The sequence below is a fragment of the Pseudomonas sp. SZ57 genome (assembly GCF_009495975.1).
Classification (GTDB): domain Bacteria; phylum Pseudomonadota; class Gammaproteobacteria; order Pseudomonadales; family Pseudomonadaceae; genus Aquipseudomonas; species Aquipseudomonas syringae.
Map to the genome: position 1 here is coordinate 558,687 of NZ_WIBD01000003.1, position 56,503 is coordinate 615,189.

Genomic DNA, 56,503 nt, shown 5'->3' on the forward strand with positions numbered 1-56,503 from the left:
ACGGTTCGCTGGCATCGCCCGTCTATATGGCGTCGAGGGGCTGGCACGCCTGCGCGGGGCTCATGTGGCCGTGGTGGGTATCGGCGGCGTGGGCTCCTGGGCGGCGGAAGCGATGGCGCGCAGTGGCGTGGGCGAGATTTCGCTTTTCGACATGGACGATGTCTGTGTCAGTAACAGCAACCGCCAGTTGCATGCACTGGACAGCACGGTCGGTCGGCCGAAGGTCGAGGTGATGGCCGAGCGTATCCGCGCGATCAACCCCGATTGCATTGTCCACGCCGTGGCTGATTTCGTAACCCGCGACACCATGGCCGAGTGCATTACCCCGGACATGGACTTCGTGATCGACTGTATCGACAGCGTCAACGCCAAGGCTGCGCTGATTTCATGGTGCAAACGACGCAAGATTCAGATGGTCACCACCGGCGGGGCGGGCGGGCAGATCGACCCGACGTTGATTCAGATCGCCGACCTCAACCGCACCTTCAACGACCCGCTGGCCTCCAAGGTGCGCTCGACCCTGCGTCGGGATTATGGTTTTTCACGCACGCCGAACCGTCACTACAGCGTGCCTTGCGTGTTTTCCACTGAACAACTGCGCTACCCCAAGCCGGATGGCAGCATTTGTCTGGAAAAGAAATTCGTCGGCGAGGGCGTAAAGCTCGATTGCGCCGGTGGTTTCGGTGCCGTGATGATGGTGACCGCGACCTTTGGCATGATTGCCGCCACCCGTGCGGTGGACAAACTGGTAGCGGGCACGCGACGGCCTTCGGAGCGGATCAAGCCAGCGCTTGTAACACCCGATCAGGCTTGAGTCAGCTGACGCATCTTCTGCAGTACGGCATTGAGGCCGTTGCTGCGCGAGGGTGATAGCTGGCGGGCGAGGCCCAACTGATTGAACCAGTCAGGTAAATCCACGGCTGCCAGCTCTTGTTCCGAAAGGCCGTTGACACGCGCCAGCAGCAGCGCCACCAGGCCGCGTATCAGTCGCGCGTCGCTGCCGGCCCGAAACAGCCAGGCGTTGTCGCTGACTGCGCCGGTCAGCCAGACCTTGCTTTCACAACCGTGTACCAGATTGTCGTCGGTCCTTTCTTCGTCACTCAGCGGCGCAAGTTGATCACCCCAGTGCATCAGCAGGCGTGCGCGCTGTTCCCAGCCTTGCGGCCGGGAAAAACTGTCGAGCGCAGTTTGCGCCAAGGGCGGCAGGCTCATCGAAGCAGCTCCAGTGCCTGATCCAGTGCGCTGAAGAACTGCAGCAGATCGTCCGAATCGTTGTACAGCGCCAGTGACACGCGAATCGCGCCGGGCAGGCCAAGGGTCTTGAACAGCGGCATCGCGCAGTGATGGCCGGCGCGCACGGCAATGCCCTGCTCGGTCAGCAGGTGGGCCACATCAGCATTGTGAACGCCATCGACGACGAAGCTGACCAGTGCCAGATCCGGCGAGCCCAGGACCTGAATGCCGTCCCGCTGCTGCAGGCCCTCGAGCAGGCGACGGTGCAGTCTGGCTTCATGCTCTGCAATTGCCTGATGGTCGAGACTGTCCAGGTAACTCAGGGTAGCGCCCAGACCGATCACACTGGCAATGGGCGGGGTGCCCGCCTCGAAACCCAGTGGGGCCGGACGAAATTTCGCGTGTTGATAATCGGCCGTCAGCACCATCTCGCCGCCGAACTGCCAATGCGCGAGGCTGGGCAGCGCTTCGTTGCGTCCGTAAAGCACGCCGAGTCCTTCCGGGCCATACAGTTTGTGGCTGGAAAACACATAAAAATCGCAGCCCAGCGCCTGTACATCATGGCGTCCGTGCACCACGCCCTGCGAGCCGTCCACGACGGTGAGCGCGCCTTGGGTCTTGGCCAGTGCGATGAGGCGGGCGAGGGGTTGCCAGGTGCCGAGCACGTTGGAGAGCTGGGTGACTGCGAGCAGGCGCGTGCGCGGTCCGATCAGGTTGGCTGCCGCGTCGCAGTCGATCACGCCATCGATGTCCAGCGGCAGAACCACCAGTTTCAGGCCGCGTCGCTGAGCCAGTTGCTGCCATGGCAGCAGATTGGCGTGATGCTCCAGCGCGCTGATGGCGATTTCGTCGCCCGCCGCGAATTCATGTTCCAGCCCGTAGGCCAGCAGGTTCAGCGCAGACGTTGCGCCGTGGGTGAAGATGATCTGGCCGTTCTCGCCGGCATTCAGCCAGTGAGCGACCTTGCCACGGCTGGACTCGAACGCTTGAGTGGCGTGCGCGCCGGGCAGATGCTGGGCACGATGCACATTGGCGGCACCGTTGGCGTAGTAATGAGTCAGGGCGTCGATAAGCGCCTGAGGCTTTTGCGTCGTGGCGGCGTTGTCCAGATAGGTCTGGCCTTGCCGTTGCAGAGCGGCGATGGCGGGGAAGTCGCCGCGCCAGGGAGAGAAGAGGGGCATTGTTCGTCCAGCGTGTGCAGGCGGGTTCAAAGCCGTCAGCCTTGAACCCGCACACAGCATCAGTTATGAGCGTGCAGTGCTTCGTTCAGCTCGACGGCCGACTTGTGGGTTTTGCATTCCACTGCGCCGGTCTGAGAGTTGCGACGGAACAACAGGTCGGTCTGACCCGCCAGCTCGCGGGCCTTGACGATCTTGACCAGCTCATTGTTTTCGTCGAGCAGCGCGACCTTGGTACCTGCGGTCACGTACAGGCCCGACTCTACGGTGTTGCGATCACCCAGCGGGATGCCGATGCCGGCGTTGGCACCGATCAGGCAGCCTTCACCGACCTTGATGATGATGTTGCCACCACCGGACAGCGTGCCCATGGTCGAGCAGCCGCCGCCCAGATCCGAGCCCTTGCCGACGAATACGCCAGCGGAAACGCGGCCTTCGATCATGCCCGGGCCTTCGGTGCCGCCATTGAAGTTGACGAAGCCTTCGTGCATGACGGTCGTGCCTTCGCCGATATAGGCGCCCAGACGCACGCGAGCGCTGTCAGCGATACGAACGCCGCTCGGCACGACGTAATCGGTCATTTTCGGGAATTTGTCGACCGAGAATACTTCCAGCAGCTCGCCCTTGAGGCGTGCTTCGAGTTGACGCTCGGCCAGCTCGACCAGATCGACCGCGCCCTGGCTGGTCCAGGCCACGTTTGGCAGCAGAGGGAAGATGCCTGCCAGGTTCAGACCGTGCGGCTTGACCAGGCGGTGCGAAAGCAGATGCAGCTTGAGGTACGCCTCGGGAGTCGACGTCAGTGTGGCGTCTTCGGCCAGCAGGGTCGCGACCAGCGGCTTCTGGCTTTCGGCCAGACGAGTCAGCAGTGCGGCTTGAGTCGCGTCCACGGATTTGGCCGCTTCGGCCAGCTTGTAGGCCATGTCGACATTGAAGGTGATTGCCTGGTTGCCGCCGGTGTAACCCAGAACCGGTGCGATAGCCGCGACCAGTTCCGCAGAAGGATTGATCAGAGGCTGAGCATAAAATACTTCAAGCCATGCGCCTTGACGATTTTGGGTGCCGACGCCGAAGGCCAGGCTGAACAGGGTGGTGGACATGTAAATACCTCGTGGCTTTATCAAGGGGCTTTCAGTAGCGCTCTGGCTTACTGTAAAGCCGCTGCATACAGGTCAGGCTTGAAGCCGATCAGGGTTTTATCGCCCAGATCAAGCACTGGACGCTTGATCATGGACGGCTGCGCGAGCATCAGTTCTATGGCTTTCGCCTGGTCGAGATCGGCCTTTTGTCCGTCTTCGAGCTTGCGAAAGGTCGTGCCTGCGCGGTTTAGCACAACCTGCCATCCGTGTTCATTGCACCACTGCTCGAGGTGCTCACGGTCGATGCCCTGGGTCTTGTAGTCGTGAAATTCGTAGCTCGCCGAATGCTCGTCGAGCCAGGTACGAGCCTTCTTCATCGTGTCGCAGGCTTTGATGCCAAATAGAGTGTAAGTCATTGTTTAAGGTGGGGTGGCTGATCTTGCTCGATACTCCCCACGTCTTCTCCTCGCAATTCAGCCGGCTATTATGCCACGTCAGTCCGTTCAGTGTCGTGACAGCGCCAGTACGGTTACTGAACGGAAATTAGATAATAAGGATAACCATCATTAAGAAAACTTCACCCGCTCCTGCTTGAGTCGCTGGCTGCTGCGGGCAATTATTACCCGTCATTTGAAGTTTGGGTGCGTTATGTCTGAGCAAGAGAAGAAGCGTCAGGAAGCGCTTGTCCGGCAGCGTTATTACAGGGAGCGTCAACGTGCCGAGGGATTCAAGCAAAGTACCCTCTGGATTCACGGTGAAGCCGAAGCCCAGGGCCGGCTGGCTGCCCGCGAAGGAAAGCCGTTGCTGCCCATGCAGTCTCATGATCCGGTCAGTTGGGCGGTCGGCTGGGTGGCTGAAAAACTGCGAACCCGAGAGTAGTCAGCACTTTTTTCGGGCGGCCACGCCACACGTTGAAAACGTATGGCGCGCTGTTGATTGCCGCACGATCAACACGTGCCCGGACGCTCTCCGTCAGGGCGTTTCAAATTTCGAGTTGCCACGGTCCGCATAGATAGCGCCCATCACGGCGATGTCATTGCTGCTGAGCGTCTTGCCCACATTGATGATCTCGAAGTCGCCGAGGGTCAGGCCGTTGGGGATATCGAAATGCATGATCGAGTCACGGTCGTAAGCCGAGTGGTGGAAGTCGGCGGCCTCGTACCTGTCGAAAAAATTGCTATTGATCTCTTCTTCACTTAATCCGGTTTGCGAAAGCAGTGAGCGCACCAGCGGTTCGTTCCAGGGGATGTTTGCCTGCGGATGCTGATGCTCGTGAACCGCACCGAGCGCGTGTCCGAATTCATGCAGCACGATGCGCGTCAGGTCCGGCATGGGTTTCAGATCCGCCGTGTACAGTTCTTTGAGGTTGAACTCCATGGTCGACTCATCAGGCTCGGCCAGCAGGGTGTCGGTGCCTATGGCGCTCCAGTTCAAATGTTCATTGAAGCCAATTCGGATATCGCTCGCTCCGTCCGTCACGAACTCGAATTTCAGGTTTATGTGCGGCAGCCATTTGCTTGCCGCTTCTACGATGGGCGCTGTGAGGGTGGCTGGAGGGTTCTTGAGGAAAAGAACTTTCAGGGTTCGCCCGCGAGCCCAGTATTTGCTGAACGAAACCAGCAGGCGCGCCTGGTGCCTTGACTGGCCGGTGTTGTTGCCGGTTTCCGATTGGTAAGCAGGGGTGGTTTCCGCGTTGGCGGGGTTTTCGCGAATCGCCGCTTCATACGAAGCCTGGTGATTTCCAGCGCTGCGCATGCAGCAGGATGCGGGCAGTTTTAAGCCTTTGGGAGCAGTGGATGCGGGCATGAGATTGGCCTTCATGGTTGTTCGCTTCGTGTCTGGAAGCATGAAAAATGAAGGTTGAGAGTACGTTCACGCACCGTGCGGGAGGTGGTAACTAATTACCCCGCCGCACATTGCATGCGGCGGGGCGATCTTTTTGGGTTTGGCTTTTACTTGCTCAGGAAGGCGCGGATACGTTCGGCCGCTTCTACGCATTCGGCCAACGGTGCCACCAGCGCCAGGCGCACCCGGCCTGCGCCAGGGTTGACGCCATCCACTTCGCGCGAAAGGTACGAGCCCGGTACTGCGGTGACGTGCTGATCGACGAACAGATCGCGGCAAAATGCAGCGTCATCGGTGCCAACATTCGGCCACAGGTAAAAGCCGCCGTCCGGGCGCTGAACGTCGAGCACCGGACTCAGGATGTCGAGCACCGCAGCGAACTTCTCGCGGTACAGATCACGGTTGGCGCGTACGTGCTCCTCATCATTCCAGGCCGCGATGCTGGCCAGTTGAGTCTGAACCGGCATGGCGCAGCCGTGATAAGTCCGATACAGCAGGAAAGCCTTGAGGATCTCCGCGTCACCCGCCACAAAACCGGAGCGCAGGCCCGGCAGGTTGGAGCGCTTGGACAGGCTGTGGAAGACCACGCAGCGCTTGAAATCCTTGCGGCCCAGCTCGACGCAGGCGCTGAGCAGGCCCGGCGGCGGGGCTTGTTCGTCGAAGTACAGCTCGCTGTAGCACTCGTCCGCAGCAATGACGAAGTCATGTTCGTCAGCCAGGGCAATGAGCTTTTTCAGGGTTTCAACCGGAATCAGTGCCCCGGTCGGGTTGCCCGGCGAGCACAGAAAGAGGATCTGGCAACGCTTCCAGATGTCCGGGCTGACCGCATCGAAATCGGGATTGAAACCGTTCTCGCTCAGGCATGGCAGGTAGTGTGGCTGGGCTCCGGCCAGAAACGCAGCGCCTTCATAGATCTGGTAGAACGGATTCGGGCTGATCACCAGGCCGTCATCGCTGCGATTGACCACGGTCTGGGTGAAGGCGAACAGCGCTTCGCGCGTGCCGTTGACCGGTAGTACATTGCGCGCCGGATCGATCCAGCCCTGTGGTACGCCGAATCGACGGCTGCACCAGCCGGCAATGGCTTCGCGCAGTGCCGGAATACCCAGCGTGGTCGGGTAAACCGCCATCTGATCGAGATTGTCGGCCAGCGCCTTGGCGACGAAATCGGGGGAGCGGTGCTTCGGCTCGCCAATCGACAGCGCTACCGGACGCTTTTCCGGATTGGGCGTTACGCCGGCCAGCAAGGCGCGCAGCTTCTCGAAAGGGTAAGGCTGAAGCAGTTGCATGGCGTTATTCATGGAACGTGTTCCTCAATGAGCTGCGTTGAGTCGATTCGTAGGAGCGAATGTTCATATGCTGATCCGCAAATCGCCGCCTTGCTCTGAGTTGACACTCAGTTGCTTGACGATTGCATCCTGCAACTGGCGGCACAATTGTGGATCGGACAGCGGGTGATTGTTGGCGTCGGTGATGAAGAACACGTCTTCCACGCGTTCGCCCAGCGTTGCAATCTTGGCGTTCTGCAGGGACAGGTCGAACTCCAGGAAGATCTTGCCGACGCGCGCCAGCAGGCCGGGACGATCCGGTGCCAGCAACTCGAGTACCGTCACTGGGCGCTGGGCGTCGTTGTGGATAGTGACTTGCGGGGCGAAGGCAAAATGCTTGAGCTGACGCGGCACGCGGCGCTTGATGATTGTCGGGTAATCATCCGGGTTGCGCAGGGCTTCGGTCAGGCCTTCGCGGATGTCCTGAATGCGCTCCGGATTGTTGCCGATCGAACCACCCTCATGGTCGAGGACGATGTAGGTGTCGAGTGTGAATTTGCTGCTGGAAGTGATAATGCGCGCGTCGTGAATGTTCAGGTTCAACTGGTCCATCGCCGCCACGGTAACCGCGAAGAAGTCATGCTGATCCGGGGCGTAAATGAAGATCTGTGTCCCGCCCTCGAATTCACGCTGCGTGGTCTCCTTGATCAGCACCAGCGGACCGCCGTCGGCCGGTTGCTGCAGGATTGCATCGCTATGCCAGGCCACGTCGCCTGCGGTGTGACGCAGGAAGTAATCGTCGCCCAGTGCTGACCAGAGTTGCTCGACATCATCAGGATCGGTGCCGTTGCGTACCAGAATATCCAGCGCGGCAGTCTGTGTGCGACGAATCTGTTCTTCGCGGTCGACCGGGTTTTCCAGGCCGCGGCGCAAGGCCCGCTTGGTCTCGGTGTACAGCTGGCGCAGCAGGCTGGCGCGCCACGAGTTCCAGAGCGTCGGGTTGGTCGCATTGATGTCGGCGACGGTCAGCACATACAGGTAATCCAGATGCACTTCGTCGCCCACGAACTGGGCAAAGTCGTGAATGACCTGCGGGTCGGAGAGATCCTTGCGCTGGGCGGTGGTCGACATCACCAGGTGGTTGCTCACCAGCCAGACGATGAGCCGGGTGTCCCAGGCAGGCAGATGATGGCGCGTACCGAAGGCCTGCGCGTCGATGGCGCCGAGCTCCGAGTGATCACCGCCACGACCCTTGCCGATGTCGTGATAAAGCCCGGCCAGATAGATCAGCTCCGGCTTGGGCAGGCGCCCCATGATCTTGCTGGCCAGCGGGAATTTCTCGGACACCTCGGTGTACTGCAGCTTGCGCAGGTGCTTGATCAGATTCAGAGTGTGCGCGTCGACCGTATAGATGTGAAACAGGTCATGCTGCATCTGGCCGACGATATGGCCGAACTCCGGCAGGTACAGGCCGAGAATGCCGTAGCGGTTCATCCGGCGCAGGTTGCGGTGAATGCCTATTTCGCACTTGAACAGCTCGATGAACAGGCTGGTGTTGCGAATATCGTTGCGGAACTCGTCGTTGATCAGGTGCCGATGTTCACGCAGCAGGCGAATGGTGTCGGCGCGTACTCCCTTTATCTCCGGGTGCTGGGCCATGAGCACGAAGATTTCGATCATGGCGAACGGGGTGCGCTTGAAGACGTTCGGATGAGTAGCTTCTATATAACCGTCGTGCAGCTGAAAGCGTGAATTGATTGGCTGTGCTGTACCGCTGTCGTCGGAAAGAATCACTTCTTCGAAATGCTGGATGATCAGATCGCTGAGTTCGGCGATGCTCATGACCACTCGGTAGTACTTCTGCATGAAGCGCTCTATGGCCAGCTTGGCATCGTTGTCTTCATAGCCCAGCAACCCGGCGATGCGCACCTGATAATCGAACAGAAGCCGGTCCTCGGAGCGTCCGGCCAGCATGTGCAGCGCATAACGCACTTTCCACAAAAACTCCTGGGAGGAGGCGAGCAGGGCGTTTTCGCTGCCCAGCAGGAAGCCTTCGCCTGCCAGTGCGTGCAGATTCAGCGTGCCATACTGACGCCGCGCAACCCAGAGGATGGTCTGAATATCGCGCAGGCCGCCCGGAGAACCCTTGACGTTGGGTTCCAGGTTGTATTCGGTGTCGTTGTACTTGTGATGGCGTTTTTTCTGCTCAGCGTGCTTGGCGAGGAAGAACTCCTTGCTCGGCCACATATACTCGGTGCTGGTGACTTCCAGCATGCGCTGGCGCAGGCGTTCGGGGCCGGCGATGGTGCGGCTTTCCATCAGATTGGTGATCACGGTCAGGTCGGCGCGGCCTTCCTGTGCGCATTCGTTGACCGAGCGTACGCTCTGTCCGACTTCCAGGCCGATGTCCCATAGCAGCGTCAGAAACCGCTCGATGGGTTCACGGAAAACTTCGTGGTCGTCGCTGTCCAGCAGGATCAGCAGATCGATGTCCGAGTAAGGATGCAGCTCGCCGCGCCCGTAGCCACCCACTGCCAGAAGCGCGATGTCGGCGTCTTCACTCCATTCGAACTGATCCCAGGCCTTTTGCAGGATGTTATCGACAAACCATGCCCGGTCCTCGATCAGTCGTCGAATGTCACGGCCCGACCTGAAGCGCTCATCAAGGACGTCTCTCGCCCGGCGGATGGCCTTCTTGAACGCAGCGATGGGGCTGGCTTTCAAGGCCAGTTCGGCCTGGAACTGGCCACGATCGAACAAGTCTGGATCTACTTGCGGCATTGAACAGTATTCCTCGTGTCGGGCTGTGCAAGTGACGGGCGGGCGTTCAGCCGGGGATGATCGGGTCAGGGAGCCTTTTGGGCAATGGTGTCATCGCTGCGCAAGGTGAAGATTTCGTAACCGTCAGCGGTCACCAGCAGCGTGTGCTCCCATTGCGCCGAGAGCTTGCGGTCCTTGGTGATCGCCGTCCAGCCATCGCCGAGAATCTTGGTTTCAGGGCGGCCCTGGTTGATCATCGGTTCGATGGTGAAGGTCATGCCTTCCTGCAGCTCGATACCGGTTCCGGCCTCGCCAAAGTGCATGACCTGTGGCTCTTCATGAAACACCTTGCCGATGCCATGACCGCAGAACTCGCGAACCACGGAGAAGCCGTTCTTTTCGGCGTGTTTCTGGATGACGGCACCGATGTCACCCAGGCGAGTGCCGGGTTTGACGATTTCGATGGCCTTGTACAGGCACTCCTGAGTCACCTTCGACAGGCGCTCGGCCCATACCGGAACGGTGCCGACATGGAACATCCGGCTGGTGTCGCCATGGTAGCCGTCCTTGATGACGGTGACGTCGATGTTCAGCGAGTCACCGTCCTTCAGCTTCTTGTCGCTCGGGATGCCGTGGCAGACCACCTGGTTGATCGAGGTGCAGATCGACTTGGGGAAGCCCTTGTAGTTCAGCGGGGCCGGGATCGCTTTCTGTTCGTTGACGATATAGTCGTGGCAGAGGCGGTCCAGCTCTTCGGTGGTCACACCAGGCTTGACGTGCGGCGCGATCATTTCCAGAACATCGGCGGCCAGGCGACCGGCGACGCGCATCTTTTCGATGTCTTCCGGGGTTTTGAGGGTGATGGTCATACGAATTCTCTCGGCGTGGCAGGCACGCGGTGGGTGCGCAAAGGCGCAATTCTATCAGACCGCCGGTGCCGGGTAATCATCGCTTCCTTCTATAGGCTGTCCATGCAGCTGCAAAGTCACCGCAAAACAAGCACTTGATGGGAGTTCCGTTCTCTTCCCTTTTATGATATAAAATGCGCCGCTTTCCAAGGTCCGTCCTTGAAGCACAAACCCACACACGTGTCGACACGATGACCTGGGTGCCCTTGGCAGATGCCATTGGTTGGTCATTGGGATACGTGGAGGCCTAACCCGACTTATCAAGGAACTATTTATGTCCCAAGTCAATATGCGCGATATGCTGAAGGCTGGTTGCCACTTCGGTCACCAGACCCGTTACTGGAATCCGAAAATGGGTAAATACATTTTCGGCGCGCGTAACAAGATTCACATCATCAACCTTGAAAAAACCCTGCCTATGTTCAACGAAGCGCTGACTTTCGTTGAGCGCCTGGCTTCGGGCAAAAACAAGATTCTGTTCGTCGGCACCAAGCGTTCCGCTGGCAAGATCGTTGCTGAAGAAGCAGCACGTTGCGGTTCGCCGTACGTCGACCATCGCTGGTTGGGCGGCATGCTGACCAACTTCAAGACCATCCGTCAGTCGATCAAACGTCTGCGCGAGCTGGAAGTACAGGCTGAAGACGGTACTTTCGCCAAGCTGACCAAGAAAGAAGCCCTGATGCGCACCCGTGATCTGGAAAAACTGGATCGCAGCCTGGGTGGTATCAAGGACATGGGCGGTTTGCCGGACGCTCTGTTCGTCATCGACGTTGATCACGAGCGCATCGCGATCACCGAAGCCAACAAGCTGGGCATCCCGGTTATCGGCGTCGTCGATACCAACAGCAGCCCGGAAGGCGTTGACTACATCATCCCGGGCAACGATGACGCAATCCGCGCCATCCAGCTGTACATGGGTTCGATGGCTGATGCTGTTATCCGTGGTCGTAACAATGTTGCTGGCGGCACCGACGTTTTCGTCGAAGAAGCTCCAGCTGCAGCTGCTGTAGAAGGCTGAGTACAAACGCCTGGCGTTTACTCAGTACGCGAAAAGGGGGCTTAGCCCCCTTTTTGCCACCTAGGAAATGATTTGTCGGTCTGTAACCATGACCTCGCTGTCATGTGTTGCTGCCACCCTGATTTTTCAAGAATTGCACGCCCGGCCTGCCGGGTGGAATGGTTGAAGACCTATCCAAGAGGATTTTGAAATGGCAGAGATTACTGCAGCGTTGGTCAAAGAACTGCGCGAGCGTACCGGCGAAGGCATGATGGATTGCAAAAAGGCCTTGACCAAGGCTGGCGGCGACATCGAAAAAGCAATCGACGATATGCGTGCTTCCGGCGCCATCAAGGCCGCCAAGAAAGCAGGTAACGTGGCTGCTGAAGGCGCTATCGCCATCAAGGACGACGGTAAAGCCGCTGTCATCATCGAAGTCAACTCGCAGACCGACTTCCTGGCTCTGCAAGACGACTTCAAGGCTTTCGTTGCTGCAAGCGTCGAAAAAGCCTTCGCTGACAAGCTGACTGATGTCGCTCCGTTGATCGAAGCTCAGGAAGCTGCACGTCTGGTACTGGTCGGCAAGGTTGGCGAAAACGTCAACATCCGTCGCCTGAAGCGTATCGAAGGTGACGTGGTAGGTACTTACCTGCACGGCAACAAGATCGGCGTGGTTGTTACCCTCAAGGGTGGCGACGTCGAGCTGGCCAAAGATATCGCCATGCACGTAGCGGCAAGCAACCCCGAGTTCCTGTTCCCTTCGGAAGTGTCTGCCGAAGCGATCGAGCGCGAGAAGAATGTCTTCCTGCAGCTGAACGAAGACAAGATCAAAGGCAAGCCTGCTGAGATCGTTGAAAAAATGGTTGGCGGTCGTATCACCAAGTTCCTGGCAGAAGCCAGCCTGGTCGAGCAAGCCTTCGTCAAGAACCCGGAAGTCAAGGTCGGTGATCTGGCCAAGAAAGCCGGCGCTGAAATCGTTTCCTTCACCTACTTTAAGGTAGGCGACGGCATCGAGAAGCCAGTTGATAACTTCGCTGACGAAGTGGCTGCTCAGCTGGCTGCCGCGAAGCAGTAAGACGGTTTTTCAACTGTCGCCCCAAAGAGGCTGCCCGCTTACGCGTGCGGCCTCTTTGTCGAAAGAGGAAAGGAAATTTTCCTTGGAGATTGTGCTCACAAGGCTGCATTCTCCCGACGCGCGCAAAGCGTCAAGCTAAAGTAAGCGCAGGCTTGAAATAGCCCGCACAGATTTTTTTCAGAAAACGCCGCAGGAGAGATTCGCAATGGCTCAGCAGGGCAGTGGTTATCAGGCTCGCTATAAACGCATTCTACTCAAGCTTAGCGGTGAGGCCCTCATGGGCTCGGAAGAGTTCGGCATCGATCCTAAGGTGCTGGATCGCATGGCGCTGGAAGTCGGCCAGCTGGTCGGTATCGGCGTTCAGGTCGGTCTGGTGATTGGCGGCGGCAACCTGTTCCGCGGCGCGGCCTTGAGTGCTGCGGGCATGGATCGGGTGACAGGCGATCACATGGGCATGCTGGCCACTGTGATGAACGCCCTGGCAATGCGCGATGCGCTGGAGCGCGCTAATATCACCGCCATCGTGATGTCGGCCATTTCCATGGTGGGTGTGACCGATCATTATGATCGCCGCAAGGCCATGCGCCATCTCAGCGCCAAGGAAGTGGTGATTTTTGCTGCCGGTACCGGTAATCCGTTCTTTACCACCGACTCGGCTGCCTGCCTGCGTGCAATCGAGATCGACGCCGATGTAGTGCTCAAGGCCACCAAGGTGGACGGTGTTTACACCGCTGATCCGTTCAAGGACCCGAATGCCGAGAAGTTCGATCATCTGACCTACGATGAAGTGCTGGATCGCAAGCTGGGTGTGATGGATCTGACCGCAATCTGCCTGTGTCGCGATCACAAGATGCCATTGCGCGTCTTCAACATGAACAAGCCGGGTGCTCTTCTGAATATCGTCCATGGTGGCGCCGAAGGGACCCTGATCGAGGAAGCACAATAATGATCAACGAAATCAAGAAAGATGCTCAGACCCGCATGCAGAAGAGCCTGGAGTCGCTGACCCATGCCTTCACCCGTATCCGTACCGGCAAGGCGCATCCAAGCATTCTGGGTGGTGTCATGGTTCCTTACTACGGTGCCGATACCCCGCTGAGCCAGGTTGCCAACGTGACCGTCAAGGACTCGCGTACCCTTCAGGTCGTGGCGTTCGAGCGCAATATGCTGGCCGCTGTCGACAAGGCCATCCAGAGCTCCGGTCTGGGCTTCAACCCGACCAACCTGGGTGAGTTGCTGCTGATCTCCATGCCGGCGCTGACCGAAGAAACCCGCAAGGGCTTCACCAAGCAGGCGCGTGATGCCGCAGAAGATGCCCGTGTGGCCGTCCGTAACATTCGCCGTGACGCCTTGAGCCAGTTGAAAGACTTGGTCAAGGAGAAGGAAATCAGCGAAGACGAAGAGCGCCGTGCGGCTGACGACGTACAGAAGCTGACTGACAAGTTCGTGGCGGAAATCGAAGTTTCGGTCAAGCAGAAAGAAGCCGATCTGATGGCTGTTTAAGGTTTCGGACGCTTTCATGGAAAAGATAAAACCGGCCGTGCCGTCTTCGGTGCCGCGCCATGTCGCGATTATCATGGATGGTAATAATCGCTGGGCGAAGAAACGCCTGCTGCCAGGCGTTGCAGGCCATAAGGCGGGTGTAGATGCCGTGCGGGCCGTTATCGAGGTCTGCGCCGAAGCCCGGGTCGAAGTGCTGACACTGTTCGCGTTCTCCAGTGAAAACTGGCAGCGCCCGGCCGAAGAGGTTGGTGCGCTGATGGAGCTGTTTTTCACGGCGTTGCGCCGTGAAACCAAGCGCCTGAACGAGAATGAGATCAGCCTGCGGATCATCGGCGACCGCTCGCGCTTTCATCCTGAGCTTCAGGCTGCCATGCGCGAGGCGGAAGTGCGCACCTCTGGCAACAGCCGCTTCGTGCTGCAGATCGCTGCCAACTACGGTGGGCAGTGGGATATCGCGCAGGCCGCCCAGCGGCTGGCGCGTGAGGTTCAGGCCGGACACCTGCAGCCTGAGGACATTACTCCCCAGTTGTTGCAGACCTGCCTGGCCACCGGCGACCTGCCGTTGCCGGATCTGTGCATCCGCACCGGCGGTGAGCACCGCATCAGCAACTTCCTGCTTTGGCAGCTGGCCTACGCCGAGCTGTACTTCTCCGACCTGTTCTGGCCGGACTTCAAACACGATGCCATGCGCGCTGCGCTGGCAGATTTCGCTTCTCGCCAACGTCGCTTCGGTAAAACCAGCGAACAGGTAGAAGCTGGAGCCCGGGCTTAATGCTGAAACAACGGATCATCACGGCACTCATTCTGTTGCCGATCGCCTTGTGCGGGTTTTTCCTGCTGACCGGCATGTACTTCGCCCTGTTCATCGGGGTCGTCGTCGTTCTGGGTGCCTGGGAATGGGCGCGGCTCGCAGGTTTTGCCGCGCAGTCGATGCGTATCGGTTATGCGGCTGTGGTCGCTGTTCTGCTATTCCTCATGTACCTGCTGCCGGGGCTGGAGCCCTGGGTGCTGGTTGCCGCCGTCATCTGGTGGGGTGTTGCGACCTTTCTGGTCCTTACCTATCCGGACTCGAGCAGCCACTGGGCGAGTGCAGCGTGCAAGCTGGTCATCGGGCTTCTGATTCTGCTGCCTGCATGGCAGGGGCTGGTCCTGATCAAGCAATGGCCGTTGGGTAACTGGCTGATTCTGTCGGTGATGGTGCTGGTCTGGGCCGCCGACATCGGTGCTTATTTCTCCGGCAAGGCTTTTGGCAAGCGCAAGCTGGCGCCCAAGGTGAGCCCTGGCAAGAGCTGGGAGGGCGTATATGGCGGTCTGGTGGTCAGTCTGGGCATCACGGCAGCAGTTGGCTTTTACCGCGACTGGACGGTTGCGCAGTTCATCGCGGCGCTGTTTGGCGCTGCGGTGATCGTATTCATTTCGGTGATTGGCGACCTGACCGAAAGCATGTTCAAGCGCCAGTCCGGGGTCAAGGACAGCAGCAATCTGCTGCCTGGACACGGCGGGGTGCTGGACCGTATCGACAGCCTGACGGCGGCCATTCCGGTATTTGCCGTTCTGCTCTGGGCCGCTGACTGGGGTGTCATGTGAGTGGGCCGCAACAAATCACCATTCTGGGTGCAACCGGTTCCATCGGGCTGAGCACTCTGGATGTGGTCGCCCGTCATCCAGCGCTTTATCAGGTGTTCGCGCTCACCGGCTTCAGCCGCCTGGACGAATTGCTGGCCCTGTGCATCCGGCATACGCCGCAGTACGCCGTAGTGCCTGACCAGGTGGTCGCCCGCAAGCTGCAGGATGACCTCGCGGCGGCCGGGCTCGATACCCGGGTACTGGTCGGCGAAGGCGGTCTGTGCGAAGTAGCTGCGGACCCTCGGGTAGACGCAGTCATGGCCGCCATTGTCGGAGCTGCCGGGTTGCGTCCGACGCTGGCTGCGGTGGAGGCGGGCAAGAAGGTATTGCTGGCCAACAAGGAAGCGCTGGTCATGTCTGGCGCCTTGTTCATGCAGGCCGTTCGGCAAAGTGGCGCTGTGCTGTTGCCGATCGACAGTGAGCACAATGCGATCTTCCAGTGCCTGCCCGGCGACTTCGCTCGCGGGCTGGGTGCCGTCGGTGTGCGGCGGATCATGTTGACTGCCTCGGGCGGGCCGTTTCGCGAAACGCCGCTGGAGCAGTTGCACAATGTCACGCCTGAGCAGGCCTGTGCCCATCCGGTCTGGTCGATGGGGCGCAAGATCTCCGTCGATTCGGCAACCATGATGAACAAGGGGCTGGAGCTGATCGAAGCCTGCTGGCTGTTCGATGCGCGCCCGGATCAGGTCGAGGTGGTCATTCACCCGCAAAGCGTGATCCACTCGCTGGTCGATTACGTCGATGGCTCGGTGCTGGCTCAATTGGGCAATCCCGACATGCGTACGCCCATCGCCAATGCGCTGGCATGGCCTGCACGTGTAGACTCTGGCGTTGCGCCACTGGACCTGTTTCGTATCGGTCAGCTTGATTTTCAGGCGCCGGACGAAGCACGATTCCCTTGCCTGCGGCTGGCCCGACAGGCGGCAGAGGCTGGAGGCAGTGCGCCTGCCATGCTCAACGCGGCCAATGAAGTGGCCGTTGCTGCATTCCTCGACGGGCGTATCCGCTACCTGGAAATCGCCGGTATTATCGAGGAGGTTCTGGATCATGAGCCTGTCACCGCGGTCGAAGGACTCGATGCGGTGTTCGCCGCCGATGCGAAAGCGCGTTTGCTGGCGGGGCAATGGCTTGAAAGAAACGGGCGCTAGCGATCTGACAACCCGACAAGATGTGAGTGAAAGGGTTGATGTGGTGCGTCAAGGGCGGGCCTGGAGGTCTGCAATGATTAACACACTGGCCGACCAGTCGGTACCCGGAGAAGGCTGATGAGCGCTTTATACATGATTCTCGGCACCCTGATTGCGTTGGGCGTGCTGGTGACCTTCCACGAATTCGGCCACTTTTGGGTGGCTCGTCGCTGTGGCGTCAAAGTGCTGCGTTTTTCAGTAGGCTTCGGCACGCCTCTTCTGCGCTGGCATGACCGTCAGGGCACCGAGTACGTCGTCGCTGCCATTCCTCTGGGCGGCTATGTGAAAATGCTCGACGAGCGCGAAGGCAATGTGCCGCCCGAGCTCGCCGATCAGTCGTTCAACCGCAAGACGGTAGGCCAGCGCATCGCGATCGTGATCGCCGGCCCGACAGCCAATTTCCTCCTTGCCATCGCATTTTTCTGGGTGCTGGCGATGATGGGCAGCGAGCAGGTGCGCCCGGTGATCGGCGCAGTCGAGTCCGGAAGTATCGCTCAACAGGCAGGCCTGACGGCCGGACAGGAAATCGTCGCTGTCGATGGCGAGCCTACCTCTGGGTGGTCCGGGGTCAACCTGCAGCTGGTCCGTCGTCTGGGTGAAAGCGGTACCATCGCTTTCAAGGTCAGGGATCAGGGGTCTACGGTCGACACATCTCGTGAGCTGGTACTCAATGACTGGCTGAGGGGCGCAGAAGAGCCTGATCCGATAAAATCGCTGGGTATTCGCCCGTGGCGTCCGGCGCTACTGCCGGTGCTGGCAGAAATCGATCCGAAAGGTCCGGCGCAGAGCGCAGGACTTAAATCGGGTGATCGTCTTGTTTCGATGGACGGTCAGCCGCTCGATGAGTGGCAACAGGTTGTCGATCGGGTGCGCGAGCGCCCCGAAGCGAAGATTTCGCTGCGCATCGAGCGTGATGGCGTGCAAATGGACGTGCCGGTGACCCTGGCGGCCAAAGGCGAGGGCAAGGCTGCCGCGGGTTACCTGGGTGCTGGTGTGAAAGCTGTCGATTGGCCACCGGAAATGCTGCGCGAGGTCAGCTACGGGCCTTTCGCGGCGATGGCCGAGGGCGTGAAGCGCACCTGGAACATGAGTGTGCTGACCCTGGACTCGCTGAAGAAAATGTTGTTCGGCGAGCTCTCGGTAAAAAACTTGAGTGGACCGATAACCATTGCTAAAGTGGCGGGCGCTTCGGCCCAGTCGGGCATCGGAGATTTTCTGAACTTCCTCGCTTATCTGAGTATTAGCCTGGGTGTTCTGAATCTGCTGCCCATTCCCGTCCTGGACGGGGGGCATTTGCTGTTTTATCTGATCGAGTGGGCGCGTGGTCGTCCCCTTTCGGAAAAGGTTCAAGGTTGGGGGGCGCAGATCGGTATCAGTCTGGTAGTGGGCGTAATGTTGCTCGCGCTGGTCAACGATCTGGGCCGACTGTAAAGCGTTGCCGAGTTGCGAATCTGCCGCATTTTGCGGCAGTTTGTTTATTGCCAGTTGGAATAAGAAAGGACTTCATGAAACGTCTGCTGCTAACTGCGGTTCTTTCCGCACTGATGATCGCTGAAGTTCACGCCGAGTCCTTCACCATCTCCGATATCCGTGTCAACGGCCTGCAGCGGGTTTCCGCCGGCAGTGTCTTTGGTGCATTGCCGCTGAACGTAGGCGAGCAGGCGGACGATGGTCGTTTGGTCGATGCTACCCGTTCGCTGTTTAAAACCGGTTTCTTTCAAGATATCCAGCTGGGTCGCGACGGCAACGTGCTCGTCATCAACGTCGTCGAGCGCCCTTCGGTTGCGAGTATCGAAATCGAGGGTAACAAGGCCATTTCCACCGAGGACCTGATGAAGGGGCTGAAACAGTCCGGTCTGGCCGAAGGTGAGATTTTCCAGCGTGCCACCCTCGAAGGCGTGCGTAACGAGCTGCAACGTCAATACGTTGCCCAGGGCCGTTACTCTGCCGAGGTTGACGCCGAGGTTGTTCCTCAGCCGCGCAACCGCGTAGGCCTGAAGATCAACATCAATGAAGGCACCGTAGCCTCCATTCAGCACATCAACGTGGTGGGCAACAAGGTCTTCTCCGACGAAGACCTGACCGACCTGTTCGAGCTCAAGACCAGCAACTGGCTGTCGTTCTTCAAGAATGACGACAAGTACGCCCGTGAAAAGCTGTCGGGTGACCTTGAGCGTCTGCGTTCGTACTACCTCGATCGCGGCTATATCAACATGGATATCGCCTCGACTCAGGTCTCGATCACGCCTGACAAGAAGAACGTGTACATCACGGTCAACATCAACGAAGGCGAGAAGTACAGCGTCAAGTCGGTCAAGCTCAGCGGTGACCTGAAGGTCCCTGAAGACCAGGTCAAATCCCTGTTGCTGGTGCAGCCGGGCCAGGTCTTCTCGCGCAAGGTCATGACCACGACGTCCGAACTGATCACCCGCCGTCTGGGTAACGAAGGCTATACCTTCGCCAACGTCAATGGCGTGCCGACACCGAACAACGAAGACCACACGGTCGATATCACCTTCGTCGTCGATCCGGGCAAGCGTGCCTACGTCAACCGTATCAACTATCGCGGCAACACCAAGTCGGAAGACGAAGTGCTGCGTCGCGAAATGCGCCAGATGGAAGGCGGCTGGGCATCGACCTACCTGATCGACCAGTCGAAAACCCGTCTGGACCGTTTGGGCTTCTTCAAGGAAGTCAACGTCGAAACGCCACCTGTTCCTGGCACCGACGATCAGGTCGATGTGAACTACGCCGTTGAAGAGCAGGCGTCCGGTTCGATCACCGCAAGCGTGGGCTTTGCGCAAAGCGCCGGTCTGATCCTTGGTGGTTCGATCAGCCAGAACAACTTCCTGGGTACCGGTAACAAGGTCAGCATCGGCCTGACCCGCAGCGAATACCAGAGCCGTTACAACTTCAGCTACGTCGATCCGTACTACACGCCGGACGGTGTCAGCCTGGGTTACAGCGCGTTCTATCGCACCACCAACTACGATGACCTCGACGTTGATGTTGCAAGCTATGCGGTTGACAGCCTGGGTGCCGGTATCAACCTTGGCTACCCGATCAGCGAGACCTCGCGCCTGACCTACGGCCTGACCGTGCAGCAGGACGAAATCAAGACCGGCAAGTACACCGTTGACGAGATTTTTGACTTCGTCGAGAAGGAAGGCGACAAGTACCTGAACTTCAAGGGCTCGGTTGGCTGGTCTGAGTCGACCCTGAACAAGGGTGTATTGGCGACCCGTGGTCACTCGCAAAGCTTGGTGTTTGAATCCACCTTGCCGGGTAGCGACCTGTCGTTCTTCAAACTGGATTACCGTGCTCAGTACTTCCACCCGATCACCGACAACTACACCCTGCGTCTGCACACCGAGCTGGGTTATGGTGACGGATACGGTTCGACCTCGGGTCTGCCGTTCTACGAGAACTACTATGCGGGCGGTTTCAACTCGGTACGTGGCTTCAAGGACAGCACCCTTGGTCCGCGCAGTACGCCAAGCCGCGGAGAGGGCAATCCAGGTGGCAAGCCTGGAACGATAGCCGATCCGGACCAGGATCCACTGCCGTTCGGTGGCAACGCCCTGGTTCAGGGTGGCATAGAAGTCATGTTCCCGCTGCCATTCGTCAAGGATCAGCGCTCGCTGCGTACGTCTGTGTTCTGGGACGTGGGTAACGTGTTCGACACCAATTGTGACTCGAAAAAGACCACTGCCAGCAACAAGACCGTAGAGTGCAACAACATCGACCTTTCCGGCATGGCCAGCTCTGTGGGTATCGGCGTCACCTGGATCACCGCACTCGGCCCGCTGAGCTTCGCTCTGGCGATGCCGATCAAGAAGCCGGACGACGAAGCCGAAACGCAGGTTTTCCAATTCTCCCTGGGTCAGACCTTCTAAGCGTCTGATCTTTGATAACGCAACGAATTTTGTAGGAGTTGTATTGTGCGTAAGTTGACTCAACTGGTAATGCTGGCAACCGTACTGGTCGCAAGCCCTGCATTCGCCGACATGAAAATTGCGGTACTGAACTATCAGATGGCCTTGCTGGAATCGGACGCTGCCAAGCGTTACGCAGTGGACGCCGAGAAGAAATTCGGCCCGCAACTGACCAAGCTGAAAAGCCTGGAAAGCAGCGCCAAGGGCATTCAGGATCGTCTGGTCAGCGGTGGCGACAAGATGGCTCAGCCTGAGCGCGAGCGTCTGGAGCTTGAGTTCAAGCAAAAGGCCCGTGATTTCCAGTTCCAGTCCAAGGAACTGAACGAAGCCAAGGCCGTTGCTGACCGCGAAATGCTCAAGCAGTTGAAGCCGAAGCTGGATCAGGCTGTAGAAGAAGTCATCAAGAAAGGTGGTTTCGATCTGGTTTTCGAGCGCGGTGCGGTGATCGACGTCAAGCCACAGTATGACGTGACTCGCCAGGTCATCGAGCGCATGAACCAGCTGAAGTAACCATGAGCATAACCATCAAGCTCGGCCAGTTGGCCGAGTTCCTTGGTGCTACGTTACGTGGTGACAAGGACAAGGACATCACCGGGCTAGCCTCCTTACAAGACGCTGGCCCTGGTCAAATCAGTTTCCTGGCAAAACCCCAATACCGTCAATTCCTGGTCGATGCGAAGGCTGCTGCCGTGCTGCTCAAGCCCGCAGATGCCGACAGCTACACCGGAGATGCGCTATTGGTCCCGGATCCTTATCTGGCTTATGCACGTATTTCGCATTTTTTCGATCCTAAGCCTAAAAGTAGCGCAGGCGTTCATCCGACGGCGGTGATTGCCGAGGATGCACTGATTGATCCTGCTGTCAGCATTGGCGCTTTTGCTGTGATCGAGAGCGGTGTGCGCATTGCTGCAGGTGTCACCATCGGTGCTCACTGCTTCATCGGCGCTCGCTGCGAGATCGGTGAAGGCGGCTGGCTGGCACCCCGTGTGACGCTTTATCACGATGTGCGCATCGGCAAGCGTGTGGTCATTCAGTCGGGTGCCGTGCTGGGCGGCGAAGGCTTCGGCTTTGCCAGTGAGAAGGGTGTCTGGCAGAAAATCGCACAAATCGGTGGCGTCACCGTGGGTGATGACGTCGAGATCGGTGTCAATACGGCGATTGATCGCGGTGCACTGGCTGACACACGCATCGGCAATGGCGTGAAACTGGATAACCAGATTCAGATTGCTCACAACGTTCAGATTGGCGACCACACGGCGATGGCCGCGTGCGTCGGCATTTCCGGAAGCACCAAAATCGGCAAGCATTGCATGCTGGCGGGCGGTGTTGGTCTGGTGGGGCATATCGAGATATGTGATGGCGTTTTCATCACCGGCATGACGATGGTGACGCATTCCATCACCGAGCCGGGTTCGTACTCGTCCGGTACGGCCATGCAGCCGGCTGCCGAGTGGCGCAAGAGTGCAGCTCGTCTGCGCAAGATCGATGATATGGCGCGACGTCTGCAAAAGCTTGAAAAGGCTGTAGAGACGGTGACCTGCGCTGATAATCGCTCATCTGATGGCTGATACCTTTTTAATATCAAGCGTGCTCAGTCGATAAACTGCCTCCTTGATGTAGAGGGGTGCTGCGCAGTCGCGACGCACTCCTAATCTTTACTACAGGCTTCCCCTCGAAATGATGGACATCAAAGAAATTCGCGAATACCTGCCTCATCGTTACCCGTTCCTGCTGGTGGATCGCGTGACCGAGCTGGATATCGAGAACAAGAACATTCGCGCCTACAAGAATGTCAGCGTCAATGAGCCTTTTTTCAACGGTCACTTCCCTGAGCATCCCATCATGCCGGGCGTGCTGATCATCGAAGCGATGGCGCAGGCTGCCGGTATTCTTGCGTTCAAGATGCTCGACTCCAAGCCGTCGGACGGCACGCTCTATTATTTCGTCGGTTCGGACAAACTGCGTTTCCGTCAGCCGGTTCTGCCAGGCGACCAACTGGTTCTCGAGGCGAAATTCCTGAGCAGCAAGCGTCAGATCTGGAAGTTCGAATGCAAGGCTACAGTTGACGGCAAGGCAGTCTGCTCTGCTGAAATCATCTGTGCGGAACGCAAACTATGAGTTTGATTGACCCTCGCGCAATCATCGATCCGACGGCCGTTCTGGCCGACAATGTTGAGGTCGGCCCTTGGTCGATCATCGGACCCGGTGTGGAAATTGGCGAGGGTACAGTCGTCGGTCCTCACGTTGTCCTCAAGGGGCCAACCAGAATCGGCAAGCACAACCGCATCTACCAGTTTTCATCGGTGGGTGAGGACACGCCTGATCTGAAGTACAAGGGCGAGGAAACCCGTCTTGTCATCGGCGATCACAACGTGATCCGCGAAGGCGTGACCATTCACCGCGGAACCGTTCAGGACCGTGCCGAAACCACGCTGGGCGATCACAACCTGATCATGGCCTATGCCCATATCGGGCATGACAGCGTGATCGGCAACCACGTGATTCTGGTCAACAATACTGCCCTGGCAGGCCATGTTCACGTGGATGACTGGGCTATCCTGTCCGGCTTTACCCTGGTGCATCAGTTCTGCCACATCGGTGCGCACAGCTTCTCCGGCATGGGCACTGCGATCGGCAAGGATGTACCTGCGTTCGTCACGGTCTTTGGCAATCCGGCCGAGGCGCGCAGCATGAACTTCGAGGGCATGCGCCGTCGGGGTTTCTCCGAAGAAGCCATTCATGCGCTGCGCAGAGCCTACAAGACGGTTTATCGTCAGGGTCTGACCATCGGCCAGGCGCTGGCCGATCTGGCAGAGCCTGCGGCGCAGTTTCCTGAAGTGGCGGTATTTCTTCAGTCCATTCAGACGTCGACTCGCGGCATCATTCGCTAATCATGACCAGTCCACTCTGTGTCGCTCTGGTCGCGGGTGAAGCATCCGGCGATATCCTCGGATCCGGTCTGATGCGTGCCCTCAAGGTGCGCCATCCCGATATCCGCTTCATCGGTGTCGGCGGTCCGTTGATGGAAGCCGAAGGCATGCAGTCCTCCTTCCCGATGGAACGCCTGTCGGTGATGGGGCTGGTTGAAGTGCTCGGGCGACTGCGCGAACTGCTGGCCCGGCGCAAGTTGCTGGTCCAGACCCTGATCAATGAAAGGCCGGATGTCTTCATCGGCATCGACGCCCCTGACTTCACGCTCAATATCGAACTTCAGCTGCGTCGCGCCGGCATCAAGACCGTGCACTACGTCAGCCCGTCAGTCTGGGCCTGGCGTCAGAAGCGTGTGCTGAAGATTCGTGAAGGCTGTGATCTGATGCTGACCCTGTTGCCGTTCGAAGCGCGTTTCTACGAGGAGCAGGGCGTACCGGTGCGTTTTGTCGGTCATCCGCTGGCAGACACCATCCCTTTGGAGTCTGATTGTGCAGGGGCTCGTGCTGGCCTGGGATTCGCGCAGGATACGCCGGTTGTCGCGCTGATGCCGGGCAGCCGGGGCGGTGAGGTGGGGCGTCTGGGCGGGTTGTTTTTCGACACGGCCGAGCTGTTGCTTGCCCGGCGCCCTGACCTGCGCTTCGTCCTGCCCTGCGCCAGCCCCCAGCGGCGAGCTCAGGTGGAGCAATTGCTGCAGGGTCGTGATCTGCCCGTTACGCTGCTCGACGGCCAGTCGCACGTTGCCCTGGCCGCGTGCGATGCAGTACTGATCGCCTCCGGCACCGCGACCCTGGAAGCTTTGCTTTACAAGCGCCCCATGGTGGTTGCCTACCGCCTGGCGCCGCTGACCTTCTGGATCCTCAAGCGAATGGTCAAAAGCCCTTACGTGTCGCTGCCGAACCTGCTGGCCCAGCGTCTGCTGGTGCCTGAACTGCTGCAGGACGACGCTACGCCAGAAGCCCTGGCGCGTACGCTGCTGCCATTGATCGAAGACGGTCGCGAACAAACCGCCGGTTTTGATGCCATTCACCGGATCCTGCGCCGCGATGCGTCCAATCAGGCCGCCGATGCGGTATTGAGCCTGCTCGGACGGTCGCCTTCACTGTGAGGTCGCCCATGATGCAAACAGGTCTGGATTTTACCCTCGTCGAGGACCTGGTGGCGGGTGTTGATGAAGTGGGTCGCGGCCCGCTGTGCGGTGCAGTGGTAACCGCCGCCGTCATTCTCGACCCGACCAGGCCCATTCTCGGTCTCAATGATTCGAAAAAACTGACCGAAGCCAGGCGCGAGAAGCTCTACGTCGAAATTCAGGAGAAAGCCCTGTGCTGGTTCATCGCCAGGGCTGAAGTCGAAGAGATCGACCAGTTGAATATCCTGCACGCCACGATGCTGGCCATGCAGCGCGCCGTCGAAGGCTTGAGTATCACGCCCAGACTGGCGCTTATCGACGGCAACCGCTGTCCGCAGTTGTCGGTGCCCTCGGCGCCGGTGGTAAAGGGTGACTCCAAGGTGCCTGCCATCGCCGCCGCCTCGATTCTTGCCAAGGTAAGCCGGGATCGGGAAATGGCGGCGTTTGAACTCATCTATCCGGGTTATGGCATCGGTGGGCACAAGGGTTATCCTACGCCGGTGCATCTGGAAGCACTGGCCCGGCTCGGGCCTACGCCCATTCATCGGCGTTCCTTTGCACCGGTGCGTGCCGCCCACGAAGCGCGCGCAACGATAATGATGGGCGGCTCGCTTGCGCCGTCAGTCGGTTTGCTGCAGGACTGACGTTTCACTCCGGGCCAGCTACAATCCTGCCCTTCGTTTTTTGTATTTTCGCGTTTTATAGGATCACCATGCCGGCTTCTTTCGTTCATCTACGCCTGCACACCGAATATTCGCTGGTTGACGGCCTGGTCCGGGTCAAACCGTTGATCAAGGCGCTGACCGGCATGAACATGCCCGCCGTGGCGGTGACCGACCAGAACAACATGTGTTCGCTGGTCAAGTTCTACAAGGCCGCCCAGGGCTCCGGCATCAAGCCGATCTGCGGTGTCGACTTGTGGCTGGCGGGCAGGGACGAAGATGCTGCGCTCAGCCGCATCAGCCTGCTGGCCATGAATGCCCAGGGTTACCGCAACCTGACCGAGCTGATTTCCCGAGGCTTTATCGAAGGCCAGCGCAACGGTCAGATCGTCATTCAGCGCCAGTGGGTCGCGCAGGCCAGCGAAGGCGTGATTGCGCTTTCTGCGGCCAAGGAAGGCGAGATCGGCATGGCCTTGCTCGGCGGCAATCCGGGCGAGGCCGACGAACTGTTGCGCGAGTGGCTGGAAGTCTTTCCTGACCGCTTCTACATCGAAGTGCAGCGTACCAACCGCGCCAATGACGAAGAGCATCTGCACGCTGCGGTGGCCCTGGCCGAGCGTCACGGCGCGCCGCTGGTGGCGACCAATGATGTGCGCTTCATCAAACAGGCCGATTTCGAAGCCCACGAAACCCGCGTATGCATCGGTGAAGGGCGTGCGCTGGACGACCCGCGTCGTTCGCACAATTACAGCGATCAGCAATACCTGAAAAGCCCGGAAGAAATGGCCGAGCTGTTCAGCGACCTGCCGGAAGCGCTGGAAAACACCGTCGAGATTGCCAAGCGCTGCAACATTGACGTCAAGCTGGGCACGCACTTCCTGCCCAACTTCCCGATTCCCGATGGCATGACCATCGATGAGTATTTCCGCAAGGTCTCCTTCGATGGTCTCGAAGAGCGTCTTGCTGTCCTGCTGCCCAAGGACACGACCGAAGATTACGAAGCCAAGCGTCAGGTGTATGTCGACCGGCTGAATTTCGAGCTGGATATCATTATCCAGATGGGCTTCCCCGGTTACTTCCTGATCGTGATGGACTTCATCCAGTGGGCCAAGAGCAACGGCGTGCCGGTGGGGCCGGGTCGTGGTTCGGGTGCCGGATCGCTGGTTGCCTATGTACAGAAGATCACCGACCTCGACCCGCTGGAATACGACCTGCTGTTCGAACGCTTCCTGAACCCGGAACGGGTTTCCATGCCCGACTTCGACGTCGACTTCTGCATGGATGGTCGGGACCGGGTGATCGAATATGTGGCCGAGAAGTACGGTCGCAACGCGGTCAGCCAGATCATCACCTTCGGCTCCATGGCCGCCAAGGCGGTGGTGCGTGACGTGGCGCGGGTGCAGGGCAAGTCTTACGGGCTGGCGGATCGTCTGTCGAAGATGATCCCGTTCGAAGTCGGCATGACCCTCGAAAAAGCCTACGAGCAGGAAGAGATTCTTCGCGATTTCCTCAAGGTCGATGAGGAAGCTGCGGAAATCTGGGAGATGGCGCTCAAGCTCGAAGGCATTGTGCGTAACGTCGGTAAGCACGCCGGTGGTGTGGTCATTGCCCCGACCAAGCTGACTGACTTCTCGCCGATCTATTGCGACGAGGCCGGTGACGGTCTGGTGACCCAGTTCGACAAGGACGATGTCGAGGCCGCGGGGCTGGTGAAGTTCGACTTCCTCGGTCTGCGTACCCTGACCATCATCGACTGGGCGCTCAAGACCATCAACCGCGATCGCGCCAAGGTCAACGAAGAGCCGCTGGACATCGCGTTCATCCCGCTCGACGACATGCCGACCTATCAGTTGCTGCAGCGCGCCGAGACCACGGCGGTGTTCCAGCTCGAGTCGCGCGGCATGAAAGAGCTGATCAAAAAGCTCAAGCCCGACTGTCTGGAAGACTTGATCGCACTGGTGGCGCTGTTCCGTCCCGGCCCGCTGCAATCGGGCATGGTCGACGACTTCATCAACCGTAAGCACGGTCGCGCCGAGCTGTCCTATCCGCACGTCGATTACCAGTACGAAGGCCTCAAGCCGGTACTGGCACCGACCTACGGCATCATCCTGTACCAGGAACAGGTGATGCAGATCGCCCAGGTCATGGCCGGTTACACCCTTGGCGGTGCGGACATGCTGCGTCGTGCCATGGGTAAGAAAAAGCCCGAGGAAATGGCCAAGCAGCGCGGTGGTTTCATCGATGGCTGCAAGACCAATAACATCGACCCGGACCTTGCCGGTAACATCTTCGACCTGGTGGAAAAATTCGCCGGTTACGGTTTCAACAAGTCCCACTCCGCAGCCTACGGGCTGGTGTCGTACCAGACTGCCTGGCTGAAGACTCACTACCCGGCGCCGTTCATGGCGGCGGTGTTGTCGGCGGATATGCACAACACCGACAAGGTCGTGACCTTGATCGAAGAAGTGCGCACGATGAAGCTGCGCCTCGACGCGCCGGACGTGAACACCTCGGAGTTCAAGTTCACGGTAAGCGACGATGGCCGCATTCTTTATGGCCTTGGTGCGATCAAGGGCGTAGGCGAGGGGCCAGTCGAGGCGATTACCGACGCGCGCCAGAACGGGCCGTTCAAGGACCTGTTCGACTTCTGCGCTCGCGTCGACCTCAAGCGGGTCAACAAGCGAACCCTGGATGGCCTGATTCGCAGCGGTGCGCTGGATCGTCTCGGGCCGTACTTCGAGCTGGAGCCCAAGGCCTATCAGGCCAATATCGACCGTAACCGTTCGGTGCTGCTTGCCGCGCTGGAAGAAGCCATTCAGGCGGCAGAGCAGACTGCACGCAGTCATGACAGTGGTCACGCCGACCTGTTCGGCGGTCTGTTCGTCGAAGCGGATGCCGATGTCTACGCCAACCATCGCAAGACCCGCGAGCTGAGCCTCAAGGATCGTCTGCGTGGCGAGAAGGAAACCCTGGGGCTGTACCTGACCGGGCACCCGATCGATGAGTATGAAGGCGAGATCCGCCGGTTCGCCCGGCAACGGATCATCGATCTCAAGCCGGCAAGAGACACCCAGACGGTCGCAGGCCTGATCATTGCCCTGCGCGTCATGAAGAACAAGAAGGGCGACAAGATGGGGTTCATTACCCTGGACGATCGCTCGGCGCGCATCGAGGCGTCGCTGTTTGCCGAAGCGTTCCATTCGGCTCAGTCACTGTTGCAGACCGATGCTATGGTGGTGGTCGAGGGCGAAGTCAGTAATGATGACTTCTCCGGTGGGCTGCGCTTGCGGGCCAAGCGTGTCATGAGTATCGAGGATGCCCGCACCAATCTGGCCGAGAGCCTGCGTGTGACGGTGCGTGCCGAGGCGCTCAAGGGGGACCGGCTGCGCTGGCTGGGCGATCTGTGCAAGCGCCATCGCGGTGCCTGTCCGATCACGGTGGACTACACGGGGCAGGACGCCCGCGCATTGCTGCAATTGGGAGAAGCATGGCGGATTGATCCTGCGGACAGCTTGATTCAAGCTCTGCGTGACCAGTTCGGACGTGAGAACGTCTTTCTCCAGTATCGTTGAACGTCGCAGGCTCGACTTGCGCTCAACCCTGAATTTTAATTTCGACCTGAACGCGCCGGTTCCGAACAGGAACGGCGCAGACGGATCAACCGGCCGGCCTCTTGGCCGTCGACCCAAGACGGATGCCTATGAACCCGAATTTTCTTGATTTCGAACAGCCTATCGCTGACTTGCAGGCCAAAATCGAAGAACTGCGCTTGGTGGGTAACGACAACTCGCTGAACATCGGCGACGAGATCTCCCGGCTGCAAGACAAGAGCAAGACGCTCACCGAAAGCATCTTCGGCAACTTGACCAGCTGGCAGATCGCACGCATGGCGCGCCATCCGCGTCGTCCGTACACGCTGGACTACATCGAAAACATCTTTACCGAGTTCGATGAGCTGCACGGCGATCGTCATTTCTCCGATGATGCGGCGATCGTCGGCGGTATTGCCCGTCTGGACAACCAGCCAGTCATGGTCATCGGTCATCAGAAGGGCCGGGAAGTGCGCGAGAAGGTTCGCCGCAACTTCGGCATGCCGCGCCCCGAAGGCTATCGCAAGGCCTGCCGTCTGATGGAAATGGCCGAGCGCTTCAAGATGCCGATCCTGACCTTTATCGATACGCCGGGCGCCTATCCGGGTATCGACGCGGAAGAGCGCAACCAGAGCGAGGCCATTGCCTGGAACCTGCGTGTGATGGCCCGTCTCAAGACGCCGATCATCGCTACTGTTATCGGTGAAGGCGGTTCCGGTGGTGCGCTGGCGATTGGTGTCTGTGACCAGTTGAACATGCTGCAGTACTCGACCTACGCGGTGATCTCTCCGGAAGGCTGCGCGTCGATCCTTTGGAAAACCGCCGAGAAGGCTCCGGATGCTGCCGAAGCGATGGGCATCACCGCTGACCGCCTGAAAGGCTTGGGTATTGTCGATAAGGTCATCGCCGAGCCACTGGGTGGCGCGCATCGTGATCCGGTCGCCGCCGCTGCCTTGATTCGCGCAGAGCTGAGCAGTCAGCTGGCGATGCTCAAGGAGTTCGATAACGACGAGCTGCTGGCGCGCCGTTATGACCGACTGATGAGCTACGGTCTGTAAGCTGCGTCGCCCCGATTGTTTCCACGTCTTGCGGGCTTCTGCCCGAAGGGCGTGGGAGCGAACCTGTTCGCGAAAGGGCGGGTTTGAGCACTGCAGCACTTAGTGTGCGAACCCGCCAGGCCGGTGAAAAACATTCATGACCACTCCCTCACGCACCGGTCATGATCTTTCTGCCAGGCTTCTTCAAGTCCTGGCCCCATGGCGCAATGCGCCTGTCTGGCATGTCGGTTTCTCCGGCGGCATCGACTCAACCGTGCTTTTGCATCTTCTGGCTGAACTCGCCAGTCGCGAAACCCTGCCTGCGCTCAACGCCATCCATGTGCACCACGGTCTGCAAACTGCTGCCGATGGCTGGCCAGAGCATTGTCAGCAGGTCTGCAAGACGCTCGGGGTGGCATTCGAGTCTGTTCGCGTTCAGGTCGAGCCCGCTGCAAGTCTCGAGCAGGCTGCCCGGCAGGCGCGTTACAGCGCCTTCAGTGAGCGGCTGGTTGAGGGCGAGGTGCTGCTGACGGGGCAGCATCGCGACGATCAGGCCGAAACCCTGTTGTTCCGTCTGCTGCGCGGCGCAGGCGTACGCGGTCTGGCTGCCATGCCCGATCAGCGCGTGCTGGGGCGTGGGCATCTGCTGAGGCCGCTACTGGATGTGTCGCGAAAGCAGCTGGAAGACTACGCGCATCGGCACGGCCTGAACTGGATCGAAGATCCCAGCAATGACGATCAGCAGTTCTCGCGCAATTTTTTGCGCAGTCAGGTATTGCCGTTGCTGACCTCCAGATGGCCGCAGGCAGCGGCCAGTCTGGCGCGTACTGCGCGCCACCTCGGCGAAGCGAAGCAATTGCTCGACGAGCTCGCGCTGCAGGATATTGCCAACGCGCAGGCTGCAACGTCGTTCACTTGGGTTGGCCTGCCGGTGTTGAGTCTTGGGCCGATTGCCGCATTGTCCGCAGCCCGGCAGCGCAATGCACTGCGTCACTGGCTTGCGCCACTGACGCGCCTGCCGGACACCGATCACTGGGCTGGCTGGGAGGCATTGCGCGATGCGGCGCAGGACGCAGGTCCGTTATGGCGGCTTGCTGATGGAACGCTGCACAGGGCGCAGAATTGTATCTGGTGGGTGCCCGCTGACTGGCAGCCGCTCTGTCGTCAGGCAATGGACTGGCCGGACCCTTGTGTGCCGCTGGACTTGCCCGGCAATGGCCGGGTGGTTCTGGAAGGCGAGGCGCCGTCGGGGTGTCTGCAAATCCGCTATCGGCAGGGCGGTGAAGTGTTACGCCTGGACGGGCGCGGCAGCCGTGATCTCAAGCGTCTGCTCAACGAGCAGTCAGTGCCGGCGTTTCTGCGCGGCAGATTGCCGCTGCTGTACCTCGATAACGTGCTGCTGGCGGTCGCCAACCTGCCTGGACTGGACGGTTCGCCCAATGAAAACTGGCGTTTGCGCTGGGTTACGCCGACCGGCGACCAAAGTTTGAGCTGAAAGGCCCTTTCAGGTAGACTACGCTCCCTTCTTGATACAGCTTCTGTCGGCTCTTTTGAAACGACATGAGTTGCCGGTTACCAACCAGTATTTACTGGGTAATTCTTAAAATGTAGCGCACACCACACGGGCTTCGGCCGGTCGGTTTCAACGCAGCAGTTTCGGGAGTGCACCGTGAATTTTGTCGGTAATCGGGGGCTTCGGCCTTCCTTCGCTATCCCCGGCGGCTCTGACCGCTTTAACGCAGACTTCTAGGGTTTTTCATGACGCGCTACATCTTCGTCACGGGCGGTGTTGTTTCTTCATTGGGGAAAGGCATTGCCTCGGCTTCATTGGCGGCCATCCTGGAGGCGCGGGGACTCAAGGTCACCATGCTCAAACTGGATCCGTACATCAACGTTGACCCAGGCACCATGAGCCCGTTCCAGCACGGTGAGGTGTTCGTCACTCACGACGGCGCCGAGACCGACCTGGACCTTGGTCACTATGAGCGGTTCATCCGCACCACCATGACCCAGAACAACAACTTCACCACCGGCCGTGTGTACGAGCACGTCCTGCGCAAAGAGCGCCGTGGTGATTACCTGGGCGCGACCATTCAGGTCATCCCGCACATCACCGATGAAATCAAGCGCCGCATCATCAAGGGTGCAGGCGATGCCGACGTGGCGCTGGTCGAGATCGGCGGTACGGTTGGCGACATCGAGTCGCAACCGTTCCTTGAAGCCATCCGCCAGTTGCGCTTCGAAGTCGGCGCACGCCGCGCGATGCTGATGCACCTGACGCTGGTGCCGTACATCGCCACTGCCGGCGAGACCAAGACCAAGCCGACCCAGCATTCGGTGAAGGAATTGCGCTCCATCGGCCTGCAGCCTGATGTGCTGGTCTGCCGTTCCGACCACCCGATCGACGTTTCCTCGCGTCGCAAGATCGCTCAGTTCACCAACGTCGAAGAGCGTGCGGTCATCGCCCTCGAAGACGCGGACACCATCTACAAGATCCCGGGCATTCTGCATTCGCAAGGCCTGGACGATTTTGTGGTCGAGCGCTTCGGCCTGCAATGCGGTGGTGCCGACCTGTCCGAGTGGGACAAGGTCGTCGACGCCAAGCTCAACCCGGAACACGAAGTGACCATCGCGATGGTCGGCAAGTACATGGAACTGCTCGACGCCTACAAGTCGTTGATCGAAGCCATGAGCCACGCCGGTATCACCAATCGCACCAAGGTCAACCTGCGTTACATCGACTCTGAAGACATTGAAAACCAGGGCACCGGCCTGCTGGAAGGCGTGGACGCGATCCTGGTTCCGGGTGGCTTCGGTCTGCGCGGCGTCGAAGGCAAGATCACTGCCGTTCAGTTCGCCCGTGAGAACAAGGTTCCGTACCTGGGCATCTGCCTGGGCATGCAGGTCGCGGTCATCGAGTTCGCGCGTAACGTGCTGGGCTGGAAAGACGCCAACTCCACCGAGTTCGACCGCACCAGCGCGCACGCTGTAGTGGGTCTGATCACCGAATGGGAAGACGCCACCGGCGCAGTCGAAACCCGTACCGAAAGCTCCGATCTGGGCGGCACCATGCGTCTGGGCGCGCAAGAGTGCCAGCTTGAAGCCGGTTCGCTGGTCCACGACTGCTACACCAAGGACGTGATCGTCGAACGTCATCGTCATCGCTATGAAGTGAACAACAACCTGTTGCCGCAACTGATCGAGGCGGGCCTGAAGATTTCCGGCCGCTCCGGCGACGGCGCGCTGGTTGAAGTGGTCGAAGCACCGGATCATCCATGGTTCGTCGCTTGCCAGTTCCACCCGGAATTCACCTCCACGCCCCGTGACGGTCATCCGCTGTTCAGCGGCTTCGTCAAGGCGGCACTGGCTCAACATCAGAAAAATTCCTGACAGGGACTGCAGACATGGCTCAGAAAATCATCCGCGTAGGTTCGATCGAGATCGCCAACGACAAGCCAATGGTGCTGTTCGGCGGCATGAACGTACTCGAATCCCGGGATATGGCCATGCAGGTCTGTGAAGAATACGTAAAGGTCACCGAAAAGCTCGGTATCCCTTACGTGTTCAAGGCCAGCTTCGACAAGGCCAACCGCTCTTCGGTGAACTCCTACCGTGGGCCGGGCCTTGAAGAAGGCATGCGTATTTTCGAAGAGATCAAGCGCACCTTCAACGTGCCGCTGATCACCGATGTTCACGAGCCTCATCAGGCCGCTGTGGTGGCTGAAGTCTGCGACATCATTCAGTTGCCGGCTTTCCTGTCGCGGCAGACCGATCTGGTCGTCGCGATGGCGAAAACCGGCGCAGTCATCAACATCAAGAAAGCCCAGTTCCTTGCACCGCAGGAAATGAAGCACATCCTGACCAAGTGCGAAGAGGCCGGTAACGATCAGTTGATTCTCTGTGAGCGTGGCTCCAGCTTCGGTTACAACAATCTGGTCGTGGACATGCTTGGCTTCGGCATCATGAAGCAGTTCGAATACCCGATCCTGTTCGACGTGACCCACGCCCTGCAGATGCCGGGCGGTCGTTCCGATTCTGCCGGCGGCCGTCGCGCCCAGGTGCTGGATCTGGCCAAGGCCGGTATCAGTCAGAATCTCGCCGGTCTGTTCCTTGAAGCCCATCCGGATCCTGACAACGCCAAATGCGACGGGCCATGTGCCTTGCGTCTGGACAAGCTCGAGCCGTTCCTGGCCCAGCTCAAGTCTCTGGATGAACTTGTAAAGAGTTTTCCGATCGTAGAGACCGCTTGAGCAGGGTTCTCCGGTAAAGTGCCGTTCCCCCGTCATTCGTGACGGGGTTGTCGCATTCAGGGCTGCCGGTTTTTGCGCCTGACTGTGAACATCGTTTTCCCGCTGCGTCGTTTTCGTCAATCCTGGAGTGTTTACAACAATGGCAAAAATCGTTGACATCAAAGGTCGTGAAGTTCTTGACTCCCGTGGCAACCCAACCGTTGAAGCAGATGTGCTCCTCGATAACGGCATCATCGGTAGCGCCTGCGCGCCGTCTGGCGCTTCAACCGGCTCGCGCGAAGCGCTGGAGCTGCGTGATGGCGACAAGAGCCGTTACATGGGCAAGGGCGTTCTGAAGGCTGTTGCCAATATCAATGGTCCGATCCGTGACCTGCTTCTGGGCAAGGACCCGGTCGACCAGAAGGCGCTGGATCACGCGATGATCGAGCTGGACGGCACCGAAAACAAGGCAAGCCTGGGCGCAAACGCCATCCTCGCGGTCTCCCTGGCAGCTGCCAAGGCGGCGGCACAGGATCAGGACCTGCCGCTGTACGCGCACATCGCCAACCTCAATGGCACACCGGGCGTGTACTCCATGCCGGTGCCGATGATGAACATCATCAACGGTGGCGAGCATGCCGATAACAACATCGACATCCAGGAATTCATGATCCAGCCTGTCGGCGCCAAGTCCTTCGCTGAAGGCCTGCGCTGGGGCACCGAGATTTTCCATCACCTCAAGGCGGTCCTCAAGGCGCGTGGCCTGAACACCGCAGTAGGCGACGAAGGTGGTTTTGCGCCTAACCTGGCGTCTAACCAGGAGGCGCTCAGCGCGATCGCGGAAGCTGTTCACAAGGCAGGCTACAAGCTGGGCACCGACGTGACCCTGGCGCTGGACTGCGCAGCGAGCGAGTTCTACAAGAACGGCAAGTACAAACTGAGCGAAGAGGGCGAGTACAGCTCTGCCGAGTTCGCCGAATACCTTGCCGAGCTGACCCGCAATCACCCGATCATTTCCATCGAAGACGGTCTGGATGAGTCCGATTGGGATGGCTGGAAAATCCTCACCGACAAAATCGGCGAGAAAACCCAGCTGGTAGGTGACGACCTGTTCGTGACCAACACCAAGATCCTGAAGGAAGGCATCGACAAGAAGATCGCCAACTCGATCCTGATCAAGTTCAACCAGATTGGCACGCTGACCGAAACCCTGGAAGCCATTCAGATGGCCAAGGCTGCCGGTTACACGGCGATCATCTCTCACCGTTCCGGCGAGACCGAAGATTCGACCATTGCCGACCTCGCTGTGGGCACCTCTGCCGGTCAGATCAAAACCGGTTCGCTGTGCCGCTCCGATCGCGTGTCCAAGTACAACCAATTGCTGCGCATCGAGGAGCAATTGGGCTCCAAGGCTGTGTATCGTGGTCGTGCCGAGTTTCGCGGCTGAGCCATAGATGGTAAAAAGACGCAGAGTGCTGCACGGATTCGAGTCCCCTGACTCGCCTGTGCAGCTCCGATGCTGACGCTCCGCGGTAATCTGGAGTGATTGAGCCTGGCTTATGTCAGGCTCAATGCCCTCAGTCGTTTGTTGTTCACGTTGGCTCTGCTGTCTTTTTTACTGGGTACCTGATATTTCAATGCGCAGTCCTAACTGGTTGTTCCTCGTCCTGCTCCTGTTGCTGGCTGGCTTGCAGTACCGCCTTTGGGTCGGTAACGGAAGCCTCGCGCAAGTGGCCAGCCTGACTCAGCAGATTGCCGACCAGCACGCTGAAAATCAGGTGCTGCTGGAGCGCAACCGCGTGCTTGATGCCGAGGTCATGGAATTGAAAAAAGGTCTGGAAACCGTCGAAGAGCGTGCCCGACATGAATTGGGCATGGTCAAGGACGGCGAAACCCTTTACCAGCTCGCGCAATAATCAAGTTGGTGCGATGAAAGACTTTCTTCCTGCCTTCTGGGCAGTGATACCTGCAGCGGGCATTGGTGCTCGCATGGCAGCCGACCGTCCCAAGCAGTACCTGCCACTGGGCGGCCTGACAATTCTGGAACACAGCCTGCTTTGCTTTCTCGATCACCCCCGGCTCAAGGGGCTGGTGATCAGTCTGGCTGTGGACGACCCTTACTGGGCTGCATTGCCCTGCGCGCATGACACTCGCATTCAGCGCGTGGACGGCGGCAGCGAGCGCTCAGGCTCGGTGCTCAATGCGCTTCTGCACCTGCATGCGCAGGGCGCCAGTGACAATGACTGGGTGCTGGTTCATGACGCTGCGCGTCCGAACCTGGCGCGCAGTGATCTGGATAATCTGCTCGGCGAACTGGCCGATGATCCTGTTGGCGGCCTGCTGGCCGTGCCGGCCCGCGATACGCTCAAGCGTGCCGACAGCAGCGGTCGTGTGCTGGAAACAGTGGATCGCAGCCTGATCTGGCAAGCTTTCACACCGCAGATGTTTCGTCTTGGGGCCCTGCATCGCGCCCTGGCGGACAGCCTGGTCTCCAACGTCAGCATCACCGATGAGGCATCGGCCATCGAGTGGGCAGGGCAGTCGCCCCGCCTGATCGAGGGGCGCTCCGATAACATCAAGGTCACTCGCCCCGAGGACCTGGAATGGCTACGTCAACGCCGTAGCGAGTTCGGCCGCTAAACACGTCTGCTACTGGCGATACTCATCGCGCATCGCCAACCCTGCCTTAAGATAATCCACCAGCTTGCGCACCTTGGGCGAGAGGTGCCTTTGCTGCGGATAGAGCGCCCACACGGCGGTGTTGGGCGGTTGATGCGCCTCCAGCAATGAAACCAGCGTGCCGTCGTTGAGATGTTTCTGCACGTAGTAATCCGGCAACTGACACAAACCCACGCCATGCAACGCGGCATCCAGCACGGCCTGGCCGCTGTTACAGCGCCAGTTGCCTTGCACGCGCTGAGAAAATTCACGCCCGTTCTGCTGGAGCTGCCAGGTATCGCTGCCTCCGATCAGGCAATTATGGCGATTGAGTTCCGAAAGGCTGTGCGGTCTGCCGTAACGCTCGATGTAGGACGGCGAAGCACACAGGTACATCTGCCGTGGCGCGAGGCGGGTTGCGACCAGACGCGAGTCCTGCAGCCGACCCAGACGAATTGCCAGGTCCATGCCTTCATGAACCAGGTCCAGCGTGTCGTTGCTCAGCTCGATATCGACCCGCAGGTGCGGGTACAGGTCCATGAAACGCGTGACCAGCGGCGTGATGAAGCGCTCGCCATAGGCCACGGCGCAGGTCATGCGCAACAACCCCTTGGGTTCGCTGGCCAGATCGCCCACCGCGCGCAGAGCTTCTTCGCGGCCGTCCTGCAGGCGCTGGCAGTGATGCAGAAAGGTCTGACCGGCTTCGGTGAGCGCGACCTTGCGCGTACTGCGGTAGAGCAGACGGGTCTGCAGGCGTTCCTCAAGGCGCACGATCTGACGGCTGACGTGCGACGAGGAGACCCCGAGCCGCAGAGCCGCCGCCGTGAACTGCCCGCATTCCGCGACCGCAACGAACTCATCCAGACCTTCCCAACGATTGGTGTACATCGATTATCCCTGTACAGCATTAATGTTTTGCTTTTAGCCGCATTACTCGTCAATTGGCACTGTACTACACTGCAATCCTTGTTTTTACCCGTCGGAGAAGATTGATGATCAAGTCGCGCGCTGCTGTCGCTTTTGAAGCCAAAAAGCCATTGGAGATCGTTGAAGTCGATGTCGCCATGCCCAAGGCGGGAGAAGTGCTGCTCAGAGTAGTGGCCTCCGGCGTTTGCCACACCGATGCCTACACACTGTCCGGGGCTGACCCTGAAGGGATCTTTCCATCGATCCTCGGCCACGAAGGTGGTGCGATTGTAGAGGCGGTGGGTGAGGGCGTGACCTCGGTAGTGGTCGGTGACCACGTGATTCCGCTGTACACCCCGGAATGCCGTCAGTGCAAGTTCTGTCGTTCGGGCAAGACCAACCTGTGTCAGGCGATTCGTGCCACTCAGGGTAAAGGCCTGATGCCGGATGGCACCACGCGCTTTTCCTACAAGGGCGAGCCGATTTTCCACTACATGGGCACCTCGACCTTCTCCGAATACACCGTACTGCCGGAAATCTCGGTGGCCAAAATCGACAAGCAGGCACCGCTGGAAAAAGTCTGCCTGCTGGGTTGCGGTGTCACCACCGGTATCGGTGCGGTGCTCAACACCGCCAAGGTCAAGCCTGGCGATACCGTAGCCATCTTCGGTCTGGGCGGTATTGGCCTATCGGCATTGATCGGTGCGGTCAAAGCCAAGGCGGCTCGCATCATCGCCATCGACATCAACCCGGCCAAGTTCGAGATCGCCAAACAGCTGGGCGCGACTGATTGCGTCAATCCGAAGGATTTCGACCGTCCGATCCAGGAGGTCATCGTCGACATGACCGACGGCGGCGTCGACTTCTCGTTTGAGTGCATCGGTAATGTGCAACTGATGCGTGCTGCGCTGGAATCCTGCCACAAGGGCTGGGGCGAGTCGGTCATCATCGGCGTGGCCGGTGCTGGTCAGGAAATCGCTACCCGTCCGTTCCAGCTGGTGACCGGGCGCGTCTGGCGCGGTTCGGCGTTTGGCGGCGTGCGTGGCCGTACCGAATTGCCGAGCTATGTGGACATGGCGCAGACCGGTGAAATCCCGCTGGATACGTTCATCACCCACACCATGGGCCTGGAAGACATCAACAAGGCGTTCGACCTGATGCATGAAGGCAAAAGCATCCGCACGGTCATTCATTTTTAAGGAGCAGCGGCAAGCTGTCAGCTCCAAGCGGCAAGCACGAAGGTCTCTTACCTGCTTGTAGCTTGCGGCTTATAGCTTGCAGCTGGAGGACATCACATGCCTTTGGAAAATATTTCCTGCCAAAAGAGCTTCGGCGGCTGGCACAAGCGCTACAAGCACCATTCTCAGGTGCTCGGTTGCGACATGGTGTTTGCCGTCTATCTGCCGCCACAGGCGGAGCAGGGCGGCAAGCTGCCGGTGTTGTACTGGCTGTCCGGCCTGACCTGCACGGATGAAAATTTCATGCAGAAAGCCGCCGCCCATCGACTGGCGGCCGAGCTGGGCATCATCATCGTGGCGCCTGATACCAGCCCGCGCGGTGCTGACGTGGCAGATGACCCTGACGGCGCATGGGACTTCGGTCAAGGCGCGGGCTTCTACCTCAACGCCACCGAGCAGCCTTACGCGCGGCACTACCAAATGCATGATTACGTGGTCAAGGAACTGCCGGCGCTGATCGAGGGGCATTTCCCGGCGTCACAGGTGCGCAGCATCAGCGGGCACTCGATGGGCGGTCACGGCGCGCTGGTCTGCGCATTGCGTAATCCAGGTCGCTATCGGTCGGTATCAGCGTTCTCGCCGATCAGTAATCCGATCGATTGCCCGTGGGGGCAAAAGGCATTCTCCCGTTATCTGGGCGAAGACCGTTCTCGCTGGCGCGAGTGGGATGCCAGCGTGCTGATTGCGCAGGCGTCCGAAAAGCTGCCGACCCTGGTCGATCAGGGCGATCGTGATGATTTTCTGGTCAACCAGCTCAAGCCCGAGGTGCTGGTTCAGGCGGCCAAGGCTGCGGACTATCCGCTGACCCTGCGCATGCAGCCAGGTTACGACCACAGCTATTTCTTCATCGCCAGCTTCATCGAAGACCATCTCAGGCATCACGCTGCAGCCTTGAACAGCTAACGCGCGCCAAAGCAGGTAGAATCACGCCCTGACTTTTTTCAGGGCGTTTTTTTATGCGTATTGGCCATGGCTTTGATGTGCACCGTTTCGCTGAAGGCGACTTCATTACCTTGGGCGGCGTGCGGATTGCACACGGGTTCGGCCTGCTGGCCCATTCCGATGGCGATGTCCTGCTGCATGCCTTGAGCGATGCGCTTCTGGGTGCCGCAGCGCTGGGCGATATCGGCAAGCACTTTCCCGACACGGATCCGCAGTTCAAAGGCGCCGACAGCCGCGTACTGCTGCGTCATGTCCTTACGTTGATTCATGGCAAAGGCTGGAAGGTCGGTAATGTCGACGCCACCATCGTCGCTCAGGCACCGAAAATGGCGCCGCACATCGATGCCATGCGTGCATTGATCGCTGCAGACCTTCAGGTTGAGCCGGACCAGGTCAACGTCAAGGCCACGACGACTGAAAAGCTTGGCTTTACCGGGCGTGAAGAAGGCATCGCGGTGCATGCCGTTGCGTTGTTGCTGCGCGCATGAACGAACTTGAACTGCTGGGCCCGCGAGCTTACGGCGAGGCACTGGGGCGTGCAGTGCTCAAGGCGACCGCCGAAGACTTTCAGGTCGACGAAGTGCTGGACATTCCGCTTTCCGGGGATGGCGAGCACTTGTGGCTATGGGTCGAGAAACGCGGTCTGAACACGGAAGAGGCGGCCCGCCGACTGGCCAGGGCTGCGGGCGTCCAGCTGCGCACAGTCAGCTACGCCGGGCTCAAGGATCGCCAGGCACTGACCCGCCAGTGGTTCAGCATTCAGTTGCCTGGCAAGGCCGATCCTGATCTGTCCGCTGCGCAGGACGACACGCTGCAGATTCTCAAAAGTGGCCGCCACAAACGCAAACTGCAACGCGGCGCCCATGCGGCCAATGGCTTCACGCTGCGTCTGACCCAGCTGGATGCAGACAAGGACGCCTTGAATCAGCGTCTTGAAACCATTGTACGGCAGGGTATTCCCAATTATTTCGGCACGCAGCGTTTCGGCTATCAGGGCGGAAACCTTGGCGAGGCACGCGATTACGCTGCCCGCAAGGCGCTGCCTGAGCAACGCGCGGTGCGTTCGCGACTGTTGTCCACGGCGCGCAGTTACCTGTTTAACCGAGTGTTGGCCGCTCGGGTTGCCGATGGCAGCTGGCAGAAGGCTCAGGTCGGTGATTTGCTCGCGTTCACCGACAGCCTCAGCTTTTTCCCGGCCGGGGTGGATGAATGCAGCGATCCTCGTCTGGCGATCCTCGATCTGCACCCCACCGGACCTCAATGGGGTGAAGGCCCTTCGCCAGCTGGCGGTGCGACGGCAGCGCTGGAAAATACCGTTGCCGATGACGAATCCGTGTTGCGTGACTGGCTGGTCAGAGCGGGCATGGAGCACGAACGTCGCATCCTGCGACTGCCCATTGGGCGGCTGACGTGGCATTATCCCGAGTCTGACATTCTGCAACTGGAATTCGTCCTTCCGCCCGGATGTTTCGCGACCGTTTTGGTCCGCGAACTCATCGATCTGGTGCCGGTTGGGCAGACGGACAGCTCATGCGTATTCTGATATCAAATGATGACGGGGTGAATGCGCCCGGTCTTGTCGCGCTCCATGCGGCGTTGGCGGACTACGCCGACTGCGTGGTGATTGCGCCTGATCAGGACAAAAGTGGTGCCAGCAGTTCTCTGACACTCGACCGGCCCCTGCATCCGCACACCCTGGAAAATGGCTTCATCAGTGTCAACGGTACGCCCACCGACTGCGTGCATCTGGGCATTCACGGGCTACTGGAGCGTCAACCGGACATGGTGGTTTCAGGCATCAACCTGGGGGCCAATCTGGGCGACGATGTACTGTATTCCGGAACGGTCGCTGCAGCCCTTGAAGGGCGTTTTCTGCAGCGCCCGTCGTTTGCCTTTTCGTTTCTGTCACGTCAGCCGGATAATCTGGCGACGGCGGCGCATTACGCGCGCTTGCTGGTCGAGGCCCATGAGCAACTCGACCTGCCACCCCGCACGGTATTGAACGTGAATATTCCCAACCTGCCGCTCGAGCATATCCGCGGCATTCAATTGACCCGATTGGGGCATCGTGCCCGCGCTGCAGCACCGATCAGAGTCGTCGATCCCCGTGGCCGCGCCGGCTACTGGATCGCTGCTGCCGGCGATGTCGAGGACGGCGGTGCCGGGACCGACTTTCATGCGGTCGTACAAGGCTACGTATCGATCACGCCGTTGCAGCTGGATAGAACCTATCAGGACGGATTCAGCAGCCTGAACACCTGGCTGGAGGGACTTCGTTGATGTCACGCGAGCAGGATGATCTATTGCGTCGAGGGATCGGAATGACGTCGCAGCGTACCCGCGAGCGTCTGATTCAACGCCTCTGCGAAGAGGGCATTTCCAACCAGCGGGTACTGGACGTCATTCGCAAGACGCCCCGGCATCTGTTTGTCGATGAAGCGCTGGCGCATCGCGCCTATGAAGACACCGCATTGCCCATCGGCCACAACCAGACCATTTCCCAGCCTTACATGGTCGCGCGGATGAGCGAGCTGCTGTTGGCAGCCGGGCCGCTGGACAAGGTCATGGAGATCGGTACCGGGTCAGGCTATCAGACCGCTGTGCTGGCGCAGCTGGTGGAGCGAGTGTTTTCCGTCGAGCGCATCAAGGTGCTTCAGGATCGCGCCAAGGAGCGTCTGGTCGAACTCAACCTGCGCAACGTGGTGTTCCGCTGGGGGGACGGCTGGGAGGGCTGGCCAGCCCTGGCGCCGTATAACGGCATCATCGTCACGGCGGTGGCCACCGATGTACCGCAGGCATTGCTCGATCAACTGGCACCGGGAGGCCGATTGGTCATCCCCGTGGGCTCGGGGGAAGTTCAGCAGTTGATGCTGATCATCCGTGAAGAACTCGGTTTTTCCCGGCACGTGCTGGGGGCTGTGCGCTTCGTGCCGCTGCTCAATGGGCCCATCGCTTGAAGATTGTCTGCGGTAACAATGAATTCTGGCGTCAGTCATCGGTCTACAGCGCGCGGCCCGGAATGTTAAATGGCCTGATGGCATCATTCCCACGCAGCTGATTGATACTTAACAGCGTTTTTCAGCGGATATCACTGGCTGCCCGTCGCTATTACGGCACAATAGGCATCTTTTTTGAATTCAGTCACCAGTAAAGGGAGTGGCGGGTGAGTCTCACAGTCATTCAGCAGCTCAGGTCTTCAAGAAGTTATCAGCGTCTGGTGATTGGCATTGCTCTCAGTGTCCTTTTGGTCGGCTGCTCCAGCTCGCCTTCAGGCGGCGTTCGCGTCGTTGATCGCAACGGCAATGCCGTGGCCCAGCGCCCGACGGTGACCACTGGCCAATACGTGGTCAGGCGCGGCGACACACTTTTTTCCATTGCATTTCGTTACGGCTGGGACTGGAAGGCGCTGGCTGCCCGCAACCAGATTCCCGAGCCGTTTACCATCAAGCCTGGTCAGACAATTCGCTTTGACGGACGCTCCTCTTCAACGCCGAGCGTGGTTTCAACGTCGGGCGGCGGGCGTCCAGTGACGTCCACATCGACCACGACCAGCAGCTCCGGATCCGTCAAAACCACGGTGATGTCCAAACCCGTTGCGGTTGTACCCGTGGTTATACCTCCGTCGGCGACCACCGGGACAGGCCCGGCTGGCAAGTCTCCGACGGGTTGGACCTGGCCTTCGAGTGGCATTTTGATAGGAAAATTTTCCTCAAACGGCAGTTTGAATAAAGGAATTGATATCGCTGGTGATTTGGGACAGCCTGTTTTGGCAGCGTCTGATGGTTCAGTTGTTTACGCCGGAAGTGGATTACGGGGCTACGGCGAATTGATCATCATCAAACACAGCGATACCTACGTCAGTGCCTACGGTCATAACCGCAGGCTTTTGGTACGGGAAGGACAACAGGTCAAGGCAGGGCAGACGATTGCCGAAATGGGGTCAACAGGAACTGACCGGGTGAAACTGCATTTTGAGATTCGCCGCCAAGGGAAACCTGTAGATCCGTTAGGATTCTTGCCACGTCGTTGATAGTTGTCAGCCTGTTCCTGGCGTAATAGGAACAGGCTCAAGCGTTGCCATGGAACCAGGCGATGCTGGAGCTTGAGGTCGAACTCACCAAAGGACTAAAACAATGGCTCTTGGCAACGAAGCGCCGGAGTTTGACATCGATGATGAAGTGCTCCTTATGGAAGCCGGCATTGTCCTGAAGGAAGCGTCAAACGAGAAGCAGCCAGCCGCTGTCTCGGGACGTACCAAGGTCAAGCATTCAACATCGCTCAAACAACACAAGTACATTGACTACACGCGGGCGCTCGATGCTACCCAGCTGTACCTCAATGAGATCGGTTTTTCTCCTCTATTGTCCCCGGAAGAAGAAGTGCATTTTGCGCGCCTGTCGCAAAGTGGAGACCCGGCCGGGCGCAAACGCATGATTGAAAGCAATCTGCGGTTGGTAGTGAAAATTGCCAGACGCTATGTCAATCGTGGGCTGTCATTGCTTGATCTGATCGAGGAGGGCAACCTGGGGTTGATCCGGGCGGTCGAGAAGTTCGACCCGGAGCGCGGCTTTCGTTTCTCGACCTACGCTACCTGGTGGATTCGTCAAACCATCGAACGCGCGATCATGAATCAGACGCGGACCATCCGGCTGCCGATTCATGTGGTCAAGGAGCTGAACGTTTATCTGCGTGCGGCCAGAGAGCTGACTCAGAAGCTGGATCACGAACCCTCTCCTGAAGAGATTGCCAACCTGCTGGAAAAACCGGTAGGCGAGGTCAAGCGCATGCTGGGCCTGAACGAGCGTGTCTCCTCGGTGGACGTTTCGCTGGGTCCGGATTCGGACAAGACGCTGCTCGATACCTTGACCGACGACCGTCCGACAGACCCCTGCGAGCTGCTGCAGGACGACGATCTCTCACAAAGCATCGATCAATGGCTGTCTGAACTGACCGAGAAGCAGCGCGAGGTGGTGATTCGCCGCTTTGGCTTGCGCGGGCATGAAAGCAGCACGCTTGAAGATGTAGGGCTTGAGATCGGTCTGACGCGTGAGCGTGTAAGGCAGATTCAGGTCGAAGGACTCAAGCGCCTGCGTGAGATCCTTGAGAAAAACGGTCTGTCCAGCGAGTCTCTCTTCCAGTAATTCCCTTCCGCAGCATCCATCCAGGGCCGATATGACACAGTGTGTGTATATCGGCCTTTTTATATGTCTTCCATAATTTCAATGTTGCTGCGCGTCTTGTCAGCCGACGCTGTTCTGCCTGGTCGATAACGGGGTGCTTGTACTCAGAGGTTTCAAAGCCTGTAAGTCATTGCGTACGCTTGCTGTAAGTCATTCAGGTAAGCGGAGTGAGGCTTGTTGCCAATTCGGCGGTTTTTTCATCACAAGACTTTGTTTTATAAGGGTTTTAAATTCTGAAAGGCGTCCGTCCAGGAAATATTCTGGAGCGTTTCGGGTGTTGCTCTCCAGGGTTAAATCTCTAATATCGAAGCTGTGCCGACGGACAGGCACAGGCCATCAAGGATGACGGTCAAGGATATCGCGGGATGCGATTCATCAGGACGATGACAAGGGAATACAGGGATCAAGGAAAAATGTGGGCGGGTCATACCGCCCCTTTTTTTGTCTGCAGAAAATCGTCTTCAACAAAAAAGGCCCTCTCGAGGGCCTTTTGTCTGTATGGAATCTAGCGTTCCAGATCAGCGATCTTGCCTGTTTTGCCATCCCACTCTGCCGCATCCGGCATCGCATCTTTCTTTTCGGTGATGTTGGGCCAGACTTCGGCAAGCTCGGCATTCAGCTCGATGAAGTTTTCCATGCCGGCAGGGATCTCGTCTTCCGAGTAAATGGCGACCGCAGGGCACTCTGGCTCGCAGAGCGCGCAGTCGATGCACTCGTCCGGGTGGATCACCAGGAAATTCGGGCCTTCGTAAAAGCAGTCCACCGGACAGACTTCTACGCAGTCGGTGTACTTGCACTTGATGCAGTTGTCGGTGACGACGAAGGTCATTTCTAATTTTCTCCTCAGGCGGCTGCGGCAGAGCCCTTCCAGACAGGGGTGCCAGGTTCGGGAGGTTTCCCGGCCCTATGAAAACACGTGCTTTTGGTGGGTGGCCTTGAGGCAGTAAGACTGCGTCGTCTACTACCTGTCCCTGCTACCTACCGGCGGTTCGCTGCATTTTCACGCGGCTCGAAAAACGCCTCGACCAGGCTAAAAGCCGAGAGCGTCCCAAACCGCGCGGGATTCTAACAGTATGTAATGCTTCACGTCACAGGCGAGTTTGCAATGTGTATAGCAAATCCAGTGCCTGTCGCGGGGTCATATCGTCGACCTTGACCTTCGACAGCTCGTCGAGCACCGGGTGCGGCAGACTTGCGAACATATCGCTCTGCTGCGGGACAGCCGGCTTGCCGGGTTTGGCGCGCGGCTGCTCGTGCGGCAGGCTGGTGGTTTCCAGACGCTGCAAGTGCTCCTTGGCGCGGCTGATGACCTTGCCCGGCACACCGGCCAGTTGCGCCACGGCCAGTCCGTAGCTCTGGCTCGCAGGCCCTGGCAGTACGCGGTGCAGGAACACGATGCGCTCATTATGCTCGGTGGCGTTGAGGTGCACATTGGTCACCAGCGGCTCGCTTTCCGGCAACACCGTCAGTTCGAAATAGTGCGTGGCGAACAGTGTGTAGGCACGCAGTTGCGCGAGGCATTCAGCTGCCGCCCAGGCCAGCGACAGGCCGTCGAAGGTACTGGTGCCGCGTCCGACTTCGTCCATCAGTACCAGACTTTTATCGGTGGCGTTGTGCAGGATGTTTGCCGTTTCGCTCATTTCGACCATGAACGTCGAGCGTCCGCCCGCCAGGTCGTCGCTGGAGCCGATGCGGGTGAAGATCCGGTCGACCAGCGACAGTTCGCAGCTGGCAGCGGGAACGAAGCTGCCGATATGGGCCAGCAGCACGATCAGCGCCGTCTGACGCATATAGGTCGATTTACCGCCCATGTTCGGGCCTGTGATGACCAGCATGCGCGTGCTGTCGTCCAGCGCCAGGTCGTTGGCAACGAAAGGCGTACTCAGGACCTGTTCAACGACCGGATGGCGACCCTGCTCGATGCGCATGCACGGTTCGGCGACAAAGCGTGGGCAACTGAGGTCCAGGTTCAGCGCGCGCTCCGCAAGGTTGCTCAGCACGTCCAGTTCGGCCAGCGCCGCAGCGGTATCCTGAAGCGGCGCAAGATGGCCGATCAGGTCTTCGAGCAGTGTTTCGTAGAGCATCTTTTCCCGAGCCAGCGCGCGGCTCTTGGCCGACAACGCCTTGTCTTCGAACTCCTTGAGCTCGGGCGTGATAAAGCGTTCGGCACCCTTCAGGGTCTGGCGCCGTATGTAATCTGCCGGCGCCTGCTCGGCCTGCTTGCTTGGCAGCTCGATAAAATAGCCATGCACGCGGTTGTAGCCGACTTTCAGGTTGCCAAGACCGGTGCGGGCTTTTTCGCGGGCTTCCAGGTCGATCAGGAACTGACCGGCGTTTTCGCTCAGCGACTGCAGATCATCCAGTTCCGCATCGTAGCCGGTCTTCAAAACGCCGCCGTCGCGGATAACGGCAGGCGGATTGTCGATGATCGCGCGCTGCAGCAGGTCGGCCAGCTCGGGATAGGTGCTGGCCGTCTGCGCAAGTTGCTGCAGGTGCGGTGCGTCCAGATCGGTCATCGCCTGTTGCAGTTCGGGCAGGGCGCTCAGGGCGTCGCGCAGGCGGGCGAGGTCACGTGGCCGCGCGTTACGCAGGCCGATACGCGCCAGAATCCGCTCGATGTCGCCGATCTCCTTAAGCTGAGGTTGCAGGTTTTCGAAGCGATAGCGTTCCAGAAAACAGGTGATCGACGTCTGGCGTGCCTGAAGGATGGTCAGGTCGCGCAACGGCCGGTTCAGCCAACGGGTCAACAGCCGTGTCCCCATCGCGGTCTGGCAGCGGTCCATGACCGATTGCAGGGTGTTGTCACGGCCTCCGGACAGGTTGGTGTCCAGTTCCAGGTTACGGCGACTGGCTGCATCGAGGATCACGGTATCGTCGAGACGTTCGTGACGCAGGCTGCGTAAATGGGGCAGGGCGGTGCGCTGGGTTTCCTTGGCATAGCTGAGCAGGCAGCCGGCAGCACCAATGGCCAGCGTCAGGTTTTCGCAACCGAACCCCTTCAGGTCCTGGGTTGCAAACTGCTGACACAGACTTTTATGGGCTGAGTCGCGCTCGAAATCCCAGGGCGCGCGACGTCGAGAACCGCGGCGCTTCTCGGCAGGCAGACCTTGTGGCCAGTCATCCGGAATCAGCAGCTCGACGGGGTTGATACGCTCGAGCTCGGCCAGCAGGTTCTCCCAGCCCTTGATCTCCAACACACTGAAGTTGCCGCTGGTGATGTCCAGTACTGCCAGGCCGAACAGGCGTTCGTCACCCAGCACGGCGGCGATCAGGTTATCGCGGCGCTCGTCGAGCAGGGCCTCATCGCTGATGGTCCCTGGCGTGATGATCCGCACCACCTGACGATCCACCGGCCCCTTGCTGGTGGCGGGGTCGCCGATCTGCTCGCAGATCACCACCGATTCGCCCAGTTTCACCAACTTGGCCAGATAACCCTCGGCTGCGTGGTAGGGAATCCCGCACATGGGAATGCTCTGACCTGCCGACTGGCCGCGTGCGGTCAGGGTTATATCCAGCAGCTTGGCGGCTTTCTTCGCGTCTTCGTAGAAGATCTCGTAGAAATCGCCCATGCGATAAAACATCAGTTGATCCAGGTGCTGGTTTTTGAGTTTCCAGTACTGCTGCATCATCGGAGTGTGTGCGGAGAGGTCGGAAATTGCTTTATTCATCAGTGGTTTAGGCAAGTTCTTGAGAGGAGTGAGGCAACCTTGAGACGCGACGGGTGGCCCTTGTCTGAAGCAAGGGGCATCTGCCGGGTATGTGCGATGGCGGCAAGGTTATCACGCTCGACCGGGTGGTGCAGTGACAGCGTGGCTTCCTGCGTATTGGTGACCGGGCGTTTCCAGACAGCCATGCATCCCGATTTGCCGTATAGACTTTCATCGCTGCCGCTCGATCACCGGGCGGTAACTTATAAAAAAGGACTTTTATATGAAGAACAAACGAGCAAGAGATTCTGTCAGCGGGCGCTTCATCCCTTTGGAAGAAGCCAGAAAAAGGCCGAGAGAAACCACGGTGGAAACGGTCAAAAAGCCCGGGCGCAGGAAAAATGACAAGTAAAGCAGCATGCTCAGCCCCGTTGCGCGGCAGGTGCGCCGCCTCAGGATTCACCTTTACAGGCTTTCCAGCATGAACGATTACACCGTGAATGAGATAACCGGGCTTGCCGATATGCTTGGCAAGCTTCTGGGCGCAATGAACGCGCAAGTGACCACTGCCGAATCCTGTACGGGGGGCGGAATCGCTGAAGCGATCACGCGCATTGCCGGCAGCTCGGCGTGGTTCGAAGCGGGCTACGTGACCTATTCGAATGCCCAGAAGACCCGCCAGCTAGGGGTGCCCGAGGTGTTGTTCGAACAGGTCGGGGCGGTCAGCCAGCCGGTTGTCGAAGCCATGGTGCGAGGCGCACAGCGTGAAAGTGGTGCACGATTCGCCGTCGCGGTCAGCGGTGTCGCAGGGCCCGGCGGCGGTTCGCCGGACAAACCGGTCGGTACCGTGTGGCTGTGCTGGGGCAAGGATGATGCGCTGATCGCCCGGCGTTGCCACTTCGATGGCGACCGTGATCAGGTCCGTCGACAGACGGTCGAAGCCGCGCTGCACGGGCTGATACAGCTTGCGCGCGGAGAAATGCCAAAACAGGGGTAGGCGCGCGCTCACTGCTGTGGAATAATACTGTCTACTTATACAGGTGTTGTGGCCATCAAGGCCCTAATTGAATTTGATTACGTGAGGACTTCAATGGACGACAACAAGAAGAAAGCCTTGGCTGCGGCCTTGGGTCAGATCGAGCGTCAGTTCGGTAAAGGCGCCGTGATGCGCATGGGCGATCATGATCGCCAGGCGATCCCTGCCATCTCCACCGGTTCGCTGGGTCTGGATATCGCACTCGGTATTGGTGGTCTGCCGAAAGGCCGGATCGTGGAAATCTACGGTCCTGAGTCTTCCGGTAAAACCACACTGACACTGTCGGTCATCGCTCAGGCCCAGAAAATGGGTGCTACCTGCGCCTTTGTCGACGCCGAGCACGCACTGGATCCGGAATACGCCGGCAAGCTGGGTGTCAACGTCGACGACCTGCTGGTTTCGCAGCCGGACACCGGTGAACAGGCGCTGGAAATCACCGACATGCTGGTGCGCTCCAATGCCATCGACGTGATCGTGGTCGACTCCGTTGCTGCGCTGGTACCCAAGGCAGAGATCGAAGGCGAAATGGGTGACATGCACGTGGGTCTGCAGGCGCGTCTGATGTCGCAGGCGCTGCGCAAGATCACCGGCAACATCAAGAACGCCAACTGCCTGGTGATCTTCATCAACCAGATCCGTATGAAGATCGGCGTGATGTTCGGCAGCCCGGAAACCACTACCGGTGGTAACGCGCTGAAGTTCTACGCTTCGGTACGTCTGGACATCCGCCGTACAGGCGCGGTCAAGGAAGGCGATGAAGTTGTCGGCAGCGAAACCCGCGTCAAGGTCGTGAAGAACAAGGTAGCTCCGCCGTTCCGTCAGGCCGAGTTCCAGATTCTCTACGGCAAGGGTATCTACCTGGATGGCGAAATCGTCGACCTGGCCGTTCTGCATGGTTTTGTCGAGAAGTCCGGCGCCTGGTACAGCTACCAGGGCAGCAAGATCGGTCAGGGCAAGGCCAACTCGGCCAAGTTCCTGGCAGATAACCCGGAAATCTGCAAAGCGCTCGAGAAGCAGATCCGCGACAAGCTGCTGACCCCTGGCGTTGATACCAAGGCTGTCGGCTCCCGTGAAGCAGTGGCTGCCGATGACATGTCTGAAGCAGATGTCGATATCTGATAGCCATGCCTGCCGTGCTCGATACACCCGTCGCCGTCAGGTGCACTGCAATGGACCTGCTCGCACGTCGCGAGCACGGTCGAGTCGAGCTGACGCGTAAACTGCGTCAGCGCGGCGCTCCCCCCGAGCTTATCGATGCAGCCCTTGATCGTCTGGTCGAGGAAGGTCTGCTCTCTGAATCCCGTTACCTCGAAAGCTTCGTTTCTTACCGGGCACGTTCGGGCTACGGTCCTGTTCGTATTCGCGAAGAGCTTGGCCAGCGAGGCTTGCAACGTGCCGACATTGAGCAGGCGCTCAGGGAGTGCGGCGTTGATTGGCAGGAGAAGCTTCACGAGCTCTGGCAGCGCAAGTTTGCCGGTGCCCTGCCTGTCGATGCGCGCGAGCGAGCCAAGCAGGGGCGTTTTCTGAGTTATCGCGGCTATCCGCTGGAAATGATCGGCCGCTTGTTAAGCGGCCGTGGCGGGGATGACTGATATATCCGGGTGCTTACTGTGGCGCCCGATTCCGAGCTGCGTCCCTTGTCACTGAAGCGTCTTCCCAGTTTTCCTGTTGATTGATGTAATCCACCAGTTCCCGAAGCCTGCCCTGATTGCGTCCTGTGAAGGTGAACGCCAGTCGTGTCAGGTGGCTGAATTGCGCTTCATCGTGCTCTTCGCCCTGATAACTGTGCTGATGAAAGTTTTCATTGATGCACAGGTCAGCGAACGCTTCCTGCATGTGCTCCAGGGCCTGTTCGTTCAGCGCATGATGCATACGGATCACGAACTTGTTTTTCAGCCAGCGGCTGGAATGGAAGTTCGCATAAAACCGGTCGATCTCTTCTACCGCTTCATCGGCGCTGTAAACCAGCCTCATCAGCTTCATGTCGGCTGGCAGAATGTAGTGATTGTCCTGCAACTGATGCTTGATGAAGTCCAGTGCACCTTGCCAGAAACTTCCGCCAGGCGTGTCCAGCAATACGACAGGCACCAACGGGCTTTTGCCGGTTTGTATCAGCGTCAGCACTTCCAGGGCTTCATCCAGAGTTCCGAAGCCGCCTGGGCATAGCACCAGCGCGTCAGCTTCCTTGACGAAGAACAGCTTGCGCGTAAAGAAGAAGTGGAAGGGCAGCAGGTTTTCGCTGCCTTCTACCGTCGGGTTGGCGTGCTGTTCGAAAGGCAGGGTAATGTTGAACCCGAGGCTGTGTTTCAAGCCTGCACCGGCATGGGCTGCCGCCATGATGCCGCCGCCTGCGCCGGTGATGACCATCATGTCGGAGCGGGCCAGTTTTTCACCCAGCTCTGTGGCTTGTGCGTACAGCGGATGTTCCATTGGTGTACGGGCGGAGCCGAACACAGTGACTTTGCGGCGGCCCTTGAAACGCTCGAGCACCCGAAAGGCTTTGTCCAGTTCGCGCAGGGTTTGCAGCGTTATCTTGACGTCCCAGCGGTTGCGGTCATCCTGGGCCATGCGCAGCACCGTGAGCATCATGTCGCGGTACAGCGGCAGGTTTTTCGTGCCCGGAGCCACCTCATTGAGGTGCTCTTCAATCTTGCTGGTCAGGTCGAGACCGTCGCTTTGAAAGTGTCGGGATAAAAGATCGTCAGGTACATACGGCATTCGGGATTTTTCCTCCTGCTGGATCAATGGCCCGGTGGGGCGTGTTGAATCGATGATGTCCCGGTTTGCAGAGAAAGGCTACCCATACCCTGTTCATTATCAGGGTGGATTAGTTGCAGGATGTCTTGAGTATTGCTCGACTGACGCGCCTGAGGGACAGGCGCGCGGGGGGCGGCTACATGTCGGGCGTAGCTTACTGCTTGGGCTTTACAGTACAGTCGGAAGCCTGAAAGGTCTGCGTCACAACCGGGCGGTTGGTCTTGTACTCGGTGAACTGATACTTGAGTACGGCCCCCTTGGTCATCAACTGGCGGAAACCATTGTTGTGGCAAACGCTATTACCCAGCTGGTTGCGCATCACGTCCGGATTGGCGCGCATCTGCTGAGCCTGGCCTTCACGAACGCTCAGGTGGTTGATCAACTGGTTGCCGCTGACGGTATAGCCCTGATCGAGGATGTCTTCGTTGATCGCTCGCGGCGTGCCGACACTGCTTTCCTTAGCGACTTTTTCCAGCATCTTGCTGAGTTCGAACTCCTGTTTCGACGCCGCTTGGGCGCACAGTGGAGCAACGAGCAAAAGCGTAAGGGTGGGTACGATAAGGCGCAGCATTAAACTCTCCTGATTAAGTCACTGGCCGTTGGACCAGCGACTTCAAAGTGCGTTCCGGGCCGCCCACCGATAGGGCGGGGTGCGATGGCGCAGCAGTATAGAGCAGGAGTCTTGATCGGGCCTAGGCTCTGTATGAAAAGAGGCCGCCGGATCGAAAGCGCGTTGAAGTGCCGGGCCTCTGATAAACTGCGCGGACTTTAATCCTGCCGAGTCTTTGTGGTGTCGATGTCTTCCCCCCGCAGGCATGTCCTGTAATGAGCCATGCCGTTTCCCGCCTGCGCGATGAGCGTCTGGCCCGCAGTACCAGGCCTTTTATTGCCCGTGGCTCGCGCGCGCCGCGCTGCCCGGAATGCCGGGTGATCTCCAGCTATTGTCTGTGCGAGTGGCGCCCCAGCGTCGCTGCCGATTCAGGCATCTGCCTGCTGATGTATGACACCGAGCCCTTGAAACCGACCAACACCGGCTGGCTGATCGCCGATGTGATCAAGGACACTCATGCCTTCCTCTGGTCGCGGATAGAAGTCGATGAGCAACTGCTCGCCTTGCTGGACGACCCGCAGTGGCAGCCTTACATCGTGTTTCCCGGAGAATTTGTCGCCGAGGAGCGCGTGGTCAATAAGGTCTCGCGCCTGGATGGCAAGCGCCCGTTGTTCATTCTGCTGGATGCGACCTGGACCGAAGCGCGCAAGATGTTTCGCAAGAGCCCTTATCTGGAGCGGTTTCCGGTCTTGAGTCTGGAGCCCGAGCAGATCTCGCGCTACCGCTTGCGTCGATCAAGACGCGACGACCACTTCTGCACGGCAGAAGTGGCCGCCCTCTGTCTGGAACTGGCCGGTGACTCCAGTGCCAGCGGCGTGCTGGATGCTTATCTGGACGTCTTCAGCGCTCATTATCTGGGCGCCAAGTTCCAGAACCCGATTGATCCTGATGATGTGGCGCATACCCATTTGAAAGCGTTCATTTGAAGGCTTTTGAAAATCAGGGGTGGTCGAACTGCGCGGGTTTGGCTAATTGCCATCTATGTTCCCGGGTATCGACGCTTCGCGCTTGACCGTCATGGCCATGCTGGGCATGCTTGGCGCCGCCTGGAAGCCGATTCATCTGGTCTGGCAGTGCGCCGAAGCCCGCTACGGGTTTCGCACCGAGCGTTCGCCAGCCTCGCTGGGCGGCCGATTCTTCGGCCCCTCACTATAAAAACAGGATCATTACATGACCTACGACATCCTGATCGCTGATGATCATCCCCTGTTTCGCAGTGCGCTGCATCAGGCGCTGAGCATCGGCCTGGGGCCTGACGCAAGGCTGGTCGAGGCAGAAAGCATTGCCCAGCTTGAGTCGCGCCTGGGGGAAAAGGCTGATTGGGATCTGGTTCTGCTGGACCTGAACATGCCGGGTGCCTATGGCTTCTCCGGGCTGGTCCTGTTGCGTGGCCAGTACCCGCAGATACCGGTAGTGATGGTCTCGGCGCAGGAAGAAGCTTCCATCGTGGTGCGCTCCAAAGAGTTTGGCGCCAGTGGCTTCATTCCCAAATCCAGCTCGCTGGAAGTCATTCAGCAGGCGGTACGCACGGTGCTTGACGGTGACGTCTGGTGGCCGCCGCAGGTCAATGAAGTGATCAGTGTTTCAGACGAAGCGAAGGCTGCCAGCGCAGGCCTTGCCAGCCTGACGCCGCAGCAGTTTCGAGTGTTGACGATGGTCTGTGAAGGCTTGCTGAACAAGCAGATCGCTTCCGAGCTCAGCGTGTCCGAAGCCACCATCAAGGCACATGTCACGGCGATTTTCCGCAAGCTTGGCGTGCGCACGCGTACCCAGGCAGCATTGTTGTTACAGCAGCTTGAGTCCATTTCGTCCAGTTGATGGCTTTCAGGTTGCAAGCATTCACGCTTTTTTGACCTGTATTGCCTTAGCTTTCCTCATCTTTTTACACAGCAGTCTCTCTATGTCGCCCTTCAAAGGCCAAACCGGTCTGAAACGTATTCTTAACGCCGCTGGTTACTCACTGGACGGTATGCGCGCAGCCTTCAAAGGTGAAGCGGCCTTCCGCCAGCTGGTGCTGCTCAACGTGGTCCTGATTCCGCTGTCGTTTTTCCTGCACGTCAGCAAGGGCGAGCATGCCCTGCTGGTTGCCGTGTGCCTGCTGGCGCTGATCGTCGAGTTGCTTAACTCGGCCGTAGAGGCGGCCATTGACCGTATCTCCCTGGACTTGCACCCGCTGTCCAAGAACGCCAAGGACATGGGCAGTGCTGCCCAGTTCATCGCCCTGAGCATGATTGGTCTGGTGTGGGCGATCATTTTGCTGGGCTAACGCTTTTCGATACAGACCGTCAATACAGGCTGGGCAGCACGATCTCGTCGCTGCGCTGCACTCCGGCGGTGAACGCGCGACACAGTTCGAGAAACTCGCGCATGGCCGAGGTCTGGTATTTCTGTTTGTGCCAGATGAAGTAGAACTGCCTGGCCAGGTCCAGCTCGGGCGTGGCCAGTTCCACCAGATTGCCGCGACGAAAGGCATCGCGCAGCGCCAGTCTGGAAATGCAGCCAATGCCCAGCCCGGATTCGACTGCGCGCTTGATGGCTTCGGTGTGCTCGAGCTCCAGCCGGACATTCAGCCCGTTGCGATGATGACGCATCGCCTGATCGAAGGTCAGGCGTGTGCCGGAGCCCTGTTCCCGGAGAATCCAGGCTTCATGGGTCAGCTCTTCCAGCGTTACCTGCGCGCGCTTGGCCAGCGGATGCTGCGGGGCGCAGAACACCACAAGTTCGTCTTCGACCCAGGATTGCACTTCGATGTCCGGGTGGCTGCAATCGCCTTCGATGAGGCCCAGATCGATCTCGTAGTGCGCAACCTGTTGCACGATATGCGCGGTGTTCTGGACATGCAGCTTGACCTGGCTTTCCGGGTGGCGCTGCATATAGCCGCCGATCAGCAGGGTCGCCAGGTAATTGCCGATCGTCAGCGTCGCCCCGACCGCCAGTGAGCCGAAGCCTGATTTACCGTTGAGCAGGTCTTCGATTTCCTTGGCCTGATCGAGCAGCGCGACGGCTTGCGGCAACAACTGCCTGCCGGTGGCGTTGAGGCTGAGGCGCTTGCCGGCGCGGTCAAACAGCTGGCAGCTCGATTGGCGCTCCAGCTCGGTGATGGAGGTGCTGGCAGCCGACTGCGAAAGCGAAAGCAGTACCGCGGCTTTGGAGACGCTTTCCTGCCGGGCGACGGCCACAAATACCTGGAGCTGACGGAGAGTAAATCGCATATCTATATAACCGATAACCTATATCTTGATAATTCATTTAACAGATATTGTGTCTGCCACTAGAATGTCGCGCAATAGCGCAGTGCTTCTGCGCGCACTATTTTTTCAGGAGTCCTCACGTACATGAGCAACATGAACCACGAGCGTGTCC

At 59.0% G+C, this 56,503-nt stretch carries 56 protein-coding genes (2 of these 56 only partly in view); 42 read left to right on the plus strand and 14 right to left on the minus strand.

Annotated features, from left to right (window positions below):
* Window positions 1–814 carry the 3' portion of a tRNA cyclic N6-threonylcarbamoyladenosine(37) synthase TcdA gene (tcdA, locus tag GE543_RS06195; protein ID WP_103688380.1) on the plus strand. 17 nt of this gene lie to the left of the window's left edge, so 814 of the gene's 831 nt are visible here — the last part of the coding sequence; the start codon falls outside the window, past its left edge; it ends in the stop codon at window positions 812–814.
* Here the strand turns inward: tcdA and GE543_RS06200 are convergent.
* The 4 genes from GE543_RS06200 to GE543_RS06215 are packed head-to-tail and all read right to left on the minus strand — an operon-like array spanning window position 805 to window position 3,903.
* Window positions 805–1,212 (minus strand): SufE family protein, encoded by a 408-nt coding sequence (locus GE543_RS06200; RefSeq protein ID WP_153221013.1) that lies wholly within the window; start codon window positions 1,210–1,212, stop codon window positions 805–807. The two genes, tcdA and GE543_RS06200, sit on opposite strands and share 10 nt — an antisense overlap.
* Complete coding sequence (locus GE543_RS06205; protein ID WP_153221014.1) at window positions 1,209–2,414, minus strand: aminotransferase class V-fold PLP-dependent enzyme; 1,206 nt, start codon at window positions 2,412–2,414, stop codon at window positions 1,209–1,211. The genes GE543_RS06200 and GE543_RS06205 overlap by 4 nt, the downstream gene beginning before the upstream one ends.
* Before the next feature lie 59 nt (window positions 2,415–2,473).
* Window positions 2,474–3,508, minus strand: coding sequence for a 2,3,4,5-tetrahydropyridine-2,6-dicarboxylate N-succinyltransferase (dapD, locus tag GE543_RS06210; protein WP_003391105.1), 1,035 nt, complete (start codon window positions 3,506–3,508; stop codon window positions 2,474–2,476).
* 47 nt (window positions 3,509–3,555) lie between these two features.
* Window positions 3,556–3,903, minus strand: a complete 348-nt coding sequence (locus GE543_RS06215) for an ArsC family reductase (protein WP_003314287.1) — start codon at window positions 3,901–3,903, stop codon at window positions 3,556–3,558.
* Between the two features lie 232 nt (window positions 3,904–4,135).
* On the opposite strand from GE543_RS06215, the gene GE543_RS27070 reads away from it, so the two are divergent.
* Window positions 4,136–4,366: a hypothetical protein gene (locus tag GE543_RS27070; protein ID WP_003314288.1), complete on the plus strand. Its 231-nt coding sequence runs from the start codon at window positions 4,136–4,138 to the stop codon at window positions 4,364–4,366.
* A 93-nt stretch (window positions 4,367–4,459) separates the two neighbouring features.
* Here GE543_RS27070 and GE543_RS06225 read toward each other — a convergent pair whose 3' ends face one another.
* The 4 genes from GE543_RS06225 to map all read right to left on the minus strand — a co-directional run bounded on the left by GE543_RS06225 (window position 4,460) and on the right by map (window position 10,229).
* Complete coding sequence (locus tag GE543_RS06225; protein WP_046270740.1) at window positions 4,460–5,308, minus strand: matrixin family metalloprotease; 849 nt, start codon at window positions 5,306–5,308, stop codon at window positions 4,460–4,462.
* A gap of 131 nt (window positions 5,309–5,439) precedes the next feature.
* Entirely contained in the window at window positions 5,440–6,633 is a 1,194-nt protein-coding gene (gene dapC / locus GE543_RS06230) for a succinyldiaminopimelate transaminase (protein WP_103688377.1), read from the minus strand.
* Between the two features lie 51 nt (window positions 6,634–6,684).
* Window positions 6,685–9,381: a [protein-PII] uridylyltransferase gene (locus GE543_RS06235; protein ID WP_046236718.1), complete on the minus strand. Its 2,697-nt coding sequence runs from the start codon at window positions 9,379–9,381 to the stop codon at window positions 6,685–6,687.
* Between the two features lie 65 nt (window positions 9,382–9,446).
* Window positions 9,447–10,229: a type I methionyl aminopeptidase gene (gene map / locus GE543_RS06240; protein ID WP_153221015.1), complete on the minus strand. Its 783-nt coding sequence runs from the start codon at window positions 10,227–10,229 to the stop codon at window positions 9,447–9,449.
* 313 nt (window positions 10,230–10,542) lie between these two features.
* On the opposite strand from map, the gene rpsB reads away from it, so the two are divergent.
* From rpsB to ispD, 23 genes are all read left to right on the plus strand, one after another.
* Window positions 10,543–11,286, plus strand: coding sequence for a 30S ribosomal protein S2 (gene rpsB / locus GE543_RS06245; protein WP_003314293.1), 744 nt, complete (start codon window positions 10,543–10,545; stop codon window positions 11,284–11,286).
* Between the two features lie 190 nt (window positions 11,287–11,476).
* Window positions 11,477–12,340 carry a translation elongation factor Ts gene (gene tsf, locus GE543_RS06250; protein ID WP_003415531.1) on the plus strand — a complete coding sequence of 288 codons (864 nt, stop codon included), beginning with the start codon at window positions 11,477–11,479 and terminating at the stop codon, window positions 12,338–12,340.
* Between the two features lie 205 nt (window positions 12,341–12,545).
* Complete coding sequence (gene pyrH / locus GE543_RS06255) at window positions 12,546–13,286, plus strand: UMP kinase (protein ID WP_003339591.1); 741 nt, start codon at window positions 12,546–12,548, stop codon at window positions 13,284–13,286.
* Complete coding sequence (gene frr / locus GE543_RS06260) at window positions 13,286–13,843, plus strand: ribosome recycling factor (protein WP_046236719.1); 558 nt, start codon at window positions 13,286–13,288, stop codon at window positions 13,841–13,843. The genes pyrH and frr overlap by 1 nt, the downstream gene beginning before the upstream one ends.
* Before the next feature lie 16 nt (window positions 13,844–13,859).
* Window positions 13,860–14,615: a polyprenyl diphosphate synthase gene (gene uppS, locus GE543_RS06265; RefSeq protein WP_003314296.1), complete on the plus strand. Its 756-nt coding sequence runs from the start codon at window positions 13,860–13,862 to the stop codon at window positions 14,613–14,615.
* Complete coding sequence (locus GE543_RS06270) at window positions 14,615–15,430, plus strand: phosphatidate cytidylyltransferase (RefSeq protein WP_046236720.1); 816 nt, start codon at window positions 14,615–14,617, stop codon at window positions 15,428–15,430. The genes uppS and GE543_RS06270 overlap by 1 nt, the downstream gene beginning before the upstream one ends.
* Window positions 15,427–16,617 (plus strand): 1-deoxy-D-xylulose-5-phosphate reductoisomerase, encoded by a 1,191-nt coding sequence (gene ispC / locus GE543_RS06275; protein WP_371927102.1) that lies wholly within the window; start codon window positions 15,427–15,429, stop codon window positions 16,615–16,617. Before GE543_RS06270 ends, ispC begins: the two co-directional genes overlap by 4 nt.
* 117 nt (window positions 16,618–16,734) lie before the next feature.
* Entirely contained in the window at window positions 16,735–18,087 is a 1,353-nt protein-coding gene (rseP, locus tag GE543_RS06280) for a sigma E protease regulator RseP (protein ID WP_032698093.1), read from the plus strand.
* Between the two features lie 74 nt (window positions 18,088–18,161).
* On the plus strand, window positions 18,162–20,552 hold the full coding sequence (gene bamA / locus GE543_RS06285; protein ID WP_153221017.1) for an outer membrane protein assembly factor BamA: 2,391 nt from the start codon (window positions 18,162–18,164) through the stop codon (window positions 20,550–20,552).
* A 45-nt stretch (window positions 20,553–20,597) separates the two neighbouring features.
* A complete protein-coding gene (locus GE543_RS06290) occupies window positions 20,598–21,101 on the plus strand; it encodes an OmpH family outer membrane protein (protein ID WP_003314303.1) in 504 nt (167 codons plus the stop codon).
* A gap of 2 nt (window positions 21,102–21,103) precedes the next feature.
* Entirely contained in the window at window positions 21,104–22,159 is a 1,056-nt protein-coding gene (lpxD, locus tag GE543_RS06295; RefSeq protein ID WP_153221018.1) for a UDP-3-O-(3-hydroxymyristoyl)glucosamine N-acyltransferase, read from the plus strand.
* Between the two features lie 109 nt (window positions 22,160–22,268).
* Window positions 22,269–22,709 carry a 3-hydroxyacyl-ACP dehydratase FabZ gene (fabZ, locus tag GE543_RS06300; protein WP_002554719.1) on the plus strand — a complete coding sequence of 147 codons (441 nt, stop codon included), beginning with the start codon at window positions 22,269–22,271 and terminating at the stop codon, window positions 22,707–22,709.
* Complete coding sequence (gene lpxA / locus GE543_RS06305; RefSeq protein ID WP_003314305.1) at window positions 22,706–23,482, plus strand: acyl-ACP--UDP-N-acetylglucosamine O-acyltransferase; 777 nt, start codon at window positions 22,706–22,708, stop codon at window positions 23,480–23,482. Before fabZ ends, lpxA begins: the two co-directional genes overlap by 4 nt.
* A gap of 2 nt (window positions 23,483–23,484) precedes the next feature.
* Complete coding sequence (gene lpxB, locus GE543_RS06310) at window positions 23,485–24,627, plus strand: lipid-A-disaccharide synthase (RefSeq protein ID WP_103688375.1); 1,143 nt, start codon at window positions 23,485–23,487, stop codon at window positions 24,625–24,627.
* 11 nt (window positions 24,628–24,638) lie between these two features.
* The gene (gene rnhB, locus GE543_RS06315) at window positions 24,639–25,292 is read left to right on the plus strand and encodes a ribonuclease HII (RefSeq protein WP_024650254.1); all 654 of its coding nucleotides are present in this window, start codon (window positions 24,639–24,641) and stop codon (window positions 25,290–25,292) included.
* 68 nt (window positions 25,293–25,360) lie between these two features.
* Window positions 25,361–28,882, plus strand: a complete 3,522-nt coding sequence (gene dnaE / locus GE543_RS06320; RefSeq protein WP_024650255.1) for a DNA polymerase III subunit alpha — start codon at window positions 25,361–25,363, stop codon at window positions 28,880–28,882.
* Between the two features lie 128 nt (window positions 28,883–29,010).
* On the plus strand, window positions 29,011–29,958 hold the full coding sequence (accA, locus tag GE543_RS06325; protein ID WP_003339568.1) for an acetyl-CoA carboxylase carboxyl transferase subunit alpha: 948 nt from the start codon (window positions 29,011–29,013) through the stop codon (window positions 29,956–29,958).
* Between the two features lie 136 nt (window positions 29,959–30,094).
* On the plus strand, window positions 30,095–31,432 hold the full coding sequence (gene tilS, locus GE543_RS06330) for a tRNA lysidine(34) synthetase TilS (RefSeq protein ID WP_153221019.1): 1,338 nt from the start codon (window positions 30,095–30,097) through the stop codon (window positions 31,430–31,432).
* A 263-nt stretch (window positions 31,433–31,695) separates the two neighbouring features.
* On the plus strand, window positions 31,696–33,327 hold the full coding sequence (locus GE543_RS06335) for a CTP synthase (protein WP_003364819.1): 1,632 nt from the start codon (window positions 31,696–31,698) through the stop codon (window positions 33,325–33,327).
* Between the two features lie 14 nt (window positions 33,328–33,341).
* The gene (kdsA, locus tag GE543_RS06340) at window positions 33,342–34,187 is read left to right on the plus strand and encodes a 3-deoxy-8-phosphooctulonate synthase (RefSeq protein WP_003314314.1); all 846 of its coding nucleotides are present in this window, start codon (window positions 33,342–33,344) and stop codon (window positions 34,185–34,187) included.
* A gap of 139 nt (window positions 34,188–34,326) precedes the next feature.
* On the plus strand, window positions 34,327–35,613 hold the full coding sequence (eno, locus tag GE543_RS06345; protein ID WP_153221020.1) for a phosphopyruvate hydratase: 1,287 nt from the start codon (window positions 34,327–34,329) through the stop codon (window positions 35,611–35,613).
* Between the two features lie 190 nt (window positions 35,614–35,803).
* A complete protein-coding gene (ftsB, locus tag GE543_RS06350; RefSeq protein WP_003314315.1) occupies window positions 35,804–36,082 on the plus strand; it encodes a cell division protein FtsB in 279 nt (92 codons plus the stop codon).
* Window positions 36,083–36,095: 13 nt separating this feature from the next.
* Window positions 36,096–36,806: a 2-C-methyl-D-erythritol 4-phosphate cytidylyltransferase gene (gene ispD, locus GE543_RS06355; RefSeq protein WP_003314316.1), complete on the plus strand. Its 711-nt coding sequence runs from the start codon at window positions 36,096–36,098 to the stop codon at window positions 36,804–36,806.
* Between the two features lie 9 nt (window positions 36,807–36,815).
* On the opposite strand, the gene GE543_RS06360 is transcribed toward ispD, so the two are convergent.
* Complete coding sequence (locus tag GE543_RS06360) at window positions 36,816–37,712, minus strand: LysR family transcriptional regulator (protein WP_153221021.1); 897 nt, start codon at window positions 37,710–37,712, stop codon at window positions 36,816–36,818.
* Window positions 37,713–37,816: 104 nt separating this feature from the next.
* Between GE543_RS06360 and GE543_RS06365 the strand changes: the two genes are divergently transcribed.
* The 8 genes from GE543_RS06365 (at window position 37,817) to rpoS (ending at window position 45,051) form a co-directional block, all read left to right on the plus strand.
* Window positions 37,817–38,929: an S-(hydroxymethyl)glutathione dehydrogenase/class III alcohol dehydrogenase gene (locus GE543_RS06365; protein WP_003314319.1), complete on the plus strand. Its 1,113-nt coding sequence runs from the start codon at window positions 37,817–37,819 to the stop codon at window positions 38,927–38,929.
* 96 nt (window positions 38,930–39,025) lie between these two features.
* Window positions 39,026–39,871, plus strand: a complete 846-nt coding sequence (fghA, locus tag GE543_RS06370) for an S-formylglutathione hydrolase (protein WP_003364809.1) — start codon at window positions 39,026–39,028, stop codon at window positions 39,869–39,871.
* Window positions 39,872–39,924: 53 nt separating this feature from the next.
* Entirely contained in the window at window positions 39,925–40,398 is a 474-nt protein-coding gene (gene ispF / locus GE543_RS06375) for a 2-C-methyl-D-erythritol 2,4-cyclodiphosphate synthase (RefSeq protein WP_003409333.1), read from the plus strand.
* The gene (gene truD, locus GE543_RS06380) at window positions 40,395–41,453 is read left to right on the plus strand and encodes a tRNA pseudouridine(13) synthase TruD (protein WP_153221022.1); all 1,059 of its coding nucleotides are present in this window, start codon (window positions 40,395–40,397) and stop codon (window positions 41,451–41,453) included. Before ispF ends, truD begins: the two co-directional genes overlap by 4 nt.
* Window positions 41,441–42,190, plus strand: coding sequence for a 5'/3'-nucleotidase SurE (gene surE, locus GE543_RS06385; RefSeq protein ID WP_003415557.1), 750 nt, complete (start codon window positions 41,441–41,443; stop codon window positions 42,188–42,190). Before truD ends, surE begins: the two co-directional genes overlap by 13 nt.
* Window positions 42,191–42,231: 41 nt before the next feature.
* Window positions 42,232–42,867, plus strand: coding sequence for a protein-L-isoaspartate(D-aspartate) O-methyltransferase (locus tag GE543_RS06390; RefSeq protein ID WP_178118562.1), 636 nt, complete (start codon window positions 42,232–42,234; stop codon window positions 42,865–42,867).
* A 206-nt stretch (window positions 42,868–43,073) separates the two neighbouring features.
* A complete protein-coding gene (locus tag GE543_RS06395) occupies window positions 43,074–43,940 on the plus strand; it encodes a peptidoglycan DD-metalloendopeptidase family protein (RefSeq protein ID WP_003409336.1) in 867 nt (288 codons plus the stop codon).
* Window positions 43,941–44,043: 103 nt separating this feature from the next.
* A complete protein-coding gene (gene rpoS / locus GE543_RS06400; RefSeq protein WP_003314325.1) occupies window positions 44,044–45,051 on the plus strand; it encodes an RNA polymerase sigma factor RpoS in 1,008 nt (335 codons plus the stop codon).
* A gap of 544 nt (window positions 45,052–45,595) precedes the next feature.
* Here rpoS and fdxA read toward each other — a convergent pair.
* Both fdxA and mutS read right to left on the minus strand, forming a co-directional pair.
* Entirely contained in the window at window positions 45,596–45,919 is a 324-nt protein-coding gene (gene fdxA, locus GE543_RS06405) for a ferredoxin FdxA (RefSeq protein ID WP_002554692.1), read from the minus strand.
* Between the two features lie 259 nt (window positions 45,920–46,178).
* Window positions 46,179–48,746: a DNA mismatch repair protein MutS gene (gene mutS, locus GE543_RS06410; RefSeq protein WP_371927108.1), complete on the minus strand. Its 2,568-nt coding sequence runs from the start codon at window positions 48,744–48,746 to the stop codon at window positions 46,179–46,181.
* Window positions 48,747–49,020: 274 nt separating this feature from the next.
* Here mutS and GE543_RS27340 point away from each other — a divergent pair, with 274 nt between their 5' ends.
* The 4 genes from GE543_RS27340 to recX all read left to right on the plus strand — a co-directional run bounded on the left by GE543_RS27340 (window position 49,021) and on the right by recX (window position 51,365).
* Window positions 49,021–49,149 (plus strand): hypothetical protein, encoded by a 129-nt coding sequence (locus GE543_RS27340; protein WP_004406207.1) that lies wholly within the window; start codon window positions 49,021–49,023, stop codon window positions 49,147–49,149.
* 84 nt (window positions 49,150–49,233) lie between these two features.
* The gene (locus tag GE543_RS06415) at window positions 49,234–49,734 is read left to right on the plus strand and encodes a CinA family protein (protein WP_371927109.1); all 501 of its coding nucleotides are present in this window, start codon (window positions 49,234–49,236) and stop codon (window positions 49,732–49,734) included.
* A gap of 93 nt (window positions 49,735–49,827) precedes the next feature.
* Window positions 49,828–50,892, plus strand: a complete 1,065-nt coding sequence (gene recA, locus GE543_RS06420) for a recombinase RecA (protein ID WP_153221026.1) — start codon at window positions 49,828–49,830, stop codon at window positions 50,890–50,892.
* Between the two features lie 5 nt (window positions 50,893–50,897).
* Window positions 50,898–51,365 (plus strand): recombination regulator RecX, encoded by a 468-nt coding sequence (recX, locus tag GE543_RS06425; protein WP_153221027.1) that lies wholly within the window; start codon window positions 50,898–50,900, stop codon window positions 51,363–51,365.
* 13 nt (window positions 51,366–51,378) lie between these two features.
* On the opposite strand, the gene GE543_RS06430 is transcribed toward recX, so the two are convergent.
* Both GE543_RS06430 and GE543_RS06435 read right to left on the minus strand, forming a co-directional pair.
* Window positions 51,379–52,491 carry an LOG family protein gene (locus tag GE543_RS06430; RefSeq protein WP_003409350.1) on the minus strand — a complete coding sequence of 371 codons (1,113 nt, stop codon included), beginning with the start codon at window positions 52,489–52,491 and terminating at the stop codon, window positions 51,379–51,381.
* 193 nt (window positions 52,492–52,684) lie between these two features.
* Window positions 52,685–53,101 (minus strand): quorum-sensing-regulated virulence factor family protein, encoded by a 417-nt coding sequence (locus GE543_RS06435; RefSeq protein ID WP_003314332.1) that lies wholly within the window; start codon window positions 53,099–53,101, stop codon window positions 52,685–52,687.
* Between the two features lie 254 nt (window positions 53,102–53,355).
* On the opposite strand from GE543_RS06435, the gene GE543_RS06440 reads away from it, so the two are divergent.
* The 4 genes from GE543_RS06440 (at window position 53,356) to GE543_RS06455 (ending at window position 55,406) form a co-directional block, all read left to right on the plus strand.
* A complete protein-coding gene (locus tag GE543_RS06440) occupies window positions 53,356–54,066 on the plus strand; it encodes a tRNA-uridine aminocarboxypropyltransferase (RefSeq protein WP_046236732.1) in 711 nt (236 codons plus the stop codon).
* A gap of 46 nt (window positions 54,067–54,112) precedes the next feature.
* Entirely contained in the window at window positions 54,113–54,295 is a 183-nt protein-coding gene (locus GE543_RS06445; protein WP_080052491.1) for a hypothetical protein, read from the plus strand.
* Window positions 54,296–54,310: 15 nt separating this feature from the next.
* Entirely contained in the window at window positions 54,311–54,958 is a 648-nt protein-coding gene (gene erdR, locus GE543_RS06450) for a response regulator transcription factor ErdR (protein ID WP_058398525.1), read from the plus strand.
* Window positions 54,959–55,040: 82 nt separating this feature from the next.
* The gene (locus GE543_RS06455; protein WP_003314336.1) at window positions 55,041–55,406 is read left to right on the plus strand and encodes a diacylglycerol kinase; all 366 of its coding nucleotides are present in this window, start codon (window positions 55,041–55,043) and stop codon (window positions 55,404–55,406) included.
* 19 nt (window positions 55,407–55,425) lie between these two features.
* Here GE543_RS06455 and GE543_RS06460 read toward each other — a convergent pair whose 3' ends face one another.
* Window positions 55,426–56,352, minus strand: coding sequence for a LysR family transcriptional regulator (locus GE543_RS06460; RefSeq protein WP_003339525.1), 927 nt, complete (start codon window positions 56,350–56,352; stop codon window positions 55,426–55,428).
* A gap of 123 nt (window positions 56,353–56,475) precedes the next feature.
* Between GE543_RS06460 and fpr the strand changes: the two genes are divergently transcribed.
* Window positions 56,476–56,503, plus strand: the 5' end (the start) of a protein-coding gene (gene fpr, locus GE543_RS06465; RefSeq protein ID WP_002554680.1) for a ferredoxin-NADP reductase. It continues 752 nt past the right edge of the window; only the first 28 of its 780 coding nucleotides appear in the window; the start codon lies at window positions 56,476–56,478; the stop codon falls past the right edge of the window.

Excerpts from the sequence above, each read along its gene's own strand:
- GE543_RS06235 (WP_046236718.1), bottom strand. The coding sequence starts at position 9,381 with ATGCCGCAAGTAGATCCAGACTTGTTCGATCGTGGCCAGTTCCAGGCC.
- recX (WP_153221027.1), top strand. The coding sequence starts at position 50,898 with ATGCCTGCCGTGCTCGATACACCCGTCGCCGTCAGGTGCACTGCAATG.
- GE543_RS06435 (WP_003314332.1), bottom strand. The coding sequence starts at position 53,101 with ATGCTGCGCCTTATCGTACCCACCCTTACGCTTTTGCTCGTTGCTCCA.
- GE543_RS06440 (WP_046236732.1), top strand. The coding sequence starts at position 53,356 with ATGAGCCATGCCGTTTCCCGCCTGCGCGATGAGCGTCTGGCCCGCAGT.
- eno (WP_153221020.1), top strand. The coding sequence starts at position 34,327 with ATGGCAAAAATCGTTGACATCAAAGGTCGTGAAGTTCTTGACTCCCGT.
- dapD (WP_003391105.1), bottom strand. The coding sequence starts at position 3,508 with ATGTCCACCACCCTGTTCAGCCTGGCCTTCGGCGTCGGCACCCAAAAT.
- bamA (WP_153221017.1), top strand. The coding sequence starts at position 18,162 with ATGAAACGTCTGCTGCTAACTGCGGTTCTTTCCGCACTGATGATCGCT.
- erdR (WP_058398525.1), top strand. The coding sequence starts at position 54,311 with ATGACCTACGACATCCTGATCGCTGATGATCATCCCCTGTTTCGCAGT.
- lpxD (WP_153221018.1), top strand. The coding sequence starts at position 21,104 with ATGAGCATAACCATCAAGCTCGGCCAGTTGGCCGAGTTCCTTGGTGCT.
- GE543_RS06365 (WP_003314319.1), top strand. The coding sequence starts at position 37,817 with ATGATCAAGTCGCGCGCTGCTGTCGCTTTTGAAGCCAAAAAGCCATTG.
- rnhB (WP_024650254.1), top strand. The coding sequence starts at position 24,639 with ATGCAAACAGGTCTGGATTTTACCCTCGTCGAGGACCTGGTGGCGGGT.
- GE543_RS06205 (WP_153221014.1), bottom strand. The coding sequence starts at position 2,414 with ATGCCCCTCTTCTCTCCCTGGCGCGGCGACTTCCCCGCCATCGCCGCT.
- rpoS (WP_003314325.1), top strand. The coding sequence starts at position 44,044 with ATGGCTCTTGGCAACGAAGCGCCGGAGTTTGACATCGATGATGAAGTG.
- GE543_RS06225 (WP_046270740.1), bottom strand. The coding sequence starts at position 5,308 with ATGAAGGCCAATCTCATGCCCGCATCCACTGCTCCCAAAGGCTTAAAA.
- GE543_RS06200 (WP_153221013.1), bottom strand. The coding sequence starts at position 1,212 with ATGAGCCTGCCGCCCTTGGCGCAAACTGCGCTCGACAGTTTTTCCCGG.
- GE543_RS06335 (WP_003364819.1), top strand. The coding sequence starts at position 31,696 with ATGACGCGCTACATCTTCGTCACGGGCGGTGTTGTTTCTTCATTGGGG.
- uppS (WP_003314296.1), top strand. The coding sequence starts at position 13,860 with ATGGAAAAGATAAAACCGGCCGTGCCGTCTTCGGTGCCGCGCCATGTC.
- GE543_RS06460 (WP_003339525.1), bottom strand. The coding sequence starts at position 56,352 with ATGCGATTTACTCTCCGTCAGCTCCAGGTATTTGTGGCCGTCGCCCGG.
- fabZ (WP_002554719.1), top strand. The coding sequence starts at position 22,269 with ATGATGGACATCAAAGAAATTCGCGAATACCTGCCTCATCGTTACCCG.
- GE543_RS27070 (WP_003314288.1), top strand. The coding sequence starts at position 4,136 with ATGTCTGAGCAAGAGAAGAAGCGTCAGGAAGCGCTTGTCCGGCAGCGT.
- pyrH (WP_003339591.1), top strand. The coding sequence starts at position 12,546 with ATGGCTCAGCAGGGCAGTGGTTATCAGGCTCGCTATAAACGCATTCTA.
- truD (WP_153221022.1), top strand. The coding sequence starts at position 40,395 with ATGAACGAACTTGAACTGCTGGGCCCGCGAGCTTACGGCGAGGCACTG.
- GE543_RS06455 (WP_003314336.1), top strand. The coding sequence starts at position 55,041 with ATGTCGCCCTTCAAAGGCCAAACCGGTCTGAAACGTATTCTTAACGCC.
- rpsB (WP_003314293.1), top strand. The coding sequence starts at position 10,543 with ATGTCCCAAGTCAATATGCGCGATATGCTGAAGGCTGGTTGCCACTTC.
- ispD (WP_003314316.1), top strand. The coding sequence starts at position 36,096 with ATGAAAGACTTTCTTCCTGCCTTCTGGGCAGTGATACCTGCAGCGGGC.
- recA (WP_153221026.1), top strand. The coding sequence starts at position 49,828 with ATGGACGACAACAAGAAGAAAGCCTTGGCTGCGGCCTTGGGTCAGATC.
- ispF (WP_003409333.1), top strand. The coding sequence starts at position 39,925 with ATGCGTATTGGCCATGGCTTTGATGTGCACCGTTTCGCTGAAGGCGAC.
- accA (WP_003339568.1), top strand. The coding sequence starts at position 29,011 with ATGAACCCGAATTTTCTTGATTTCGAACAGCCTATCGCTGACTTGCAG.
- tilS (WP_153221019.1), top strand. The coding sequence starts at position 30,095 with ATGACCACTCCCTCACGCACCGGTCATGATCTTTCTGCCAGGCTTCTT.
- frr (WP_046236719.1), top strand. The coding sequence starts at position 13,286 with ATGATCAACGAAATCAAGAAAGATGCTCAGACCCGCATGCAGAAGAGC.
- tsf (WP_003415531.1), top strand. The coding sequence starts at position 11,477 with ATGGCAGAGATTACTGCAGCGTTGGTCAAAGAACTGCGCGAGCGTACC.
- fdxA (WP_002554692.1), bottom strand. The coding sequence starts at position 45,919 with ATGACCTTCGTCGTCACCGACAACTGCATCAAGTGCAAGTACACCGAC.
- ftsB (WP_003314315.1), top strand. The coding sequence starts at position 35,804 with ATGCGCAGTCCTAACTGGTTGTTCCTCGTCCTGCTCCTGTTGCTGGCT.
- kdsA (WP_003314314.1), top strand. The coding sequence starts at position 33,342 with ATGGCTCAGAAAATCATCCGCGTAGGTTCGATCGAGATCGCCAACGAC.
- dapC (WP_103688377.1), bottom strand. The coding sequence starts at position 6,633 with ATGAATAACGCCATGCAACTGCTTCAGCCTTACCCTTTCGAGAAGCTG.
- lpxB (WP_103688375.1), top strand. The coding sequence starts at position 23,485 with ATGACCAGTCCACTCTGTGTCGCTCTGGTCGCGGGTGAAGCATCCGGC.
- GE543_RS06430 (WP_003409350.1), bottom strand. The coding sequence starts at position 52,491 with ATGCCGTATGTACCTGACGATCTTTTATCCCGACACTTTCAAAGCGAC.
- GE543_RS06390 (WP_178118562.1), top strand. The coding sequence starts at position 42,232 with ATGACGTCGCAGCGTACCCGCGAGCGTCTGATTCAACGCCTCTGCGAA.
- GE543_RS06270 (WP_046236720.1), top strand. The coding sequence starts at position 14,615 with ATGCTGAAACAACGGATCATCACGGCACTCATTCTGTTGCCGATCGCC.
- GE543_RS27340 (WP_004406207.1), top strand. The coding sequence starts at position 49,021 with ATGAAGAACAAACGAGCAAGAGATTCTGTCAGCGGGCGCTTCATCCCT.
- fghA (WP_003364809.1), top strand. The coding sequence starts at position 39,026 with ATGCCTTTGGAAAATATTTCCTGCCAAAAGAGCTTCGGCGGCTGGCAC.
- map (WP_153221015.1), bottom strand. The coding sequence starts at position 10,229 with ATGACCATCACCCTCAAAACCCCGGAAGACATCGAAAAGATGCGCGTC.
- rseP (WP_032698093.1), top strand. The coding sequence starts at position 16,735 with ATGAGCGCTTTATACATGATTCTCGGCACCCTGATTGCGTTGGGCGTG.
- surE (WP_003415557.1), top strand. The coding sequence starts at position 41,441 with ATGCGTATTCTGATATCAAATGATGACGGGGTGAATGCGCCCGGTCTT.
- dnaE (WP_024650255.1), top strand. The coding sequence starts at position 25,361 with ATGCCGGCTTCTTTCGTTCATCTACGCCTGCACACCGAATATTCGCTG.
- GE543_RS06215 (WP_003314287.1), bottom strand. The coding sequence starts at position 3,903 with ATGACTTACACTCTATTTGGCATCAAAGCCTGCGACACGATGAAGAAG.
- GE543_RS06360 (WP_153221021.1), bottom strand. The coding sequence starts at position 37,712 with ATGTACACCAATCGTTGGGAAGGTCTGGATGAGTTCGTTGCGGTCGCG.
- lpxA (WP_003314305.1), top strand. The coding sequence starts at position 22,706 with ATGAGTTTGATTGACCCTCGCGCAATCATCGATCCGACGGCCGTTCTG.